The following is a 56317-nucleotide window of genomic DNA, read 5'->3' on the forward strand; positions in this document are numbered from 1 at the left end:
TTACCCAAAAGCGACGACGGCAGACGGATGGGACGCAATTCGGGAAACATTTCAAGGTCAGCCGGCGACAGCGTTTCGGGTCTGCAGCAGGTCAACCGTTGGTATCCGCTCCAGGTGATCAAGCGGTCTGTGAGCGAAATGTCTCCGAGAGGAACCAGCCCTCGTTTCGTCGGAATCTCGGCATCGGCAGAAATGCCCAGATCGGCCCCCGCCTCCGCGATCCTGGTGAGAAACGTCCGACGTCGCAGCGAAAGCTTGCATTTCCTCTGGGTGAAGGGCGCCGTTGAAGCTCCCCTGCCCGGCTCGGAGCTCATACGCAACCGCACCGCTCGATTTGCAGGTTCGGACACCCGGGTATCGCTCACCACGGGATGCAAGCTTATAACAAAGCGCAAGTGGTCCTCGGTCACGTTGTTCCCCACCCTAAAAATCAAAAAATACCTTTAAAAGCCTCACCGACATTATGCGTTCAGGGGAGTTCTCTACCTGTTTTCAAGGTGACGCACCTTGGTGCAGGGAAACTGCGATCCGATATCCAAATCGGCGCTGATCAGAGCGTTCGATCGGGTTGCATTCGGTTTTTTACGCGTCGCAGCCACCGGCGTATCCATGCGAGAGCGAAATCATATCTTGTCACAGCGCCTCGGACCGGCGGGCTTGACGCCAACGGGAGAAATGCTTGGACAAGGCACCAGGCCAATTTCGTCAGCGGCGACAAATAGGCAGGCGCCCCAGTCGGATCACACCACGTTCCCAGGGCGGGACAGCCCGCCGGCAAGGCAGACGTGGAACTCAAAACACAGTCCGCCAATTCGCATTCCGAGGGCTGGCAACCTTGGTCCGATGCCGTGACGCATCGGTTCGGAATGACAAATGTCAACCTTGCGACGCGAACACGCGCCACCTCTGTCGCACCGTTGAGAAGTTCGGCGCTCGTGATGTTGCGCGCACAGTGGATGAAGGGCGAATAAGCAAATTGGCTCTGGCTTTGAGAGCGTGATGCGATCGGGCCACATAAAGAGGATGGCATGACCGTAACTTTGGGAAGACGGCCGAGCAGATATTCCGACGCCGCAACTGAGCGGGGCGTATTTTCAGCCAATGCAATGGTGCTGACGCCCGGCGGACCGAAACTGTTGGGGGAAATCAAAGACAGAGACTTGGTCGTTTCTCACGATCAAGGCACCGTGATGGTCGTGGGTCGCAAACGAACGGCCATTTCGTCGGGCCGCGGAAATTCCCCGATACGGATCGCCGAGATAGGGACGCCACCCTTCTGCGTATCTCCGATCACGTTGTTCATGGCCAATTCCCTCTCTTACAGGGAGAAGTTCGGCTCGGAGGAGGTATTGGTTCGCGCGGCCTCACTCAGGAATGACGATATGGGAGGCATCGCGAATGTTGAAGAAACAGAATTTATTTCAATTTCGCTTCAACATTCCGCAATGCTCTATGTGAACGGGTTTGTCTGCGAGTACAGCCCCGCATCGAGTGGCGACGATTACCATATGGGCGCAGCATTCGCTTCAAGACCCACGAGAGCCAACAAATACCCGATCCTGAGCGATGAAGAGGCGTCACTTCTTTATGATGCCGCGGGTGGGGCCGCCAATGCATTGAAATTTTTTAGATGGGGGAATTCCTGATGTCCGATGGACAGCAGACCGGTGACATGAGTTACAAACGAAGCTATGAAAATGACTTCACCAAAGGCGACGCCGCCACGGTACGCAAGATCTGGGCCGCCAACTCCATGGCGGATGGGCGAGCCGTTAGCAGTACCCGGTCCCCTCGCCCATCGAACATCTTGAGACTCGCCAATGGCGCCGTCGAGATTTCTGGAAATGAGGAAATTGTCCTGAGAGATCATCCGGAGTTCATGGATATTTCTCCGGTGGAAGATTTGCACATCTATTCCCTCGTGAAATTCCCCCAACGCTTCTTGTGCCCGCCTTCGGTCATCCTGTCATTCGGCTCGCCGCACAAAATGTTCATGATCGGCGCGGAAGACATTACCTGCGAATCCTTCACCATCGAGATTCGTTCAGGCGCTGAGAAACCCGTTATGGTCAGCGTGTTCTGGAAAGCCGCCGGTTTTGTGACCTTTGACGTCTCTGCCAAGTCCCGGGGATGGAAGAAATGAGGTCGAAACTGATGGCGCGCCATTTCGGTACCGTTGCAGCAGCCTGTCTATCAACGGCTTGCCTTTCCCTGGCAGGCTGCAGCGTGCCCTCCTCGGGCCCGTCCCGTTCCGCAGTTCAGACCGAGGCCAACGTTGACATTGTCGACGTCACTTATGGCTCTGTCCTTTCAATGCAGGAGCCGATTCAGAAAGGCTTCCCTGAAAGCTTCGTCCGTCAGCCGTTACCAACGATTGACCGGATCAGCCTTGACGAGAAACTGCAGCTCCAGGTCTTTGAAAACGTTGATAAAGGCCTATTCGGAGCGACAGAGGCCGGCCCGACAGTGATCGCGCCGCTCACCGTTGACAGCGAGGGCAAGCTAAGCGTGCCCTATGTCGGTCGGATCGACGCGGTGGGAAAATCGCTTGAAGAGCTGCGTGCAGTCGTCGAAGAAAAACTGGCGGAGCAGACGCCGGATCCTCAGGTGATCGTGTCGCGCATGGATGAAAGCGGGCTTTCGGTCTCTATTTCGGGTGATATTCGCCAACCCGGCATCTATCCTCTCGACATACCGACGCGCCGCATCAACGCCCTGTTGTCACGTGCCGGCGGTGTCGCCGCTTCCCCGGATCAGGTGAAGGTCGAGATCCGTCGGGGCCGAAACGGCGGCAGTGCAGGGCTCCGCGCCATTCAGGACGATCCAAGACAGGACGTTGCCGTTCTGCCCGGGGACAATGTCGTTGTACGGGCGGAACATCGTCGAGTGTTTGTTCTGGGCGCAATCGGCGCTCAGAAGGTCATCCCGTTGGATCAACCAAACATGGTGCTGATTGATGCCGTTGCCGCCTCAGGCGGGCTGAATAACGACGCCGCAAATCCCGAGGCCGTCTATGTATTTCGCCGAAAGGCTCAGGCGGGGACACAACCGCCGAAGAGTGGCTCCGTGGGCACGGTATTTCGATTTAACTTTTCCGAACCGACCGGCGTTCTCGCCGCTGGGGAGTTCGGCCTTTGGAACTCGGATGTGATCTACATTGCTGAAACCGGCAATGTCCGCTTCAGCCGTGTTCTTAAACTTCTCTTGGGGGTCACACTGCCGGCCAAGCAGATATCCGATATGGCAAGCGGCGGATAGGAAAGCGATTAACGACCCAAATGGACTTGCCATAGGACGTACAGGCGTCCTCGGCGCGTGAAGGTAAATGAGTATATTCAAGTATGGAGGTGATCCATGGAATACGTTTCTGCATCCGAATTTAAATTCGGCAGCTCACCCGTCGAAAGAATTGACGGAAATGTCTGTGAGTTGAAGTTGTTGAATGGAGGCAGAAATATTTCTGCCTCCGTATCCCTTGTATTTCGAATGCGCTGGCAGGAGGTGACGCAATTTCAAGTCGTTGTCGATGTCTCCACGTCATTCGACGAGAGGAGAGCATTCGTCTCGATCAAGGAGGAGCTTCTCAAGGTCGCCTGGAACAGGCTCTCCGACCACTATGGTGGTTCGGGAGAGAGAGAGGATAACGAGTTGGAGTATTCTCCTGACGCGACCGATCTTCTTGATCCTATCCCGGAGAGCGACAGCAAGACCCCTGACTGGATGACTGTTTCCACATTGTCGGCAGAGGACGAAGCAGACCTTCGGCGCGAGCTGGAGGAGATTTTGAACTCCTAGGGTCAGGACCCGTTGATCTTGGCCTGCGGCCTGATTCAGCCTCCGCAAGGAGACTGATCTATGAGCAATCTTTCTGGCTGACGGACCCGCAGATGGCACCTCTGGAAGCCTTCTTCCCGAAGTCACACGGGAAGCCTCGTGTCGACGGCAAGCCTGCGCTGGGCCGAATGATCTTCACCAGCCGCAATGGCTGGTTGCTGCTGCCTATGGCCCGCACAAGACGCTTTACAGCCGCTGGAAGCGTTGGAGTGTAAAAGGCGTCTTCGCGCGGATGAGGGCCGGTCTCGCGGCCCAACACCGCGCGCAAAAGACCGTCATGATCGACGCGACTTAACCGCGAGTTCCCCTGCCACCGAAGACAGCGATTCAGCGCCGATCGTGTCAGATAGGGTTTGGCGGCTAAAGCGCATAGAGGCACTCATTCAGCGGCAGCCGCGCGTATCGTCGGGAAAGCCACAACCCTCGCCTCCTCGGCCTCGCCGAGAACGGACGAACGTGGCTCCTTCGGATCGGTCTTGCCATCCTCGATCGTCTGACGCTTCCGCCAAGTCGCGACCATCTTGGGGGTGATGCCGAACTCCCGGCTCACCGCCGCGTCAGACGCTTGCGATCACGCATCGCAGCTCTGACAGCATGCCTGGTCGTGGCGCTGCCGTGACCTGCCCCATGGTGGTTCCTTGCAATGCAACGACTGAATCGCACCATCAAACCAAGGGGTCACATGGCCGGAGTCTCGATCCCCAAAGGCTACCTCAGGGCGAACCGCGGAAGCAGACAGACCTGCACGGATAGCAGCGGGCAACCGCCCCCGCAAACCGTCTTCATTTCCCAATAACACTAGACGTTGAGGGAGCTTTACGGAGTCGTTTGAGAGTTAATGGCGGACAGTGAGGGATTCGAACCCTCGAGACGGTCTCCCGCCTACACACTTTCCAGGCGTGCGCCTTCGACCACTCGGCCAACTGTCCATGCCGCGGCTATGTGCCGGATCGGCGCCGCCAATGCAAGGTGCAAATTTGACCTTTTTGCGATTGAGGCATCGCGCCCGAACAGCGCCACCGCGGTGACGCGCCGACGGCCGAGAAACCGCGCCTCAGCTTTCCTCGCCTTCCGCCTCGCCCGCGGGGGCATCAAGGTCGTCGGGCTGCATCGGGATCGGTTGTTTTGACGCCGTGACAGCCTCTGGGACAGCCACGGGCGCCGGTTGGGTGGGGGTGGTGACCGGCGGCGCCACAGCGGCGCGCAGCGTCTCGGGATTGCGCAGCCAGATGTCACGCTGGGCGAAGGGAATCTCGATCCGCTCCTCGGCGAAGCGCTTGGCGATCTCGTGATTCATGTCGGATTTCACCGACAGCACCCAGTTCACATCGCGCAGAATCGCCCTGATCTCGAAATTCAGCGAATCCGCGCCAAAGCCCTGGAACACCACGTTCGGCGCCGGGTTGGCCAGGACCATCGGATGGCTGTTGGCGATATCGCGCAGGATGCCCTCGACCCGCCGGGTGTCGGTGCCATAGGCCACCCCCACGGGCACGATCACCCGCCCCACGGTATTGCCGCGGGTATAGTTGGTGACCATGCCACTGACCAGATCGGCATTCGGCACGATCAGGTCGGTGCGGTCGAAGGTCTCGATCCGGGTCGAGCGCACCGAGATGTCGCGGACATAGCCCATCTGGCCATTGACCTCGATCCAGTCGCCTTCCGAGATCGGCCGCTCGATCAACAGGATGATGCCGCTGACGAAGTTCGACACGATGTTCTGCAAGCCAAAGCCGATGCCGACCGACAGCGCACCGGCGACGATGGCAAGCGAGCTGAGGTTGATCCCCGCCACCGTGACCGCCACCAGGGCCGAGGCGATGATGCCGATATAGCCCACCCCGCTGACCACCGCGTTCTGGCCGCCGGCGTCCAGACTCGTGCGCGGCAGCAGGCTGCTCTTCAACGCCCCCTGCAAGGCCCGCGTGGCGACATAGCCGATGGCGAAGACCACCGCGAAGGTGAGGAAATCGGTGGGCGAGATCGTGGTGTCGCCGATGGTGAAACCGGCCAGGAACCGCGACCACAGCTCGGTCAGATCGGTGAGGCGCGCGCCCCAGATCAGCGCCAGAACCGGCAGCGCCACCAGGGCGAGCAGAAAGCCCGCCAGCGCCGGAACGATGGTTTCCTCGGCCGCCTCGCCCTTGCCGGACAACCAGGCGTAGATGTCGCTGATGAAGCGTTGCAGCACCAGCACCACGCCCAGGACCGCCAGGGACATGATGGCCGGGAAGATCACCGCCTCGGCCAGCGCCTGATAGCCGATCGCCGCCATCAGCGGCGCCTGGATGGCGATGACAAGGGTGAGGAGCCGGAAGGTCGAGGCCACCCGCCTGAGCCCGGCGGGAATCCCCTGCCCGTCCTGTTCGCTCAGCAGAGTCAGCTTGCGCACCCGCATCAGCAGCCAGGAGGCCGCCAGGATCACCGGGATCATCATCACGGCCCGGGTGGTTACCGCTATGGTCTGCACCGTCTCGATCACCGAGACCAGGCCATAGAGCACCAGCACCAATGCCGCGATCAGCATGTTACGGCGCATCGCCGCCCGCGCCGGTGCCGACAGCGGGATGATCGCTTCACGATCGTTGCGGGAATAGAGCCGTTCGCCCAGCCACATGAACCCGAAGATGGTAATGCCCCAGACCGGCAGCAGGTTCAGCAGCATGGTGCCTCGCAGCCCCACCGCCTCCGAGGCATGTACCGCCCGGGTCAGCAGGAACAGCCCGAACTGCGGCAGTGCGATCCGCCCCAGCGACACCACGAAACCGCCCACATGAACGCCCCGCCCCGCCAGCCGGCCCAGCGTCTCGCCGGCGCGCTCGGCCCAGGCGACACCGCGCAGCAGCAGCAGCAGGCCGACAGCGCTCAGCAACAGGATCAACGGCAGATTCGACCGCAGCCGCTGCAGGTCGCGCGCGGTGCGCCAGCTGTTCACCGTCTCGTTGCGCATGTCGCGCAGGAAGTCGTTGAACTCGGATACCGCCACCATCGCCGCCGTCAGGGTCAGCGGCGATTCCCCGCGCGACAGAAGCTGGCGCTTCTGACGGTCGCGGATGATGCGGTCGATTTCCGAGATCAGCCCGTCAGCGCGGCTATAGGCCTCCTGCGCCACCAGCGCCGGCACCTTCAGCGTGGCCAGCTGGTCGTTCAGATTGCTCCGCAGCGCGGCGATGTCGACCGCCTCGGTCTTGCCCTCCTCCGGCGCCGGCCCCAGCGCGTTCACCTGCGCCTGCAGGGTGGCGATCCGGGCAGAGTTCTTGTCCCGTTCGGACATGAAGGTCTGCCGATAGGAGACCAGATTGGCCCGCAACTGCTCCAGCGCCGCATCCGAGGCACGGTTGGCGTCAATCGCCAGCTCCGCCCGCCGGGCGGTATCCAGCCAGGCTGAATAATAGGCCTGTTGCCGCTTTTCCAAGGTGGTCAGCGAGGCGGCATCGGTGGCCGCCTGCACCGCGGCACCGCGGGCGACCTCGGCGGCGGGACCTGTGGTCTCCTTCACCGTCGGATCGGTCGCCGCCGCGTCTTCGACAGTCGTGGTGGTTACCGAGTTCTGGGTGATCCCGTTCTGGGCCAGCCCCGGCCGCGCCAGCGCGACAAGCGCGACAAGCAGCAGCGCCCGCGCGCCGCTGCCCCAGGACAAGGTTTTGGCGCGCCGGGTCGGGGTCATGCCACGTCTTCGAAGACGCCGGGGATGCTGGCCGGGGCAGCGGTCATCCAATCCGGCACCGGCAGGGATTTTTCCTTGAGGAAATCCGGGTTGTAGAGCTTGGACTGATAGCGCGTGCCATAATCACACAGCACCGTGACGATGGTCTTGCCCGGGCCCAGATCACGGGCCAGACGCACCGCGCCCGCCACGTTGATGGCCGAGGAACCGCCCAACACCAGCCCCTCTTCGCGCAGCAGATCGAAGACGTAAGGCAGCGCCTCCTCATCCGGGATCTGATAGGCGAAATCGGGGGCGAAGCCCTTGAGGTTCTCGGTGATCCGGCCCTGGCCGATGCCCTCGGTGATCGAGGAACCCTCAGACTTGAACTCGCCGGTGGTGTAATAGGAATAGAGCGCGGCGCCCATCGGATCGGCCAGTGCCACCTTCACCCCCTTGGGCTGCAGCGCCTCGGCCACGCCGGCCAGCGTGCCGCCCGAGCCCACGGCGCAGACGAACCCGTCGACCTTGCCGTCGGTCTGCTCCCAGATCTCGGGGCCGGTGGTCTCGACATGCGCCTGCTTGTTGGCGATATTGTCGAACTGATTGGCCCAGATCGCGCCATTCGGTTCGGTCTTGGCCAGTTCCTCGGCCAGACGCTGGGAATAGCGGACATAGTTGTTGGGGTTCTTGTAGGGCGCCGCCGGCACCTGCACCAGCTCGGCCCCGGCCAGCCGAAGCATGTCCTTCTTTTCCTGGCTCTGCGTCTCGGGGATGACGATCACCGTCTTGAACCCCATGGAGGCACCCACCAGCGCCAGGCCGATGCCGGTATTGCCGGCAGTACCTTCGACGATGGTGCCGCCCGGTTTCAGCTGCCCCTTGGCGATGGCGTCGCGGATGATGTAGAGCGCGGCGCGATCCTTGACCGATTGACCAGGGTTGAGAAACTCCGCCTTGCCGAGGATTTCACAGCCGGTCAGCGCGCTGACCTTCTTCAACCGGATCAGGGGCGTATGTCCAATGGCCTCGGCCAGATCCTGTGCAACGTTCATCCTGTCCTCCATCGACGGCTTCTGCCGAAGATGTAGCGCCGCCCCGGGATAAGCTCAAGCGCGGGCGCAGACCCTGATCGAAATGCGGACACCCGTTCGCGACCGGCTGACAGGGCCGGAACGCCGTTCCCGCCCTGTCGGACAAAGATGAACGCCCAGCCCCATCGCCCGCGGCAGAGATGATCACATTCCCGCGCGCAGCCTGTCGCGGTGGCGCGCCAGCCAATTCGCGATGACCAGGAGCGGCATGTCGCGATAGCCACAGCCGTCGATCCCCCGCATCAACTCGGCGAAAGGGATCACCGCGCTGCGGATATCCTCGCCCTCGGTTTCGAGCCCGCCGACACCACCGGCCGCCTCCAGATCGGCGAGACCGACGAAGAGGTGGCAATACTCCATCGAGGAGCCGGAGCTGGAATAGGCCTCTCCCACCTTCTCCAGCCGGCGGATCGTCAATCCGGCCTCCTCCTCAGCCTCGCGCAGCGCCGCCTGCTCCGGCGTCTCGCCCGGGTCGATCATCCCGGCCACCGGTTCCCACAGCCAGGGAGCCGGATCGCCGGCGAGGTAAAGCGGCGCGCGGAACTGTTCGACCAGCAGCACCGTGTCCCGGACCGGATCATAGGGCAGAATGACACTGGCTCGCCCGGTGGCGAGGCAAGAGCGCGGCATCGGCTCGCTCATCGTTCCGTCATAGCGACGGAATTGCAGCAGCGCCTCCTCGAAACCGAAATAGTGCATGTAAGCATAGTGATGGTCGGTCATCTTCACGTCATTCTTGACGTCACGCCCAGCCCTGGCCGGATGGCTGGCGATCTCGACCCGCGCCCAGGCGCGCAACTTGATCCCGCGCAGGCGGATACGCAGCCCCTCCGACCCGAGCCGCCCGTACCAGCCCATCGCCTCGACCGCCAAGGCGGTGGCGTAATCGGCCCATTTGACCTGCCAATCGGCAAAGCTCCAAGGCGCGCCGACAACACCCTCGGGCGCAGGCAGAAAGACTTGGGCCGAGACAGATTTCCCCTTGGTTTCCACTGCGATTTCAGCAAGATGCAGACCAAAGCTTCCCTGAAAATAATCAATCCGCGCGAGGTCTTCATCGCTGAGATGCGCCAGCAGACCGGGGGTCGCGGCACCCTCGGCGGGACAAAGGATCGCGGCGCATTCCTCATCGCCCCAATGCAGCGCAAAGCCGGTCAGCCGGGCGTCCTCCAAAACCGGCGCTGGATGCCCCAGAATGGCTTCCAGCAGGGGAAGATGCTGAAGGCAGCCCGCCAAGAATACAGTCGTCAATTTCATAATTCCTTGTTTTTCAACATCCTACCGCCACATCCTCGCGGCAAAGCGGGTCGCAGCGGCGGCGAGGAGCCCCCCCAGCAACAGCGCCACCGGGATCTCCGGATTCGCAAGAACCTGCGCATAGTCGAGCATGTTCCGGACAATTCCGCCGATCGCCTCGCCCAGCCCGTGATAGCGACGGTTCAGCGCCAGGCGGAACATCTCGTAACCGCCCTGCACCGCCAGGGCACAGACGGTCAGAACCACCGCACTGGTGATGCCATTGTTCAGCGTCGCCGCCAGCCCCGGTCGCGCCTGAGGCCCCATCAGCATCCAGCCGATCACAAGCCCAAGCCCGAGGTTGACCTGCACGAACCAGCCGAAATTGGTGATCTCGGTCATCCGTGCCATCACCATCACCGATACGCCCAGGGCGACCAGTGCCAGAGAGATCGCGGCGACAAGACGGGCGGCGGTGGGCATTGGGCGGGCTCCGGAGAGGATGGCTGCCGCGGTGGTAACGCGCCCCCGGCGGGGGGCGCAAGGGGCGTCGGGCCAGGGCGCGCGCTTAGCTCTCCGATCTGTAGCTTTCATAGGCGGCAAGCGCCCGCTGCCGCCCCTCGGCCAGGCCAACCACCGGAGCCGGATAGAGATCGGAGGGCGCCAGCCGCCAGCTCAGCGGCACGGCATCGAAATAATCGAGCGCGCCTTGCGGCGGGTTGCGCTGGCCTTCGGCGACCCAGGCCTGAACATAGGCGCCTTGCGGGTCATAGGTCTTGCGCTGCGTCTCGGGGTTGAAGATGCGGAAATAGGGCGCCGCATCGGGGCCGGAGCCGGCGCACCATTGCCAGCCCATCGCGTTGGAGGCGGGATCCCAATCGGTCAGGCAATCGGCGAACCACTCCATGCCGATGCGCCAATGGGTCAGCAGATGCTTGGTCAGATAGCTCGCGACCACCATCCGGGCACGGTTGTGCATCCGCCCGGTCACGTAAAGCTCGCGCATGGCCGCATCGACAAAGGGCACGCCGGTACGCCCCCGCGTCCAGGCAATGACCCGCAGGTCTTGCGCATCCTCGTTCCAGGGAAAGCTGTCCCATTCCTCGCGCCAGTTGCGGGTCAGGATATGCGGTGTGTGGACCATCAGGTGATAGGCGAACTCACGCCAGACCAATTCCTTGAGAAAGGTCTCGGCCCCGTCGCCGGCCCCCCGTTCCCGCGCATGCTGTGCCGCGTGCCAGATCCGATGCGGCGCGATCTCTCCGATCGCCAGCGCCTCCGACAGGCCAGAGGTCGCCGCCCGCGCCGGATAATCGCGCTCGGCCTGATAATCGGCGATGGCCCCGGCCAGAAAGACATCAAGCCGGGCCAGCGCCGCCGCCTCTCCGGCCTCGGTATAGCGCGGCAGCACCGCGGCCCCCCGGCGCAGCGCGGCGCCAAGCGCCCAATCGTCAAGCCGGTCGCTGGCGGGCCAGCTGGCCGGCGCCGGGATCCGCGCAGGCGCCGGGACCAAGGGATCGACCCGCCGGTCGCGCACCGATTTCCAATAGGGGGTGAACACCCGGTAAAAGCCCCCCGTGCCGGTCTGAACCATCCCGGGTTCGAACAGCAGGGCGCCGGGAAAAGTGCCCACCTCAAGCCCGCGCGCTTTCAGGTCAGCCTCGATCGCCCCGTCGCGCGCCCGCGCCGCAGGATCGTAAAGCCGGCTCCAATAGACCGCTGCCGCGCCGGTCTCGGCGATCAGCCGGGTCAGGACATCGGCCGCAGCCCCTCGCCGTAAGATCAGGTGACTGCCTTTTTCTTCAATGGCTTGCGACAGGGAGCTTATCCCCTGCCCCAAGCGCCATTTCGCCGCCGCCCCCAGCGTTTCAACCTGATCGTCCAGAATGAAAAGCGGGATCACCGCCCGGCCCGAGGCGCAGGCGGCGGTCAGCGCCGGATGATCGGCCAGCCGCAAGTCACGACGCAACCACAAGATCGCCGGCCGTTCCCCCATATCGCTGCCTCCCGTCCTTCTGCCTCTGGATCATAGGCCAGGGCGCCCCGCGATCACAGCACCTGATCGAGCGCCTCGATCAGCCGGCCGACCTCTGCCGCGCTGGTGTAATGGGTAAAGCTCAGCCGCAGCACCCCCTGTTCGGGGTCGATGCCCTGCGCCGACAGGGCGCGGACGGCATAAAAATCGCCGCCCCCCGCCATGATGCCATGACGCGCCAGCGCCGCCGCCACCGGGGCCGCCGGACGGTTCAGCGCCAGAGCCACCGTCGGCGCCCGCCGCTCCGCCCGCGTCGGGCCCAGCAGCCGCACCGCATTGCGATCCTTCACCGCATCAAGCAGCGGCTGCAGCAGTGCGGTCTCATGCGCATGGAACAGCCCGTTGACGAAGGCAGCCCGCTCGACCGGGTCCGAGGCCGGGCCGCCGTGGTGATCGCAGAGCAGATCGTAATAATCCGCGATCCCGGCGCAGGCCGCCACCTGGGCGTGATCGGGGCCGGCCGGGGTGAACCGCTTGTAGAGCGTGCCGCCGTTGAAATAATGCCCCTGGTTCGGCAGCAGCTCGCCCAGCGGGCGGCGGATCACCATCACGCCCTGATGCGGCCCATAGGTCTTATAGGCCGAGAACAGATAGATATCCGGCCCCAGATTGCCGACATCGGGCAGCCCGTGCGGCGCATAGGACACCCCGTCGACGCAGACAAAGGCGCCGGCGGCATGGGCCATGGCGGTGATCTCGACCACCGGGTTGATTTCCCCCACCACGTTCGAGCAATGCGGAAAACAGACCAGCCGGACATCCTCGTCCAGCAGCACCGCCAGATCCTGCGGATCGAGATGGCCGGTCAGCGGATCGACCTGCCATTCGCGCACCTCGATGCCCTCTTCCGCCAACCGCCGCCAGGGGCCCGAGTTCGCCTCGTGATCCTGATTGGTGACCACGATCGCCTCGCCGGGCTTCAGCCACTGCCGGAAGGCCTGCGCCAAGACATAGGTATTCGCCGTGGTCGAAGGGCCGAAGGACAGCTCGTCGGTCTCCACCCCCAGGATCGCCGCCATGCGCGCGCGGGCCTCGTCCATCTCCTCACCGCCAAGACGGCTGGCCTCATAGGGCGCATAGGGCTGCACCTTGCGCTGGGTATAGAACCGCGTCAGCCGACGGATCACCGGCGCGCAGGTATAGGAACCGCCCGCGTTCTCAAAGAAAGCCTGGCCTTTCAGGCTGGGTTCGGAAAAGGCGGGAAACTGCGCCCGCACGAAGTCGATATCCAGGTCCATTCCGTACCTCCTGCTGTTTGCGGCGCACTGAAATGCAAAAGACCCCGGGGCGCAAGCGCCCCGGGGCTGGATTATCGTCGCAGCACGATCCCGCGGGTCAGCTCAGCTCGGCCCTCAGCCCGCGCCAGATCGCCCAGCACATCAACAGCAGCACCAGGGTGAAAGGCAGACCGGTGGAGATCACCATCGACTGCAGGCTGGACAGCCCCCCGGCGGAAAGCAGCAACACGATGGCCACCGCCCCTTCGAAGACGCACCAGAACACCCGCTGCGGCACCGGCGCGTCGACCTTGCCACCAGCGGTAATGGTGTCGATCACCAGCGACCCGGAGTCCGACGAGGTGACGAAGAAGACGATCACCAGCACGATCCCGATCACCGAGGTGATCGAGGCCAGCGGCAGCCCCTCGAGCATCGCGAACAACGACAGCGGCGGGTTATAGCTGTCGATCACATTGGCCTTCACCGCCGATGTCGCCGGATCGCTCAACACCTGGTCGATGGCAACACCGCCGAAGACCGCCATCCACAGCACGCAGACCAGGCTGGGGATGATCAGCACGCAGATGATGAATTCCCGCACCGTGCGGCCCCGGCTGACCCGGGCGATGAACATGCCGACGAAGGGCGACCAGGAGATCCACCAGGCCCAGTAGAACGAGGTCCAGCCCTGCACGAAACCGGTGTCCTCACGCCCGAAGGGGTTCGACAGCGGCACGATTTCCTTCAGATAGGCGCCAAGCCCCACGGCGAAATCGGTCAGGATCAACAGCGTCGGCCCGGCAAACAGCACGAACAACAGCAGGAATGCGGCGATGGCCATGTTGATTTCCGACAGAACCTTGACGCCGCCGTCGAGCCCCCGCAGCACCGAGACCAGCGCGATCGAGGTGATGCCGGTGATCAGCAGCACCTGCGCCGTCGGTCCCACCGGCACGCCGAAGACATAATTCAGCCCGGCATTGGCCTGCTGCGCCCCGAAGCCCAGCGAGGTCGCCAGTCCGAACAGCGTGGCGAAAACCGCCAAAACGTCGATGATATGGCCCCACCAGCCCCAGACGCGTTCGCCCAGGATCGGATAAAAGGCCGATCGAATGGTGAGCGGCAGCCCCTTGTTGAAGGAAAACAGCGCCAGTGCCAGCGCCACCACCGCATAGATCGCCCAAGGGTGCAGCCCCCAGTGAAAGATCGTCGCAGCCAGCCCCATTCTCTTGGCCGCCTCGACATTTTCCGGGATCAGGTTGCCGTCCTCGGCAAAGGGCGACGGCACGCCGAGCGGCTCGGACACCGCCATGTGATAGACCGGCTCCAGCACGCCGAAGAACATCAGCCCGATGCCCATGCCGGCGGCGAAGAGCATGGCGAACCAGCCGATATAGCTGTAATCCGGCGTCGCCTCCGCGCCGCCCAGCCGCACCCGGCCCACCGGGGTCACGATCAGCAACAGGCAGAACAGCACGAAGATATTGGCCGCGCCCAGAAAGAACCAGTCGAAGGTCTTGGTGGCAAAGGCGAACAGCCAGGCAAAGACGGCGCCCGCCTGCTCTGGCAGGGCCAGTGTGTAGAAAACGAAGGCCACGATCGACAGCCCCGAGATCAGGAACACCGGGTTGTGGATGTCGACCCCGAAGGGCCCGATTTGCGTTTCGATATTGTCCTGACCGATCTCGTAATCGGTCTCGATCAGGGTCGCATCGCCCTCAGGCAGGGGGATGCCCTGATTTGTTGTTTCGTCGGTCATTTCTGACCTCCTCGAATATCTAGGAATTTCCCGCGGCTCAGCCGCGCACGATCATGACCGAGGTTTTCGCATGAGCAGCGAGCGCCCCGCCGTTCGACGGCCAGATGTAATCGGTCAGATTGGGAATATGGCTGGCCATCACCACCAGATCGGCCCCGATTTCCTCCAGGGCCTTGATCAGCGTGCGGTCCAGATCAATGCGGGGGTCGTGGCTGGTCAGCGCCAGCGCCTCCGCCGTGACCCCATGGGCGCGACTCTCTTCGGCGACGAAGGCGTCGAGCCTGGCAGAAAATTCCTTCGGGTTGTGCCCCAGCGCCCCCGGCGTCTGGGCGGTCACCCCGGCATAGACCACGGTGGCCCCATAATGGGTCGCCAGGTCCGCAGCCACATCCAGCGCCCGTCTCAGGGGCCCCAGATGGGCAAGATCCACAGGCATCATGATTTTCGAAAACAACGGTCTGTCGCCTCCTTCTTATTGTCGGTTTCAAGGGGAGGAGACCGGCTGAATTACCCGGACGTACCCGGTCCGGGCCTGCCAGCCGGCCTCGGTCCGTATGCTCACTTTATAGGCAATTGCCCCGGAATGCAAAAAAGCCGCGACCCTTTGGCCGCGGCTTACGACATGGGGCGGAAGATCACGCCCTGATCAGGCGTTCACATCGACGACGACGCGCCCCTTGACCTGCCCCTTCAGGATCGCCGCGCCAAGCGCCGGCAGATCGCTCAATGTGGCCGGCAGCACCATCGCCTCCAGCTTGTCTATCGGCAGATCGCGAGCGATGCGGGCCCAGGCGCGCAGCCGGTTGTCATAGGGCTGCATCACGCTGTCGATGCCCAGAAGGTTGACGCCGCGCAGGATGAAGGGGGTGATCAGCGCGCCCTCGATCGCGGCGCCCCCGGCCAGACCGATGGCGGCGACCGAACAGCCATATTTCATCTGCTTCAGCACCCGGCCCAGCATGACGCCGGCCACCGCATCGACGCAGCCGGCCCATTGCTCGCTCTCCAGCGGCTTGCGGGTGACCTCGGTCAACTCCTCTCGCGCCACGATCTGGGTGGCGCCCAAGCCCCTGAGGTAGTCTTCCTGCTCCGGCCGACCGGTGACCGCGGCCACCTCATGACCCAGATGCGCAAGAATGGCGGTCGCGACCGAACCGACACCGCCGGCGGCCCCGGTCACCAGCACCGGCCCATGCCCGGGCTTCAGCCCATGATCCTCCAACGCCATCACCGCCAGCATCGCGGTCAGCCCGGCAGTGCCCACCGCCATCGCCGCCCGCGTCGTCAGCCCCTCGGGCAAGGGCACCAGCCAATCGGCCTTGACCCGCGCCTTCTGGGCATAGCCGCCCCAATGCGCCTCGCCCACGCGCCAGCCGGTCAGCACCACCTTGTCGCCAGGCTTGTAACGCGGATCGGCGCTCTGCTCTACGGTGCCGGCGAAGTCGATGCCCGGCACATGCGGATACTTCCGCACCAATCCGCCACCCGGCCCGAGGCACAGCCCGTCCTTGTAGTTGACGGTGGAATAGTCGACCGCGACCAGAACCTCCGCCTCAGGCAGATCGTCCAGCTCGATCGATTTGACGGCGGCGGAAGTCTTGCCGCTCTCCTCGTCCTTCTCGACCACGAGTGCGTTGAATGTCATGTCGTCTCCTCTCCAAAAGCGCGCCCGTGCCCGCTTTTCCTTTGTCAAAATCGCCCCCCGGGGGCTTCCGCCGAGCCCGCCCATGGCCTCGGCTCGGGTCAGGCGGTGCCGCCCCTCACGCCGGCATGAAGATCAGATCGCTGACCGGCGCCGCCAGGTCCGATGCTGTCAGCATTCCATGGATCTGACCCCTGTGGTGGGTCTGATGATTAAACATATGCGCCACGCAAAGCGCCAGCGGCTTGACCATCTGCCGCCCCGTCGCCCCCGAATACCAGACCAAATCCCCTCTCAGGTCGACATTGCTGACACGTTCGGCCCATCGCAGGATGCGCCCGTCGGTGCGGAACCGCTCGGCGCTCCAGGCGCCGAAGGTCGGACAAAGGCCAGTGCTTTCAGCAATCCCGCCCGTTGGCCGTGCACCGCCGTCGATGCGCGACATCCACGTCAGGTCGGCCCAGAGCAGATGGTTCAGCGTGCCCAGCAGCGATTTGAAGAAGGCGCCGCGGTCGCGTGTCAGCTCTTCCCGCGGCAGCGGACGCAGCAGGGTGTCGAGCTGACCATTCTGCCAGCGGTTATAACGGGCCATTTCGCGACAATATTCAGGTCCGACCATCGGCCAAATCTCTCCCCTGCGGCGACTCGCCATCTGCTGTTCCGGGCAACAGGTTTCCGCAAACGCCCGCGAAAGGAAATCGGGAATTTCCCACCCACCCTCCGATCTCGCAGGATCGAGCCCCCCGACCCGCCCCGGCGCAGATGGCAGGCCGCGCAATCGCTTGCCCTTGATGCCAGGCGGCCCCCGGCCGTCGTCCACGGCCTTGCAAGCCGCGAAACCGGCGATGATGCGGGCCAGGTTGCGATGGACGATTACCCCTTCAAATCGCCGTCTGCTCCGCCTATATTCAACCTGTCCCCTCGGGGACTATGGACATAAACGCGCTCGTAATAAGCGGCTCGGACCCGGGGGCGGTACCCGGCGGCTCCACCAAATCACCCGTTGTTGGCGGGTCATGGGGCCGAAATAGGATCGACGAACGTCTAAAGGGGATTGCTTTGTCTCGGTGAGGTACCACCGTTATCGGTCCGAAAAGTACAATTGCCAACAACAATCGTGCTCCGATGGCTCTGGCTGCGTAAGCAGTTCGAGGTATCGAAATCTAAGCCCTTGCGCCTAGCAGCGTAAGGCGGGGTTCGCAGGTACCTGGCAACAGAAACCTGCACTTTCCTGCCTTCCTCCCCCTGTTTACATAAAAGTCGTTCAGTTTTTGTTGAGAGATTGGCGTAATGCTTCAATCGCAAAGAGCTGGGAGTCGTTCATGACCAAGATTGAAGTGTTGCAGCGTTGGTGCGAGGAGGTTTGGCGCAAAGGCAATCTCGAGGCGATCGACGATCTATTCACTCCCGACGCGATAACCAGCGGCGTCGTGCCGCAGATGCAGATCGGCCCGAAGGATTTCCGCGAACTGGTCAGCGTGCTGCGCAACCATGTCGGCGAGATCGAGGTGAACATCCTCAAGACCGTCGAACAGGATGACTGGCTGGCCGCGATGATGCGCTTTCGGACTTCGCGCGCCGACAACGGCGCCCCGATCGAGGTTGCGGGCCAGGTGATGTTGCGCTTCAGCGGCGACAAGATGGTCGAAGCCTATAACCACTTCGATTATCTCGCCTTCTTCGAACAACTCGGACTGGTGCCGCCGGATTCGCTGACCATCTTCCTGACCGGGCACAAGCTGGACTGGGCCTAACGCAAGGCTCCACCGGGGGGCTGCGATCGCATGGCAGAGAGAGAGGCCGAGTCAATCTCGCGACCTCCCACTCAGAGGTCTTTCGTTTCTCTCCGAATCCCCTATGCTGGGCGCAAGACTGATGGAGTGCGATGATGGCGCGTAATATTGATTACGGAAACCTGATGCATCAGGCGATGCGCGGCCTGATCCGTGCCGTGCTGAAAGACGTGCAGGCCAACGGACTACCCGGGGCACACCATTTTTTCATCACCTTCGATACCACCCACCCCGATGTCCGCATCGCCGACTGGCTGGCCGAACGTTATCCGCATGAGATGACGGTGGTGATGCAGCACTGGTACGAGAATCTCGAGGTCGGCGACGACGGGTTTTCCGTCACGCTGAACTTCGGCGACTCGCCGGAACCGATCTATATCCCCTACGACGCGATCAAGACCTTCGTTGATCCTTCGGTGGAATTTGGCCTTCGCTTCGAGGCCGCCGAGGATGAGGAAGACGACGAACCGCTCGCCCCCGAAGACCAGGCAGAGCCGACCGGCCCGCGTGACAGCGCCGAGGCGCCGGCGCGCACCGATGCAGACGTGGTCTCTCTCGACAGTTTCCGGAAGTAACTCAGGCCAGCCGGCCAGGTTTCAGGCCCGTGCCCCGAAAGGGGTGCGGGCTATTGTCGTTTCAGGAAGGTGGCGACCGAGCGTTGCTTGTCGCCGTTGCGCAGGTTGGTGAATTCCAGCACCAGCCCGTCTTCGGTCAGGGTCCGGTCGAATTGCTGCAGCTCATAACCACCCTGCTCGTCGACAAACAGCGAATAGATCGTCAGCGTCTGGTCGTGAATGCGCCCCCAGACGAAGGGCTCCCCCTTCATCGGGTCGAGCTGCACCTCGTGACCGAAGACATTGCGCCGCATCGCCGCCGAATAGATCCCCCCCCGCTCGGAGGGTTTGAAGTCGATGGAATAGGATTTCTCCTTCAGCCGCCCGTCCGGCTTGTGGGTGATCGAGGTCCATTGAACCGTGAACCCGTCATCGACGGCGCGGATACTGACGCTCATGTCGCGGGGAATGCGCCCGCCATCCACCGACAGCACCTCTGCCGATCCGACGTAATTGCCGACAAAGGGGACGATCGGATTATCCTCATCGGCGCCAGCGGCCCAGGCGGTCGCCGAAAGCACCAGCGCCGTCAGCATCCCCAGCCAGAACGTCGGCCACCGCAAGGAGATCATGCGCATTTCCCAACCCTTTCAATTGCCCCGCAGCGCGCCACTGCCCCGGTGGCCGGGGAATGTTGTTTCACGCCAACTCACCTTGAACCAGTTTACCCTCTGCGCGCGCCGGAACAATCGCCGATATCGCCCTTCGCGCAAATTCGCCTGTCGGATCGGCACAGCCGCTTGCCCGCTGGCCCCTGCCCGCAGAAGAAATTATGCTGCGCGCAACTGGCCGATTGAACCCCGCGCGTCGGGCGGCTAGACGGCATGCAGCCGCATACCAGACATTAGCCTACGAGACGGAGTGCACAGATGTCCCAAACCCGTACCGAAACCGACAGCTTCGGCCCGCTCGAAGTTCCCGCCGACAAATATTGGGGCGCGCAGACCCAGCGTTCGGTGATGAACTTCCCGATCGGCTGGGAAAAGCAGCCCGTCGCCATCGTGCGGGCGCTCGGCGTGATCAAGAAGGCCTGCGCCATCGCCAACAAGGCCAGCGGCAGCCTGGATCCGAAACTGGCCGATGCCATCATCCAGGCCGCGACCGAGGTGATTGACGGCAAGTTCGACGACAACTTCCCGCTGGTGGTCTGGCAGACCGGATCGGGCACCCAGTCGAACATGAACGCCAACGAGGTGATCGCCAACCGCGCGATCGAGATCCTGGGCGGCGTGATCGGGTCGAAGAACCCGGTGCACCCGAACGACCACTGCAACATGGGCCAGTCGTCGAACGACACCTTCCCCACCGCCATGCACCTGGCCGCCGGCATGACCATCCGCGACGTGCTGCTGCCGGGTCTGGAAAAGCTGCTGGCCGGGCTCGAAGCCAAGTCGGAAGAATTCAAGGACATCATCAAGATTGGCCGCACCCACACCCAGGACGCGACGCCGCTGACGCTGGGTCAGGAATTCTCGGGCTATGCCCATCAGATCCGCCAGGGCATCGGCCGCATCAAGGTGGCGCTGCCGGGCATCTATGAGCTGGCGCAGGGCGGCACTGCAGTGGGCACCGGGCTGAACACCAAGCCGGGCTGGGGCGAAACCGTCGCTGCCAATATGACCGAGATCACCGGCCTGCCCTTCGTCACCGCCCCCAACAAATTCGAGGCGCTGGCGGCGCATGACGCCATGGTCTTCATGTCGGGCGCCATCGCCACCGTGGCCGGCTCCTGCTACAAGATCGCCAACGACATCCGCTTCCTGGGCTCCGGCCCGCGCTCGGGTCTGGGCGAGCTGATCCTGCCGGAAAACGAGCCCGGTTCCTCGATCATGCCGGGCAAGGTGAACCCGACCCAGGCCGAGGCGCTGACCCAGGTCGCCGCCCATATCATGGGCAATGACGCGGCGATCAAGTTCGCCGGCAGCCAGGGGCATTTCGAGCTGAACGTCTACAACCCGATGATGGCCTATAACCTGCTGCAGTCGATCCAGCTTCTGGGCGATGCCGCCGACAGCTTTACCGAGCGGATGCTGAACGGCATTCAGGCCAACGAGCCGCGCATCGAGAAGCTGATGAAGGAAAGCCTGATGCTGGTCACCGCGCTGGCGCCGACCATCGGTTATGACAATGCCACCAAGGTCGCCAAGACCGCGCACAAGAACGGCACCACGCTGAAGGAAGAGGCGATCAACCTCGGCTTCGTCGACGAGGCGACCTTCGACGCGGTGGTGCGCCCCGAAGACATGATCGGTCCGAAGGGCTGATGGGCAAGCCGGTCAATCTGAACCGGTATCGCAAGGACAAGGCGCGGGCCGACCAAAAGGCCCGCGCCGACCAGAACGCCGTGAAGTTCGGCCGTAGCAAGGCCGAAAAGGATCTGGACCGCGCCCGCGCCGAGAAGGCCGCCCGCGATCTGGACAGCCACGCGGCGGACGAATGAGCCGACCGAAGAAACATTCCCTGACATTGCGCGGGCATCGCACCAGCGTCTCGCTCGAGGACGAATTCTGGGCCGCCTTCCGCGAAATCGCCGCCGACGAGGGTCGCGCGCTCAATGAGCTGGCGACCGAGATCGACGCCGAACGCGGCACCGACACCGGGCTCGCCTCGGCCATCCGGCTCTATGTGCTGCGCCGATTAAGGGCGCGTTAAGCACGCTGCGGAAAACTTCCGGCCATGACCCAGCTTTCGCCCAACCTCCACCCCGAGAAATGGCTGTACCAACTGTTCAGCTCCCGCGCCGCCTGCGAAGGCGGGGTGATCCGCCGTCAGGCGCGCGACATCGAACGGCTGGTCGGCCGGATGCGGTTCGAGGCGGAACTGGCCCGGCGCGGCTTTCATGCGGTGGAAAACGCCGGCCAGATCGTCATCTTCTGCAATCAGGAACCGGTCCGCGTCATTCGCTGACCGCAAATTTCTTCGAAGAAATTTGCCAAGAAAATTCGAATTTTCTTGGCCTTAATCCCGCCGGCTGATCTTCAGCCAAATGCCGTCCTGCGCCCGCACCGTCAGATGCGCCACCGGCACCGGCTCCCTCCCCGCCACCCGTTCAACCCGGAAGCGGCGCAGCAGCATCGACAAGATCAGCGGCCCCTCGACCATGGCAAAACCGGCGCCGGTACAGACCCGGGGACCGGCCGAGAATGGGATATAGGCCTCGCGTTGACACTGCTTGCCATTCTCGGTCTGCCAACGGGTCGGATCGAAGCCATCGGGATTGTCCCACAGCCGTTCATGCCGGTGCAGATGCCAGGGGCTCAGCACCAGTTGCGAGCCCTTCGGCACATCGCGGTCGCGGAACCGCTCGGGACAGCTCGCCTCGCGCACCATCATCGGCACCGGTGGATAAAGGCGCAGCGCCTCGCGGAACACATCACGGCTGAGGCGCAGCCTCGAGACGGCGGCGAACTCGGGTTCAAGCCCTTCGGCCTCCTCGGCCAGCCGTTCCTGCCAGTCGGGGAACATCGCCATCAGATAGAGCGTCCAGGCCAGGGCAGAGGCGCTGGTCTCGTGACCGGCGAGGAAGAAGATCGCCACCTGGTCAACCATCTCCTCGGTGTCGAAGCCCTCGCCGGTCACCGGGTCCAGCGTGGTCATGATCTTGGTCGCCAGATCGTCGGGCGCGGTCCCCGCCCCGATCTCCGCCATCCGCTCCGCCGTCAGCCGACGGATCAGGTCGCGGATGATCCTGGCGTTGGCGCGCGTTCCCCTGGGATAGAACCGCGGCACCCAGCGCGGCAGCGGCACAAAGGCGGCCAGGTTCAAAATCGGCTGGGCGCGCTGATAGGCCCGGAAGCGGGAGAAGACCTCGGCCGCGACCTCATGCTCGATGGGAATGGAAAAGAGGGTGCGAAAGATCACATCGGCGGCGGCGTGGCTGGTGACCTCCTCCACCTCGATCGGGGCGCCACCGGCGCCTTCCACCTGACGATCCAACCGCGCCACGGCGGCCTCGCCCGCCGCCCACATGGCCGGAAAGGTATCCCGCAGCCGGCCGCCCTCGAAGGCCGGGTCGATGATCCGACGCTGACGTTTCCACACCGCGCCATTGGTCAGGAACACTGACTGGCCCAGAAGCGGCCTCAGCCCCTCTCCGATCCGCTCGGACTTGGGGAAATCGTCGGGTCGCTCCTTCAGCACGGTCTTCACCAGATCGGGCTGGTTCAGCAGGAAGGAGCGGAAGAAGGGCGTGCGGAATTCGGCCATCCAGGCGCGATAGAGCCGCGCCGGCTGGGCCGAGAGGATATCGGCCTTGAACAGCCTCAGATAACGCCAGAGCGACACGCGATCGGGCCGGGACGGCGGTTTCGGCGGCAGCTCGGTCATGGTGCGACGCTCGTGTATTTCGACACCGGATGTTCGATCCGCGATTTCGACGGCACCCGGTCGCGATAGCGATCCGCCAGCGTCAGGGGGCCGGCGGTGATGCGGAAGTAATCGTAATCCCCCGGTCGGTCGAAGGCGCAGAGATACTGGAAATGCAGCCGGAAGAAACGCCAGCGCAACGCCTTCCAACGCGCGGCACTCAGCGTCTGGGTGAAGGCGGCAGAGACCACCAGCGGCCAGCATTTGTCACCGGGCGCCACGCCGCTCACCCCCACCGGATCGCAGAGCGCGAAGGCGCAGCCGTCGCCGGGGGCGGAGACATCGACCCAGGTCAGTTCCCGACGCGCCGAAAGATAGGCCAGATCGGCCCTGAGCCGCCAGGCATCCGGCAGGAAGGAGACCATGGGCACCACCTGCCCCAGGCTCAGAAACCCCAGCGCCGGGCCCTCGGCCGGCACCCTTCCCTGTCGGATCAGATCGGCCAGGACCGAAACGCCCAGATGCGCCCCCGAGGAATGGCCGACCACCAGAACCTCATCGACATCGCTGTGCAGCGCCGCGGCGATGCGATCGCCGAACTCCGTCATCCGCGCTTCCAGCTCCGGCGGATTGGCGCCGCGGTGACGGGCGGAATAGGCGTAGTCATGCATCAGGTAATAGGCGAAGAACTTGCCATCCTTGCCCTTGAACCAGCGCAGAAGCGCCACGCCCAGCCCGGCGCCGATCACCGCGCCGATCCAGCCGGCCAAAGGCGCGAGCGCCGCGCCGAGACGCGCCAGGGCCCAGATCAGCAACAGCGCCAACAGCGCCTGTCCCAGCAGCATCCCCACCGGGTAGAGCGCGGCGATCACCGGACCCTTGCGCAGCCGCATCAACCGCCAGAGCGCGCCGCTGGCGATATAGGCCCAGGCGGTTTGCAGCAATTGCAGATAGGTCGCCGCAATTGAATTCGACATGCTGTCGCGCACGATATCCGACCACACCAAGACCTCGACATCGGCGGCGACCTCGGCCCCCTCGATCCGCGCCGCGACCTGCCAGCCATAGGGGCCGGCGGTGGCCTTGGGTTTCAGTGTGATCTCATAGCCCGAGATCGTGGCCTGGGCGGCGCCTTCCTTGCGATAGAGCTCGCGATAGCGGCGCGGATGGATCGGGTCATAGCCGGGGATATAGAACACCCGCCGCCGGCGCACCCGGCGCCCCGCATCCCGCTGCCCATCCTGATCGCCGCTCATGCCGCCCTCGTCTGACCTGGACCGAGGTTAACCGCGTTTTGGGGCAAGAGTAAGACCCGGCCGAGGCAGTCTCAGCCCAGGAGCGCGAGGCCGGGGAAAGTTTCCAGCAGCCAGTAGGAGAAGGTGGAAAATCCCCCGGTGAGCATCAACAGCCCGATGGTCCACAACAGCAGCCCCATGATCCGTTCGATCCGCTCCATATGGCGCTTCATCCAGCTCATCAGCCCGGTGAGCCGCGGCAGGAAGGCGGCGACCAGCAGGAAGGGAATGCCGAGCCCGAGCGCATAGACCGCCAGCAGCAGCGTGCCCCGCGCGACCGAGGCCTCGGAGGCGGCCAGCGACAGGATGGCGCCCAGTTGCGGGCCGATGCAGGGGGTCCAGCCGAAGGCGAAGGCGAGCCCCAGCACATAGGCGCCGAGCGCGCTGCCCCCCCGGTCACCGACGTCGATCCGCGCCTCGCGGTCGAGAAAGCCAATGCGATAGACGCCGATGAAATGCGCCCCGAAGATCATCACCAGAATGCCCGCAACCGTGTTGAAGACGGATTGATACTGCAGAAACAGCGTGCCGATCGCCGAGGCGGTGAAGCCGAGGAAGAGAAAGACCGTGGAGAGGCCCAGCACGAAGAACAGCGCCGGGAGCAGCGCCTTGTTACGCGCCGCCTGCCCCTGGCTCAGCTCGGTCACCGAGACGCCGCTCATATAGGCCAGATAGGGTGGCACGATGGGCAGCACGCAGGGCGACAGGAAGCTGACGATGCCGGCGGCCAGCGCCGCGACCATGGCAGGGATCAGGCCTGCGTCGAAGATATCGATTCCGAACATGGCGAAGACATAGGCGATCGCGGCCGCTCGGTCACGGGGCCATGGCGTCGCATCGCGCAAATGTCAGGCGATGGTTGGCTGCCGCGCGGCGGCCCTCGGCGCGGATCAGACGTAGACAGGGGCGTGGCTCTGTCCTATCGCTCCGGCATGGATGACGAAAACGCCCAGATCGAGATTGCCGAGACGGTCGACGCCCTGGGGCTGCTCTGCCCGCTGCCGGTGCTGCGCGCGCGCAAGCGGCTGCAGGCCCTAGCGCCCGGCGCGGTGCTGCGGCTTCTGGCCAGCGATCCGGCGGCAGTGATCGACGTGCCGCATTTCTGCAACCAGTCCGGGCATGCGTTCCTGGGCTGTGAGGAGCTGGACGGGCATCAGGCCTATCTGATCCGCAAGGCACTCTGAGGCCGGTTCGCACGTCGCCCCCTGCAATGGGGGCGCTGCCCCCGGTGCCTGCGGCACCTCCCCCGGGATATTTTCAGCTAGAAAAAGGGCTTGGAGCCGCGCGGGCCCCGCCGCGCCCGCAGCTCCGGGGCGCGTGCGCGATCTGGCGGGCCAAGAAAAAGGCCCCGGACCTTTCGATCCGGGGCCCGATGATCTGGGCTTAGTTGCCGCCAGCCGACCACCAGCCGCGCCGCTTGGGCTTGTTGGGGTCTTCGGACTCGGCGGGTTCCGCCGCGGTTGCCTCGGCAGCTTGCAGCTCCGGCTCGGCCGCAGCGGCGACCTCGGGTTCGACCTCGGCCGGCTGGGCCGCAGGTTCCTCGGCGACCGGCGTCTCGGCCACGGCGACCGGCGCCTCGGCCACGGCGACCGGCGCCTCGACTGCAGGCTCTGCCGGGGCCTCAGGCAAAGGCTCGGCGGCAGGCTCCACCTCGGCCATCTCGACCTCGGGGGTGGCGATCACCTCGACCTCAGCGGCAACGGCGACCTCAGGCGTTTCAGCCTGTACCGCCGTCTCCACCGCAGTGACCTCGGCCTCCGCTGCCGGCGCCTCAAGCGTTTCGGCAGCCGGCACCGCGGCTTCGCCCCCGGTCTCGGCCACGGTTTCCGCAGCCTCCTCGGTCTTCTTCTTGCTGCTCGACTTGCTGCGCGAGCGCGAGGAGGAGGAACGCGACCGGCTGCTGCTGCGGGTCGACTTCGGCTTCTCGGCCGGCGCCTCTGCCGCGGCTTCGGCTTCCGGCTCTGCGGCCGCTTCGACCGGCGCGGGCGCCTCGGTCTCGGCCTCGGCCGGGCCCGATTCTTCCACGGTCAGGTCTTCTGCCTCGTCGCCTTCTTCGCCAGTCTCCTCGGCCTCGGACTCATCGCCCTGATAGCTGTCGGATTTCGACGAAGACGACGGCCGCCGCCGCCGCCGGCGACGCTTGCGCTTGGGCTTGCCGACCTCGTCGCCAGTGCTGGCGGTCGAAGGTGCGGTGGTCGAGGGTGCGGTGGTCTCTTCGACCTCATCCTCGTCCTCAAACTCGGCCTCGGCGTCACTGTCGACCTGATCCATCAGCGAGGTGTCGACCGACACCACCGGCGCCACCGGTTCGGGCACCACGCGCGAAGCGGTCTTGAATTTCTCGATCGAGAAATCCGGGCTAATCAGACGCGGGTCGCCCTCGATCCGGACCGAAAGACCATAGCGGGTTTCGATCTGGGCGACATGCTCGCGTTTCTGGTTCATCAGGAAGTTAGCGATGCCCACCGGCACCTTCACCAGCACTTCGCGCGAACGGCGGCGCACGCCTTCCTCTTCGATCTGGCGCAGGATGTTCAGCGCCAGGTTGTCGTCGGAGCGGATCAGCCCGGTGCCATGGCAATGCGGGCACGGCTGGGTCGTCGCCTCGATCATGCCGGGACGCAGACGCTGACGCGACATTTCAAGCAAGCCGAAGCCCGAGATGCGGCCGACCTGGATGCGGGCGCGATCGGTCTTGAGCTTGTCCTTCAGCCGCTTCTCGACGGCGGCGTTGTTCTTGCGCTCGTCCATGTCGATGAAGTCGATGACGATCAGACCGGCAAGGTCGCGCAGACGCAGCTGGCGGGCGACCTCTTCGGCGGCCTCCAGGTTGGTCTTGAGCGCAGTCTCCTCGATCGAGCCTTCCTTGGTGGCCCGGCCAGAGTTGACGTCGATGGCGACCAGAGCCTCGGTCACGCCGATCACCAGATAGCCGCCGGATTTCAGCTGTACCACCGGGTTGAACATCGAGCTGAGATAGCTTTCGACCTGATAGCGCGCGAACAGCGGCATCTGATCGGCATATTGCTGCACGTTCTTGGCGTGGGACGGCATGATCATCTTCATGAAGTCCTTGGCGATGCGATAGCCACGCTCGCCCTCGACCAGAACCTCGTCGATGTCGCGATTATAGAGGTCGCGGATCGAGCGTTTGATCAGATCGCCTTCCTCATAGATCTTGACCGGCGCGATGGATTGCAGCGTCAGTTCGCGGATCTGTTCCCAGAGGCGTTGCAGATATTCGTAATCGCGCTTGATCTCGGCCTTGGTGCGCTTGGCACCGGCGGTGCGGATGATCAGACCGGCGCCCCGCGGCACGTCGATCTCGGCGGCGATTTCCTTAAGTTTCTTGCGGTCGGTGGTATTGGTGATCTTGCGCGAGATGCCGCCACCACGGGCGGTATTGGGCATCAGCACGCAATAGCGGCCAGCCAGCGACAGATAGGTGGTCAGCGCCGCGCCCTTGTTGCCGCGCTCTTCCTTGACGACCTGGACCAGCATGATCTGCCGGACCTTGATCACCTCTTGAATCTTGTAGCGACGCGGCCGCGGTTTGCGCGGCGGACGAATGTCCTCGTGATCGTCGTCATCGGCGACGGATTCGATGGAATCGTCTTTCGAGGCGGCATCAGAGCGGCTTTCGCCTTGCTCTTCACGACCGTCGTCTTCGTCCTCGTCCTCGGACTCTTCGGTCTCGGCCTGAGCAAAATCCGCCGCTGCCGCCGAGGCTTCCTCGCCGGGCTCTTCGACGGGGGTGTCGCCCACCCGCTCCATCGGCGAGCTGCCTTCGAGCGGATCGCTGCCCTCAGGCAGAGCGAAAACCTCCTCCGCGCCCTCTTCCGGCTCGGAGAAGTCGATCATTTCCATGCCGCTGATTTCGGCCTCGACCTCTTTGGTCTCGACGGCATCAGCGGATTTCAGATCCTCGGCTTTGGTCTTGCTCCTCGATCTCGAGGAGGAGGATTTGCTCCGGCTTTTCGAGCTGGTCTTCGGGCCCTTGTCGTCATCATCATCGCGGGCGCGCATGGCATCGGCATAAGCCTGTTCCTCGGCCATCAGAGCTTCGCGGTCGGCGACCGGGATCTGATAGTAATCGGGATGGATTTCCGAGAACGCCAGAAAGCCATGACGGTTGCCGCCGTAATCGACGAAAGCCGCCTGCAACGAGGGTTCGACCCGCGTTACCTTTGCCAGATAGATGTTGCCGGCGAGCTGCCGCTTATTTTCGGATTCAAAGTCGAATTCCTCGACCTTGTTGCCGTCCACCACCACGACGCGGGTTTCTTCCGCGTGGGTGGCGTCAATGAGCATTTTATTTGCCATATGTCCTTGTTGCACCACCTCATCGGCACCCGCCCAGGCGGACGCGTACGTCTGAAGTGAAGTCTTGTCAGGGCGATGTCTGACGGCGCACGGCCAAGTCCGTCGGACGGACCCGAAACCTGTGTGCTCCATGCTCGCGCGCGCGTCATCGCGGTTCTTCTCCGACAGGTCGGGTCCTCCCCGTTTCCTGCCCGTTCTGCCACCCCGCCGAAGTTCGGCAAGGGCAATATATGCCCACCAAGGGGCGCTATCGGTCTGCCCAGACTTCCGGAACTTGGCCGGTCAAGGCTGGGACAGCGAATCTCTCCAAAATTCGGGCGGCACAAACGCGCCATGCCCATTTCCACAACATAAGGGGAGGCGTCGGGAAAATACAATGGGCTTGTTGCACCCCCGCCACGGAATTCCCGCCGGCGGAAATGAATTTGGCGCGAAAGGTTGTCCTTTCGCGCCAGACCGCCCCCGCAGAGGCCCAAAAAGCAAGTGGATAGTATCGGTTACGGATCAAAGATAATCCGATCGCTGCAGGCCGTACTTCGCCATTTTTTCGTTCAACGTGCGCCGCGGCAAACACAGCTCGTCCATCACGCTGCCGATCGACCCCTTGTGGCGGCGCATGGTATTGTCGATCAGCATCCGTTCGAAGGCTTCGACATATTCCTTCAGCGGCTTGCCTTCGGTGGTCATCACCGGCTGCATCTCTTCATGATCGGACATCAGAAGCGAGGCGATGGTCCCCGAGCCGCGCCGCGACTGCAGCACCGCCCGTTCGGCGACATTGATCAACTGGCGCACATTGCCCGGCCAGGGCGCCTGCAGCAGCTGGGCGGCCTCCTGGGCGCTGACCTTGGGGGCGTCACAGCCGTATTCCTCGGAAAACTGCTCGGTCAGCCGGGTGAACAGGGTCAGGATATCCTCGCCGCGCTGGCGCAGCGGCGGCACGATGATCCTAAGCGCCGCCAGCCGATAGAACAGGTCGGGGCGCAGCACGTCCTCGCAGGTCTTGCCGGCCTCCTGCAGGTTGGAGATTGCGATGATCCGGGTTTCCGCCGGCGTCCCCTGTTCGTTGATGGCGCTCAGCAGGCGCGCCTGCAACGCATCGCTCAGCGCCTCGATCCCCTCAAGCACCAGGGTGCCGCCGCGGGCCTCCTCGATCGCCGGAAGTTGCGCATCCTCCGGCATCATCGGGCCGAACAGGCGTTTCGACAGCGCGTCCTCCTCGAGCGCGGCGCAAGAGATCAGCACGAACCGCTTGCCGGCGCGGCTGCCGGCGGCATGCAGCGCATGGGCCACCAGCGTCTTGCCGGTGCCGGTCTCCCCCTCGATCAGCACATGGCCGTCGGCCTGGCTAAGATCGAGGATATCCTCCTTCAGCCGCTCCATCACCGGGGAGGAGCCGATCAGCTTCTTCATCAACTGGGTGCCGTCGCTCAGTTCCTTCCTGAGCGCGCGGTTGTCCAGCGTCAGCCGGCGGGCATTGGCGGCGCGCTTGGCCAGTTCCGACATCCGGTCCGGGTTGAACGGCTTTTCCAGAAAGTCGAAGGCGCCGATCCGCATCGCCTCGACCGCCATCGGCACATCACCGTGCCCGGTGATCATGATCACCGGCAAGGCGCTGTCGCTGCCCATCAGCTTTTTCAGGAATTGCATCCCGTCCATGCCCGGCATCTTGATATCCGAGATCACGATACCGGGATAATCCGGCCCCAGCACCTTCAGCGCATCCTCGGCGCGGGCGAAGGTCTCGGTGTCATAGCCGGACAGCGCCAGCCATTGGCTGATCGACTGCCGCATGTCCTGCTCATCGTCCACGATGGCAATTTTCATCGCCTGTGCCATTGGTGTTCCTTTCCTGTTATTCTGCCGCCTCGATGCTCTCGTCCAGGATGGGAAGCTGCATCTCGAAGACCGCCCCCCCTCTCTGGCCATTGCGCGCCGTCAGCCGGCCGCCGAGATCGTTGACGATCCCCGACGAGATGGCGAGGCCAAGCCCCACCCCGTCGCCGGGCTGTTTGGTGGTATAGAAGGGTTCGAAGATCGCATCGAAATCCTCGATCCCGGAGCCATTGTCACGCACTGTCAGCGTCGCCGTTTCGCCGGCGGCGAGAATGATCTCGATCTCCGGGTCATTCACCGATTTGGTGGCGTCGAGCGCATTGCGCAAGAGGTTGATCATCACCTGCTCGATCCGCATCCGGTCGCCCATCACCAGAACAGACTGCTCGGGCAGTATCTTGGTGATCCGTACATGGCGTTGGCGCAGTTGCGGCTCCATCATCGCCAGTGATGACAGCAGCGCATCGCCCAGATTGACCGGCGACAACGTCTCGCTGCCCTTGCGGGCATAGGATTTGAGCTGCCGAGTGATCGCCCCCATCCGCTCCAGCAGATCGTCGATCCGCCCGAAGCTCGCCAAAGCCTCCTCCAGCCGGTTCCGACGTAGGAGCAGCCGGGCACCGGCGAGATAGGTCTTCATCGCCGCCAGCGGTTGGTTCAGCTCGTGACTGACCGCCGCCGACATCTCGCCCAGGGCGGCGAGTTTCGAGCTTTGCGCCAACGTCTGTTCGGCCACGGCAAGGTTTTCCTGCACCCGCTCCCGCTCGGCGATTTCACGCTGCAGCCTGGCGTTCAACGCGCGAAGCTCCGCCGACTCGCGCTGGAACAGCGCCATTCTCAGCGCGGTCTTGCGGCTGAGCACATAGAAGGCCATCGCCAGCAGGATGGCGAATCCCATGATCTCCAGCGCCAGAACCGCGTTCACCTTCTCGCGGATCGAGGCATAGGTGGTGAAAGACGTGATACGCCAGCCGCGGAACGGGATGCGGGTTTCCATCCGCATCACCGCCTCGCCCTGCAGATAGGCATCGACCGGCAACGCGGTCCAATCCGCCGTCATCCGGATCGCCCGCTGGATCGCGCCCTGCGGCGTCTGCCGCTGCAGCGCCTCTTCCTCGCTCAGCCCGCGCCAACGCGGCTCGGTCGCCAGCACGATGGTGCCGGTGCTGTCCGTGACCAGCACAGCGTCGGAAATCCCGGCCCAGGCCCGTTCGAACTTGGCCAGATCGACCTCGACGACGATCACCCCCAGAATGCCCGCGCCATCGGAAATCCGCCGCGAGTAGGTGAAGGCATAGCCGCCCGTCTCGCGCGGGATCACCGAAAACACCGTGGCATTGGCACGGATGGCATCGACGAAATAGGCCTCCTGCCGACGCATCTGCCCCAGCCGGTTGCGATCGGTCGCCGCCACCACCCGGCCGTCCTGATCCAGCAGCAGGAGCGAGGCCGCTCCGATCTCCTCGACGAAGGAGATCAGCCGCTGGGTCGACAACGAATAATCCTTGGATTGCAGCGCCGCGATCAGGGTCGGATCGCGTGACAAGAGCTGCGGCACGATGGCATTGCGGCGCAGCTCGCTCAACAGGTTGCCGCTGTAAAGCGCCAACCTGAGCTCGGCCCGATAGCGCGTGCTTTCGGTGAAACGGTCCGACAACAGCCGGTTGGTGGTCCAGATGGTGGCGATGGCAACCGTCACCAACACAAGCAGGGCCACCCGCACCCGCCAGCTTATGGCCGTGGCACGTGTCCGTTTCGCGGGCGGGAGATGTGTCGCATTCATGCGACGAAATTACTGCTCCGCCGGCGCAGGCTCAAGTCATGCAGGAGTCAGAACCCCGGCCAATGCGCGGAAGAGCGCCGCTCCGTCGTTTCCGCCATGCCCGTTGTCGCAGGCGCGCTCGGGGTGCGGCATCATTCCCAGCACCCGACGGTTCTCGGACAGGATGCCGGCGATGTCGGCGAGCGATCCGTTGGGGTTCTGCGCATAGGTGAAGGCGATCCGGTCCTGATCCTGCAGCGCCTTCAGCGTCTCGGCATCAGCGAAATAGTTGCCGTCGTGATGGGCGACCGGGATCATGATCTCCTGCCCGGCCTCATAGCCGCTGGTAAAGGCGCTGTCGGTGGTGGTGACCTTCAGCGCCACCGGCTTGCTGATGAACTTCAGTCCGGAATTGCGCAGCAAGGCGCCCGGCAGCACGCCGGTTTCGGTCAGGATCTGGAAGCCGTTGCAGATGCCCAGCACAAAGCCGCCGCGCGCCGCGTGTTCGATCACCGCCGCGGTGATATGCGATTGCGCCGCGATGGCGCCGCAGCGCAGGTAATCACCGAAGGAAAAGCCCCCCGGCACGCCGACGATGTCGACGCCGGCGGGCAGATCGCTGTCCTTGTGCCAGACCATTGTCACATCGAAACCGGCCTGTTCGAAGGCGACGGCCAGATCGCGGTCGGCGTTCGACCCGGGAAAGGTGATGACGGCTGCGCGCATGGCTGGGCTCCTTCAGCTCGCGTCTTCAATGGCACGGCGCCGCCCGGACCTGGCCGGCGGCGCCTGATGGGTCGGATCAAGCCGGGGTCCGAGGCGAAAGACCGGCCCGCCTGGCGCCAGGGCGCCCAGCGGGCCCGCCCGCCTCAGCCCAGCTCGATCTCGTAGCTTTCGATCACCGTGTTGGCGAGCAGCTTCTCGCACATCTCGGCGATCTGTTCCTTGGTGGTGCCCTCGGCCAGGTCCAGGTCGATCACCTTGCCCTGCCGCACGCCTTCGACGCCGTCGAAGCCCATGGCGCCGAGCGCGTGGCGCACCGCCTCGCCCTGCGGGTCGAGCACCCCGTTCTTCAGCATCACATGCACACGTGCTTTCATTCCTGCACCCCGGTCGTTTTCAGATCGGCCCTTTCGGGCGTCTTCTCTGTTCAAGTAATAGACATTCCCCATGCCCGGGTCCGGGCATGAATTTCAGTTGATCAGCGTGGGCTTCGTCGGCGCCGCCTGCGGCAGCACACCAAGACGGCGGGCCACTTCGGAATAGGCGTCGGTCAGGCTGCCCAGATCGCGGCGGAACACGTCCTTGTCGAGGTGACGACCGGTTTCGATGTCCCACAGCCGGCAGCTGTCCGGGCTGATCTCGTCGGCGACGACCAGGCGCTGGAAGTCGCCCTCGTAGACACGGCCGATCTCGATCTTGAAGTCGACCAGCTTGATGCCCACGGCCAGCATCACGCCGGACATGAAATCGTTGACCCGCAGCGCCAGGCTGAGCACATCGTCCATGTCCTGCTGGCTGGCCCAGCCAAAGGCGGCGATATGTTCTTCGGAGACCATCGGATCACCGAGCGCATCGTCCTTGTAGCAATATTCCACGATCGGACGCGGCAACTGGGTGCCCTCTTCGATCCCCAAACGCTTCGACAGCGATCCTGCGGCGAAATTGCGCACGATCACCTCAAGCGGGATGATCTCGCAGCTCCGCACCAGCTGTTCGCGCATGTTCAGGCGGCGGATGAAGTGAGTCGGGACGCCGATCTGATTCAGCCCCAGCATGAAGAACTCGCTCAGGCGGTTGTTCAGAACCCCCTTGCCTTCGATCACGTCTTTCTTCTGCGCGTTAAAGGCAGTGGCATCATCCTTGAAATACTGCACAATCGTGCCGGGCTCGGGGCCTTCGTACAGGATCTTCGCCTTGCCTTCGTAAATCTTCTTGCGGCGGGCCATAGCATACCTTTCGGCTGTGCGACGGGGATGAGTCCCCGCGCCTGAGGCCCACATAGTACAAGCTCCACTATGTCGCAAGCCGCGCGGGATCCTCTTGCCCTCGCGGACGCGGGGCGGCATACGGGGGGAAACAGTCTTTTCTAGGGAAGCAGACCCATGACCACTTTCGACGATCGCGAAAACGCCTTCGAGGCCAAGTTTGCTCATGACGAGGAAATGCAGTTCAAGGCGCAGGCCCGCTGCAACAAGCTGCTGGGTCTCTGGGCCGCCGACCTGATGGGCATGACCGGCGACGAGGCCACCGCCTATGCCGCCTCGGTGGTCAAGGCTGACTTCGAGGAAGCCGGGCAAGAAGATGTGGTGCGCAAGGTGGCGGCCGATCTGGGCGAGAAATCGAGCCCCGAGGCAATCCGCGCCAAGATGTCCGACCTGCTGGTCGAGGCCAAGGCGCAACTGATGGGCGACGCCCAGGGCTGATGCCCCTTCCGGGCCGGGCGCCGCGCGTCTCCTGATCCTGACCGGCGCCCCGTCCCTCACCGGCGGGGCGTTGTCGTATCTGCGCCCCCGGTCGCCCCCACACGAAGGAGAGCCAGATGACTGATGTCCTGTCCAAGATGCTCGCCACCAACGAGGTGATCCTGGCCGATGGCGCCACCGGCACCAATCTGTTCGCCATGGGGCTGCAGTCGGGCGACGCGCCCGAGCTGTGGAACACGGCCGAGCCCGCCAAGATCACCGCGCTCTACCAGGGGTCAGTCGAGGCCGGCAGCGATCTCTTCCTGACCAATACCTTTGGCGGCAACGCCGCCCGGCTGAAGCTGCACGAGGCGCAGAAACGGGTGGGCGAACTGAACCGCGTCGGGGCGGAGCTGGCCCGCGACGTCGCCGACAGGGCCGAACGGAAAGTCGTCGTCGCGGGCTCGGTCGGCCCCACCGGGGAGATCATGGCGCCGATCGGCCCGCTGTCCCACGCCCTCGCGGTCGAGATGTTCCACGAGCAGGCCGACGCGCTGAAGGCGGGCGGCGTCGATGTGCTCTGGCTCGAGACCATCTCGGCGCCGGAAGAATACCTTGCCGCCGCCGAGGCCTTCGCGCTCACTGGCCTGCCCTGGTGTGGCACCATGAGCTTCGATACGGCCGGGCGCACCATGATGGGGGTGACCTCGGCCGATCTGGTGCGGCTGGTCTCCGACCTGGCGCCGCAGCCGCTGGCCTTCGGCGCCAATTGCGGCACCGGCGCTTCGGACATCCTGCGCACCGTGCTGGGCTTCGTCGCCCAGGGGACGGAGCTGCCGATCATCAGCAAGGGCAATGCCGGCATTCCAAAATATCAAGATGGCCATATCCATTACGACGGCACGCCCGAGCTGATGGCCGATTATGCCGCCCTGGCGCGCGATGCCGGCGCCCGGATCATCGGCGGCTGCTGCGGCACCACGCCCGAGCATCTGCGCCACATGCGCGAGGCGCTCGACAGCCGCCCGCGCGACGATCGGCCGACGCTGGAACAGATCACCCAGGCGCTCGGCCCGTTCAGCTCGGCCTCGGATGGCACCGGCGACGATGATGGCGCCCCCCGCCGCGACACCCGCCGCCGGCGTCGCGGCTGATCGCCGCCTCTGCTGATCGGGCGGCGTCAGGCGGCCCGATCAGACGCCGAGCCAGCGAAACGCCCGCGCCAGCAGGCCGGCGACATCCTCGGTCACCACCGGACCATGCGCCATCACCAGCCTCTGCGCCGGCCAGTCGAGAACCCGCGCCACCCCCGCCCGCGCGATCTTGCGATCCTGGAACGCCAGCCGGAACTTGCGCGGCACCGCGGGTTCCGCCCCGACCATGCCGTCAAGCCGCACCACCGCCCGCCGCCAGCCGGAAAACCAATCGGGCGGAAATCCTTGCAACAGATCGGTGAACAACACCGTGCCGCTGGCGCGATGGAAAAAGACCGCCTCGGTGGTGATCAGATTGCCGCGGATCAGCACCTGATCGACATCCCCCGCCCAGGCCGGATCCGGCGCCTCGCCCAGGGTGCGATCGAAGGGGATGTCGCGGCGCTTTGCCGGCAGGCCGGGCGCGGCGTGAAGCTGCGCCTGCGGAAAGGCTTGATGCCACTGGAGAACCGAGAGGTGATGCAGCGCATTGGGCGCCACGATATGCGCCACCGGCCCCAGCGCCAAAAGCTCGGCCCGCAAGTCGGGATCAAGCGCCACCGGCGACCAGATCATCAACCCGCCGGAGCCGAGCCGAATCACCGCCATCCGGGTCGGATAGCAAAAGCCCAGCACCGCGACGGTCGGACCATCCGCCAACCAGATGTCAGGGCCCAGGGGGGCAAGGCGCGTCTCGGACATGTGCTGCAGGCTCAGCGCCCCTCGAACTCGGCCGGGCGTTTCTGCAGGAAGGCCATTACACCCTCCTCGAAGTCGCGGCTGCGGCCGCAGTCGCCCTGCAGCTTCGCCTCGAGATCGAGCTGTTGCTCCAGCGAATGGCCAAAACTGGCGCGCAGGGCGGTCTTCACCCCGGCGAAGGCCTTGGTGGGGCCGCTTGCCAGATAGGCCGCCCGCGTCCGCCAATGCGCCTCGAAAGCGTCATCCGCCACCGCCTCCCAGATCATGCCCCAGTCCTGCGCCTGCCGGGCGCTGATCCGATCGGCAAACAGCGCCGCGCCCATGGCCCGGGCCATACCGATCTGACGCGGCAGGGTATAGGTGCCGCCGGCGTCGGGGATCAGACCGATGCGAGTGAAGGCCTGCAGGAAATAGGCGCTCTCGGCGGCGATCACCACGTCGGCGGCCAGCGCCAGATTGGCCCCCGCCCCCGCCGCCGGCCCGTTGACCGCCGACAGGGTCGGGATCGAGCAATTGGCGATCGCAGTCAGCATCGGGCCGTATTCCTCGCGCAGAAGACGCTCCAGATCCATCACGCCGCCCTCGGCGTCACCCAGATCCTGGCCGGTACAGAAGGCTCTCCCCACGCCGGTCAACACCAGCGCGCGCGCCTCTGTCGCCGCCAGGCCCACCGCATGGGTGATCTCGGCCCGCATCTGCGCGTTCAGCGCATTCATCTTGTCGGCACGGTTCAGCGACAGCACTGCCAGATGGTCGGCGATGTCAAAGGTGATGGTCTGATAGTCCAAGGCTCTCTCCCGGTCCGGTGTCAGGCGGCACCCTGCCGCAAGCGGCGACGCGGGAAAAGGGACAACCGCGCGTCACCCCTCCTGATCGAGGATGCGGCGCAGGCGCTCCTGCTCCTCCTCGGTCAGGGCGGCGTCCTGCGGATGCGGCGCCCTGGAGCGGCCGCGCAAATAGACCCAGGCCAGCCCGCCGCCCATCAGCAGCATCAGGGGGCCGGCGGCCCAGAGCAACCAGTTCGCCCCCTTGGTGGTGGGGCTGAGCAGCACGTATTCGCCATAGCGGTCGACCACGTAATCGACCACCTGCCGGTCGCTATCCCCGGCGCTGAGCCTGTCGCGCACGAGAATGCGCAGATCGCGCGCCAGATCGGCGTTCGATTCGTCGATATTCTCGTTGCGGCAGACCAGACAGCGCAGCCCCTTGCTGATCTCGCGCGCCCGCGCCTCAAGCTTGGGATCGGCCAGCATCTCATCCGGCAACACGGCCAGCGACGGTGCGGCGACGGCCAGCAGCAGGGCGGTCAGCCCGGCGCGGATCATCGCGCCGCTCATTCCGCCGCCACCGGCTTGGCGGCCGGCTTGCGCGCCCCCGCCGCCACCCGGAACCGCCGGTCGGACAGGCTGAGGAACCCGCCGAAGGCCATCATCAGCGCGCCGCCCCAGATCCAATTGGCGAAGGGCTTGATATAGGTGCGCACGGTCCAGCCGCCATCGGCCTGCTGATCGCCGATCACCACATAGACGTCGCGGGTGAACCCGTTGTCGATCGCCGCCTCGGTCGTCGGCATCTGCGCCACCGGATAGACCCGTTTCTCAGGGCGCAGCACCGCCACCTCGCGGCCCTGGCGCAGTACCCGCACCGTTCCCGTGGTCGAGAAATAGTTGGGCCCGCGCAGCTCCTCCACCTTCTCCAGCGTCAGATCGAAGCCCGAGACGGAGAAGCTTTCGCCCAGCTTGGCGACGCGGATATCCTCGCTCTGCCAGGCGGTGAGCCCGGCGATGGCGAAGATGGTAACGCCCAGCCCCGCATGGGCCAGCGCCTTGCCCCAATCGGCACGCGGCAGCCGGATCAGTCGGCCCAGCCGGTTAACGCCCCGGCCCGAACGCGACCACAGGTCGACAGCCACGCCCGACACGATCCAGGCGCCCAGAAACACGCCGACCGGCCCCAGCGCGCTGCGCCCGCTCTGCAGCGCCCAGACCAGCGCCGCCAGCGCCACCGCCAGCCCGAAGGCATAGCGCAGCGACCAGAGCGTACGACCCAGCCGTCCGCGTTTCCACGGCAGCATGGCGCCCGCCGGCAGGATCAGCCCCAACACCACCATGAAGGGGCTGAAGGCGGCATTGAAATAGGGCGCCCCGACGCTCAGCTTGCGGCCAAAGCCCATCTCGGCCACGACCGGCCAGAGGGTTCCGAAGAAGATCACGAAGGCCGCCACCGCCAGCAGGATGTTGTTAACCACCAGCGCGCTTTCCCGGCTGACCATGGCAAAGACGCCCTTCGCCTCCATCGCATTGGCGCGGGCGGCAAACAGCATCAGCGCGCCGCCGGTGAAGACCGCCAGAATGATCAGGATGAAGATGCCGCGCTCGGGATCATTGGCGAAAGCATGCACCGAGGTCAGCAGACCCGAGCGCACGATGAAGGTGCCGATCAGCGAAAAGCCGAAAGCCAAGATCGCCAGCAGGATGGTCCAGGCCTTCAGCGCCTCGCGCTTCTCCACCACGATGGCGGAATGCAGCAGCGCCGCGGCCAGGAGCCAGGGCATGAAACTGGCGTTCTCGACCGGGTCCCAGAACCAGAAGCCGCCCCAGCCCAGCTCGTAATAGGCCCACCAGGAGCCCAGGGCGATGCCAATGGTCAGGAAGATCCAGGCCGCCAGCGTCCAGGGCCGCACCCAGCGCCCCCAGGCGGCATCCACCCGTCCCTCGATCAGCGCCGCCACGGCAAAGCTGAAGGACATCGAAAGCCCGACATAGCCGAGGTAGAGAAACGGCGGATGGAAGGCGAGCCCCGGGTCCTGCAGCAGCGGGTTCAGATCCTGCCCGTCGAAGGGCGGCACCGCCAGGCGCAGGAAGGGGTTCGAGGTGAAGAGGATGAAGGCGTAGAACGCCACGCCGATCGAGCCCTGCACCGACAGCACCCGCGCCTTCAGCCCGGGCGGCAGGCCACCGCCGAACCAGGCCGCCGTCGCCCCGAAAAGCGAGACGATCAGCACCCAAAGCAGCATCGAGCCCTCGTGGTTGCCCCAGAGCCCGCTGATCTTGTAGAGCATCGGCTTGGCGGAATGGGAATTCTCCACCACCACCTTCAGCGAGAAATCCGAGGTGACGAAGGCATGCATCAACGCCGCGAAGGCAAACCCCGTCATCAGGAATTGCAGCGTGGCGGCGGGTTCGGCCACGGCCATCCAGCCGGACCAGCGTTTCTGCGCGCCCACCATCGGGACGACGGTTTGCACGATTGCGGCCATGAAGGCCAGCACCAGGGCGAAGTGACCAAATTCGGTAATCATGCCCCGATGTATAGGGCGCTCTGCGGGGCCGGCCAATGGTTTTCGCGCCGGCCCCGGGATCACGTTGTCGCAACCCCCTGGCGGGCTCAGCCCACCCTGGCGGCGCGCCAATCCTCCAGCGCCCGGTTGGCCTCGGGTCGGGTCGCCGACAAGACCAGTTGCGCATCCCGCCCGGTATCCGCAGCGCCGGGGCTGTCATGGCGCATCTTCTCCAAGCCGGCGACGTTTTCCATCACCTGCGGCGCCCGCGCCAGGGTCTCGGCGATACCCTGCTGGAACGCCTGGTGCTTCACCTGATAGCGCGCCCCGAAGTAGAAGGAGACGATCACCCCCAGCAGCCACCAGAGCGGTTCCGGCACCAGCGCCAGCCCCTGCATGCGGGCGGCGAACCACAGCGGATCGACCATGGCGGCGACGAACATTCCCAGCGTTCCCAGTGCCAGCGCCGGGCGCGGCAGCCGGTTGACCCCATCCATCAGCCGGTCGAACCGGCCCTGCCGGGCCACCGCGAATTCGGCGCCAAGCTGCGCCATCGCCTGCCCTTGCAGGTCTGCCGCCCGGACCGCGCCCGCCTCGGCATTCTCGCGAAACACCTCCGCTGTCTGGCTGACCAGATTGCGACCGCCGCCGAACAGCGTCAAAAGCAGTTCCCGAAACATCGCCCTACCCCCAGGCCGCGACGCGGGCGGAGAATTCCGCCTGCGTCAGGTGATAGCGCGGCGACAGGAACGCCTCCGCCCGGCTGATCCAGCCGCCCTTGCCGCCAAGGCGCGTGCGCGCATATTTGCGGCTCGCCACCCGGCTATCGGCCAGACGGAAGTAATAATTGCGCCGCGCCACCCCATAGGCATCGCGCAGGGCGACCGGGTCGGGCGCGGCCGCATCCATCGCCGCCGCCAGCGTCTGCGGCCCGATCACCCCATCGACCGCGACGTCATACCCCATCTCACGCAGCAGCCGCTGCAGGATCTGCACCGCGTTCGACCCCGCATTCACATACATGTCGAAGACCGAAGGCTGCAGCGCCACCGGTAGTTCGGCGATCCGCGGCCGCTGGTAATACTGGCTGATGAAGATCTCCACCGCCCGCTCCCGGCTCAGCACCCGGAGATCGGCGACGCTCACCTGCCCGTCGCCGGTCAGATCGAGCCCAAGCCGCCGCAGCGTGTGGATGGTGACCCCGTGATTGGTCGCCCCACCCGGATCGTCGGGGTCGGACACGAACCCGCCCTCCCGATCCACGATCGCCTCGGCGATCTGCCGCACATCCTGCATTGCCGCACCTCCTGCCAATCCGGCGCAGAGGCTCCGACAGGAAGGTTAACGCGCGATCACCTTGGCGCGCGCCACATCCCGCCCCTTCCTGGGGATTGGGGCGCACCCCGCTCTTTTTCTAGCTGAAAATATCCCCGCCGGAGGCACGCGCCGCAGGCGCGTCAAACCGATCGCCCCCGGGACTACCTCCAGGAGAGATCACGAAACCGCCGCGCCTCAGCTCTCGCCCGGGGCCTTGTAGACGCCCTGTTCCTTCAGCGCCTCCATGACCTCTTTCGGCATATAGGTTTCATCATGTTTCGCAAGGATTTCAGATGCTTCAAAGACGCCATTCACGTAACGCCCGGTGCCGATCATCCCCTGCTTCTCGCCGAAGAGATCGGGCAGCACCCCCTTGTAGGTCACCGGCACCGAGGCGCCGCCATCGGTCACCACGAAATGCACCACCTCGCCCTGATCGCGCACCAATGTGCCCTCTTCGACCAGACCACCCAGCCGGAACACCTCGGAGGCCGCCGGCGGCTCTGCCATCACCTGGCTGGGCGAGCGGAAGAAGTTGATGCCATCGCGCATCGCATAGCCGATCAGCGCGGTCGAGACGACCAGCGCCACCGCGGCAAGCGCGATGATCTGGATGCGACGTCGCTTTTTCAGACTCTTCATCTTCCCCTCGCCCGGAAACGCCTGTTACGGGAACAGCGGGGCCATGGTTAGCCCCTCCTCCTCATCCTCACCTAGCATCAGGTTGGCGTTTTGCAATGCCTGGCCGCTGCTACCTTTTGTCAGGTTATCGAGCGCGGCGAAGACGATTGTCCGCCCCGGCAGCCGGTCGGCGGCAACGCCGATGTGGCAATAGTTCGACCCGCGCACATGGTGGGTCGAGGGCGCCTCGCCAAAGGGCAGCACCTGGATGAAGGGCTCGGCCGCATAGGCCGCCTGCAGGGTGTCATAGATGACCTGCGGGTCGCCCTTGACATAGACGGTGCCGAGGATGCCGCGGTTCGCCGGGATCAGATGCGGGGTGAATTGCACCTTGACCGGCCGGCCGGCGAGTTTCGAGAATTCCTGATCGAATTCGCCCAGATGCCGGTGCGTGCCGCCGAAGGAATAGGGGTTATACCCCTCGCTCAGTTCCGCATGCAGCAGGTTTTCCTTCAGCGACCGCCCGGCGCCGGAAACGGCGCATTTCAGATCGAGGATGATCTCGTCCAGGTCGATCACCCCGGCGCTGATCAGCGGCCGCAGGGCGAATTGACCGGTCGCGGCGTTGCACCCCGTCCCGGCGACCAGCCGGGCGGCCCGGATCTCGTCACGATAGAATTCGGTGAGGCCATAGACCGCCTCTTCCTGCTGGGCGAGCGCGGCATGGGGGTTGCCATACCATTTCTCGTATTCCGCCGGATCGCGCAGCCGGAAATCGGCCGAGAGGTCAACGATCTTCAGATCGGCCGGCAGCGCCGCGATCACCTGCTGGCTGGTCTTGTGCGGCAGCGCGCAGAAGCACAGATCGATGGCAGAGAAATCAATCTCCTCGATCTTGCACAGCGTCGGCAGCTTCATGTGCCGCAGATGCGGAAACACCTCGGCCATTTCCATGCCGGCCTTGCGTTCGCCCGACAGGGCCACGATTTCGATGTTCCGATGCTGGGCAATCAGCCGGATCAGTTCGGCCCCGGTGTAACCGCTGGCCCCGAGAATGGCGACTTTATGGGTCATCTTAGACCTCTTCCCTTTTGAATTCATTGGGTTTTGCGACAGGCTTGGAAGGTCACTCAGACCTTTTCGAATTCCACTTGTCGTCGCAACAGCCGCATCGCCTGATCAGAGACCTTGCGCGGATTGCCGGTGGTCAGAAACCCACCCTTGCCGGCGCCCAGCATGCCCGGGTGACGGTTCAGATAATCCGTCAGGCTCTCGGCCACCAGATTGGCCTGGCTGAACACTTTCACATCCGGCCCCAGCGCCTCGCGGAAGGTGTCCTCGAGGATCGGGTAATGGGTGCAGCCCAGGATCGCCGCATCGGGCTTGGGCATCTTCCGCTTCAGCGCCTCGACATGGCTGCGCACCAGTGCCTCGGCCAGAATCCGGTCACCATCCTCGATCGCGTCGACGACGCCGCCGCAGGCCTGCGCCTCGACATCGACACCGATGGCCCGAAAGGCCAGCTCGCGCTGGAACGCCCGGCTCGCCACCGTCGCCGGCGTCGCGAACAGCGCCACGGTCTGCACCTCGACCTCGCGCGGGGGGGAATTGTCGCCCCACTGCCGTTCCGTCAGCGCCTCGATCAACGGCACGAAGACGCCAAGCACCCGCTTGCCCTGCGGCACGCCGGCCTCCTGCATCCGCCTGAGCGCCGCGGCGCTCGCCGTGTTGCAGGCCAGGATCACCAGATCGCAGCCACGATCCCACAGCGTTTCCACCGCGTGTTTGGTCAACTGATAGATGTCTTCGGCATCGCGCACCCCATAGGGCGCATGCGCGCTGTCGGCGAAATACAGAAACTCCACCTCAGGAAGGCGGTGCTGCACAGCGTCCAGGACGGTCAGCCCGCCCAGACCGGAATCGAAAATACCTACTGCCATTGCTCGTCAGGCGCGATGCCGTTCCTCGAATTCATTGCCATAGTCATAGGACTTCGGCGGTTGTGGAAACACCCCATACGTTGCTTTGCCCGGAAAATCCATCATCAGCGGCGCGTCCCGTGTCATCGGGGCCGAAATGTCGCCCCTGACGGGATTGCGCTTGCCCCCGCGCACCGGGCGGCCAATCCGCACGCGCAATTCTTTGATCAAAAGCCCGTGGCACAAGGCGCCCAGCAAGTCCGCCGAAGATCGGCAGCAGCCCCTTCCCGCGCACCTTCATCGGATGCGGCGACGATAACGGCGCCCCTAGCCGCCGATGACGATGCCGCGAGCCCTGCCGGGGTCACCCCTTCGGCCCTCTCCGCAGGTTTGATCAGACCCGCGCCCCCGGGGGGCCTTTTCCATCGGGCGGCTCCCTGCCCGGCCACCGCCCGCGACGGCCGGACGGAACGAACAGCCATCACCGGCAGCAGTCCGTCGCGCGCGCCCCAGACGGTCACGCCCGAATCACGCCTGCGCTGGTCGGCGCCGCTTTGCGACCAGAGGCCCGCGGCGCCGACAGCCGGATCACTCAGCCGCCTTGGCCAGTTCCGGGCCGCCCTGGCGGAAGCTCGCCAAAAGCTCCTCCCGCCGCTTGGCCGCCTTGGCCTCGTTCTCCTGCTTGACCGGGCCGAAGCCGCGGATCTGCAAGGGCAGAAGCGCCAGCGCCAATGCGATGTCGCGGGTCTCGGGCGTGACCTTCGGCAAGACCTCCTTCATGTCGCGCTCGAACTGCTTGATCAGCGCCCGTTCCATCTTGCGCTCGGCCGAATAGCCGAAAAGATCGAAGGGCGTGCCGCGCAGCCCCTTCATCCGGGCCAGAAGCTTGAGCGGCCCCAGCATCCATTCGCCGAATTCGCGCTTTTTCGGTCGCCCATCCGGCCCGATGCCGCCCAGGATCGGCGGCGCCATGTGAAAGCTCAGCTTCAGATCGCCTTCGAATTCGGCCTCGGCCTTCTCGCGGCTCGTCAACAGCAGCCGCGCGACTTCGTATTCGTCCTTATAGGCCAGAAGCTTGTGATAGCCGCGCGCGACCGCCTCCTTCAGCCCCTTGTCAGCGATCCCGTCCAGCAGCTTGCGATAGCGTTTCGCCAGCCGCGACCCCTGGTAATCGACCAGTTGCCGCGCGCGGAACTCGATCTTCTCGTCCAGGGTCTTGGGCAGTTCGATCACATTGGCAGCCGGTGCAATCAGCTTGGCGGCCTCCTCCGGATGCACCACCGCCCAGCGGCCGATCTCGAAGGCGCGCTGGTTCATCTGGACGGCCGCGCCGTTCAGCTCGATCGCCTGGGCAATCGCCTCATGGCTGATCGGCACCAGCCCACGCTGCCAGGCGGCGCCAAAGACCATCATGTTAGAATAGATCGAATCCCCCAGCGTCACCCGCGCCAGGTCCGAGGCATCGAACAGCGTCAGCCCGTCCTTGACCCGCGCCTCCAGCGCCAGCGACAAACGGTCGGTCGGGATGGTGAATTCGGTGTTGCGGGTGAAATCGCCGGTGATGATCTCGTGGCTGTTGACCACCGCGCCGCTTTGACCCGGGCGCATCAGCCCCAGCGTCTTGGCGCCGGCGCTGACCACCAGATCGCCGCCGATCAGCGCGTCGCATTCGCCGGTGGCGACGCGGATGGCGCTGATATCCTCGGGCTTTTCGGCCAGCCGGCAATGGATATGCACCGCGCCGCCCTTCTGGGCGAGCCCCGCCATCTCCATCATCCCGGCGCCCTTGCCGTCGATCTGCGCCGCCTGCGCCAGCACCGCGCCGATGGTGACGACACCGGTGCCGCCGACGCCGGTGATCACCACGTTATAGGTGCCATGGATCGCCGGCAGCTTTGGCGCGGGCAAATGCGGCAAGTCGAGATCGGCCGTCGCCTCTTTGCGGATCTTGGCGCCCTGCACCGTCACGAAGGACGGGCAGAAGCCCTTGAGGCAGGAGAAATCCTTGTTGCAGGACGACTGGTCAATCGCCCGCTTGCGGCCCAGCTCGGTCTCCTTCGGCACGATCGAGACGCAGTTCGACTGCACCCCGCAGTCGCCGCAGCCTTCGCAGACATCCTGGTTGATCAGCACCCGACGGTCGGGATCGGGGAAGGTGCCGCGCTTGCGCCGCCGCCGCTTTTCCGCCGCGCAGGTCTGGATATAGACGATGGCGGAAACGCCTTCCTTGTCGCGAAAATCCTCCTCGACCTTCAGCAGCTGGTCGCGCTCGAAGGTGGGCACGCCCGCCGGCATCGCCTTGAAATCCACGTCCTCTTTCTCGTCGTATACGATGGCGAGGTTTTGCACCCCCATCGCCTTCAGCTCGTTGGCGATGCGCGCCGCCGATAGGCCGCCCTCATTCTCCTGCCCGCCGGTCATGGCGACGGCGTCATTATAGAGGATCTTGTAGGTGATCGTGGTGCCTGCCGCCAAAGCCGCCCGGATCGCCTGCACGCCGGAGTGGTTATAGGTGCCATCGCCCAGGTTCTGGAACACGTGTTTGGTGTTGGAGAACGGCGCCTCGCCGATCCAGTTGGCGCCCTCGCCCCCCATATGGGTGAAGCCCAGCGTGTCGCGGTCCATCCACTGCACCATGAAGTGACAGCCGATCCCGGCATAGGCACGCGATCCTTCGGGGATCTTGGTGCCGGTGTTATGCGGACAGCCCGAGCAGAAATAGGGCAGCCGGCTGGCCAGTTCCTCGGCATTGTCGGCGCGCCGTGCATCGTCCAGCGCCTGCAGGCCGGCGCGGATCGCATCGGTGTCGCGCCCCTCCTCCAGCAGGATCTTGCCCAGCTTCTCGGCGATCATCAGCGGGTCGAGCGCGCCGCGCGTCGGGAACAGCTCTTCCTGATGCATGCCGCCGGCGCCGCCCTTGTACCAGCCATAGACCCGGCGACCGCGGCGGTCGTCAAAGATCGCCTCCTTGATCTGCACCTCGATCAGCTTGCGCTTTTCTTCCACCACCACGATCAGATCGAGCCCTTCGGCCCAATCGTGGAACCCCTTCATGTCCAGCGGAAAGACCTGGGCGATCTTATAGGTGGTGATCCCCAGCCGCTCTGCCTCGGCCTCATCTATGTTCAACATGGTCAGCGCATGTTGCAGGTCGAGCCAGTTCTTGCCCGCCGCCACCAGACCGATCTTGGCGCCCGGCTTGCCCCAGACCCGCTTGTCGATCTTGTTGGCATGGGCGAATTCCTCGGCCGCAAAGCGCTTGATGTCGATCAGCCGCGCCTCCTGCGCGGTGCGGTCGTCGACCAGCCGGATGTTCAACCCGCCCTCGGGCATGTCGAATTTCGGCGTCACCAGCTGCACCCGGTCCGGCCGGCCATCCACCACCGAGGTCACCTCGATGGTGTCCTTCATCGTCTTCAGGCCGACCCAGAGACCCGAGAACCGCGACAGGGCAAAGCCATAGAGCCCAAGATCGAGAATTTCCTGCACCCCGGCCGGGCTGACGATGGGCACATAGGCATCCATCAACGCCCATTCCGACTGGTGCAGCACGGTGGAGGATTCGCCGGTATGGTCATCCCCCATCGCCATCAGCACGCCGCCCAAGCGCGAGGTGCCGGCCATATTCGCGTGACGGATGGCGTCGCCTGACCGATCCACCCCAGGCCCCTTGCCGTACCACAGACCGAAGACGCCGTCGTACTTGCCTTCACCGCGCAGCTCGGCCTGCTGGCTGCCCCAGAGCGCGGTGGCCGCCAGATCCTCGTTCAACCCGTATTGAAAGGTGATGTCGCTGGCGGCGAGCGGCTTGGCCGCCCGGGTCATCTGCATGTCGACCGCGCCCAGCGGCGAGCCGCGATAGCCCGTCACCAGACCGGCCGTATTATGCCCCGCCGCCTTGTCCCGCGCCTTCTGCATCAGCATCAGGCGGACCAGAGCCTGGGTGCCGTTCAACAGCACCGGGCTCTTCTCCAGATCAAAACGGTCGTTCAGCGAAATTTTCTGCTGACTCATCTGCTCCTCCCAAAGCTGACTAGTTTGCAACAATTGCCGCCAATAATAGGTCAAAAAAGCTGACCTGTGTAGCGTTTTTTTGCCCATTTCCTTACGAAGCATAATACAGCATGTTAGATGCCCCACCCGCACTGGCGGGAAAGACCGCAAGAACGAAAGCGATACAGATGGATTGGGACAAGCTGAGAATTTTTCACGCCGTTGCCGACGCCGGCAGCCTCACCCATGCGGGTGACCGGCTGAACCTGTCGCAATCGGCCGTCAGCCGCCAGATCCGCGCGCTTGAGGAATCACTCAACACCACGCTGTTCCATCGCCACGCCCGCGGCCTGATCCTGACCGAACAGGGTGAACTCCTGTTCGAGGCGACCTCCTCGATGTCGAAACGGCTGGAGGCGGCCTCTGCCCGCATCCGCGACAGCGAGGAAGAGGTCTTCGGCGAACTCAAGGTCACCACCACCACCGGCTTTGGCACGCTCTGGCTGGCGCCCCGCCTGCCCAAGCTGTTCGAGAAGTTCCCCGACCTGAAGATCGACCTGATGCTGGAGGAGCGCGTGCTCGACCTGCCGATGCGCGAGGCCGATGTGGCGATCCGCATGAAGGAGCCGAGCCAGGCCGATCTGATCCGCAAGCGACTGATGACGGTGCAGATGCAACTTTATGCCTCGCGCGACTATCTCGACCGCGCCGGCACACCGATGTCGCTGGATGATATTTCCGACCACCGGCTGATCTGTCAGAGCGCCGGCGCCCATCAGGTGGCGGCGGGCGCTTCGCTGGTGCAGCAATTGATGGCCAATGGGCCGCATTCCCTGCTGACAGTGAATAACTACTTCGGCGTTCTGCAAGGGGTTCTGAACGATCTCGGCATCGGCGTTCTGCCCGACTACCTGACCGAGGAATTCCCGCATCTGGTCCGTGTGCTGCCGCAGATTGAATCGGGCGAAGTCCCTGTTTTTCTCGCCTATCCCGAGGAATTGCGCCACTCCAAGCGGATCGCGGCCTTTCGTGACTTCGTCCAGGACGAGATCATTCACCACCGCAAACAACTGCGGCAGCTCGGCAAGCTCTGAGCTATGCAGAAAAAACATGCCGGTCATGCTGCATATGCGGCATTATAGCGCTTGAACGTTCACGAAGTGACGCCTAAATGACCACGCGAAGGCGATGTCGCTCAGTTGCGCATCATCTTCATACCTCCCTGTTGGACTTGGGCCGAGCTTAGTGCTCGGCCTCTTTTTTTGTTCCAAGGTCTTTTCCGCATGCGCCGCCGATGCGCTTGGCCCTTTTCCCCAACGGGGCCATGCCCTAATAGAGGGCGCAGACAAAGCCACTCGGAGACCCCCGACCGATGCAAGACCCAGTGATTACGCCGGAGCTGATCGAAAGCCATGGGCTGAAGCCGGACGAATATCAGCGTATCCTCGACATCATCGGACGTGAGCCAACCTTTACCGAGCTTGGCATCTTCTCTGCCATGTGGAACGAGCATTGTTCCTATAAGTCGTCGAAGAAGTGGCTGCGCACCCTGCCGACGACGGGCCCGCAAGTGATCTGTGGCCCGGGCGAGAACGCGGGCGTCGTCGATATCGGTGACGGCCAGGCGGTCATCTTCAAGATGGAAAGCCACAACCACCCGTCCTACATCGAACCCTATCAAGGTGCGGCGACCGGCGTGGGTGGCATCCTGCGCGACGTCTTCACCATGGGCGCGCGACCGATCGCGGCGATGAACTCGCTATCCTTCGGGGCGGTCGATCACCCGAAGACCAAGCAACTTGTGCATGGCGTCGTCGCCGGCGTCGGCGGCTATGGCAACAGCTTCGGGGTGCCGACCGTCGGCGGCGAGGTTCGCTTCCACCCCGCCTATAACGGCAACTGCCTGGTCAACGCCTTTGCGGCCGGCCTGGCGGACGCCGACAAGATCTTCTACTCCGCCGCCTCCGGCGTCGGCATGCCGGTCGTCTACCTCGGCGCGAAAACCGGGCGCGACGGCGTCGGTGGCGCCACCATGGCCTCGGCCGAATTCGACGACACCATCGAGGAAAAGCGCCCCACCGTTCAGGTCGGCGACCCCTTCACCGAAAAGCGGCTGATGGAAGCCACGCTGGAACTGATGAAGACCGGCGCGGTGATCTCGATCCAGGACATGGGGGCCGCCGGTCTCACCTGCTCCGCCGTCGAGATGGGCGACAAGGGCGAATTGGGCGTGCGGCTCGACCTGGAAAAGGTGCCCTGCCGCGAAGTAGGCATGACCGCCTACGAGATGATGCTGTCGGAAAGCCAGGAGCGGATGCTCATGGTTCTGCGTCCGGAGAAGGAAGCCGAGGCGCGCGCGGTGTTCGAGAAATGGGATCTGGACTTCGCCATCGTCGGGGAGACGATCGCCGAAGACCGCTTCCTGATCATGATGAACAACGAGACCAAGGCCGATCTGCCGCTGTCGAAACTGTCGTCCGAGGCGCCGGAATACGATCGTCCCTGGGTCGAGACCCCGGCCGCCGAAGCCCTGGGCGAGGTGGCGCAGATCGACCCCATCGACGGGCTGCGTGCGCTGATCTCCTCGCCGAACTACGCGGCGAAACAGTGGGTCTATGAGCAATACGACAGCACCGTGATGGCCGACAGCGCCCGCGGCCCCGGTTTCGGCGCCGGCATCCTGCGGGTGCATGGCACCGACAAGCTGCTGGCCTTCACCTCGGACGTCACCCCGCGCTATGTCAAGGCCAACCCGGTCGAAGGCGGCAAGCAGGCGGTGGCGGAAGCCTATCGCAACCTGACCGCCGTCGGCGCCACGCCGCTGGCCACCACCGACAACATGAACTTCGGCAATCCGGAAAAGCCCGAGATCATGGGCCAGTTCGTCGGCGCGATCAAAGGCATCGGCGAAGCCGTCTCCGCGCTCGACATGCCGATCGTCTCGGGCAACGTGTCGCTTTATAACGAGACCGATGGCGTCGCGATCCTGCCGACACCCACCATCGGCGCCGTGGGTCTGATCGCCTGCGAGGCGGATATCATCGGCACCCGGGTGCGCGAGGGTCACGTCGCCCTGCTGCTGGGCGAGACCCTCGGCCATCTGGGCCAATCCGCCCTGCTGGCCGAGGTCTTCAACCGCGAGGAAGGCGATGCGCCCCACGTCGATCTCGATGCCGAAAAGCGCAACGGTGATTTCATCCGCGCCAATCGCGAGCTGATCACCGCCTGCACCGATCTGTCGGACGGCGGCCTGGCCCTGGCCGCGTTCGAGCTGGCCGAAGGCTCTGGCGTCGGCGTGCATCTGGACAGTGGCGCCACCCCGTTCCTGTTTGGCGAGGATCAGGCCCGCTATCTGATCGCCTGCAACTTCGATCAGGCCGAGGCGCTGATGACCGCCGCCGGTCAGGCCGGGGTCACCCTGAGCACGGTCGGCCGTTTCATCGGCGATACGGTACGCTTCGACGGCTCCGAGGCGCCGCTGGCGGATCTCTCGACGCTCTATCGCACCAGCTTCGAAGCCGCCCTGGGCTGAGCCCCGACACAGACGTCCCAACGGGCCGCCGCGCTTGCGCGGCGTGCCCTTGCGTCCTACATCTGGACGCGAGACCAACAGGAGTTACCCCGCATGGCCATGCAAGCCCACGAAATCGAAACACTGATCCGTGCCAGCTTCCCCTCCGCGAAGATCACGATCACCGATCTCGCCGGCGACGGAAACCACTGGGCCGCCGAGGTCGTCGACGAAAGCTTTCGCGGCCAGAGCCGGGTGCAGCAACAGCGCGCCGTCAATGCCGCGGTGAAATCCGAAATCGACAGCGGCAGGCTGCATGCCCTGGCGCTGACCACCAAGGCGCCCGACTGACGGCCCCTTCCCCCAATCCCCCTGCCGCAAGGAGACGCGCAAATGACCGACGCAGCAGATCGCATTCAGCAAACCATTTCCGCCAATGACGTGGTGCTTTACATGAAGGGCACCAAGGACGCACCGCAATGTGGCTTCTCCAGCCGTGTGGCCGGTGTCCTGAACTATATGGGTGTCGACTTTCAGGACGTGAACGTCCTGGCAGATGCCGACATCCGCCAGGGGATCAAGGATTTCTCCGACTGGCCGACGATTCCGCAGCTCTACGTCAAGGGCGAATTCGTCGGCGGCTGCGACATCGTCACCGAAATGACCCTTTCGGGAGAGCTGGACCAGCTCTTCGACGACAAGGGCATCACCTATGACAAGGATGCCGCCGAGAAGATCCGCGAAGCGAATTCCTGATCGCCGCATGACCGTTACGAACGAAAAGGGGGCCATTCGGCCCCCTTTTTATGTCCCGACGTGAGGTTCAGCGATCACTCGACCGCGCCCTTTTCCTCGATCTCGTCGGCCAATGCCTCGGCACGGGCGGCCAGCTCGGCCAGGGTTTCGGTGACCGCGGCCGGCACCACCGGCACCTCGATGCGTTCCGGCGCCGGAGCCGGCGCGTTGCGCAACGCCTCAAGCTCCGCCTCGCGCTCGGCCAATTGCGCCTCGACCTCGCGGATACGGTCCTCGACCGCGGCCGTCTTGTCGGCCAGCATCAACCCGGCCATCAGCAGCATCCGCGCCTCGGGCATCCGACCGATCTGATCGGACAGCACGCTGGCCTCGTCATCCAGCATCTTGGCGGCGGCGAAAAGATAGCCCTCCTCGCCCTCCTGACAGGAAACCTCGAACCCCCGGCCGCCGATATGGATCGTCACCTCAGGCATCATTCGTCCTCCCCTTCGGGCATATTGCGCGCGCTCGACAGCAAGGGCTCAAGCCGCGACAGGATGGCGCCCGCCTCGGCCGCCTCGGCGGCGCGGGTGGCGCGCAGCCCCTCAAGCTCGGCCAGCATGGCGCGGTTGATCAGCGCGGGTTCCCCCACGCCGGCCTCATTGGCCTCGCGCAGGGCGGCATTGGCCTCGCGCAGTTGTTCGTTCGACTTTCGCAGACGCTGCACATCCATGTCGAGCCGTGCCGCCATCTCGGCCTGATGCGCCACCTCGGCCTGCAGCACCTCAAGATCGCCAGGGACCGCGCCGATCCGGGCCGCGGCCAGTTCGGCCTGCAGCGCCGCGATCTCGGCCCTGAGCGCTTCGATCTCGGTATCGGCGGGCTCGCCCTCGACCGCCCCGGCCTCGATCAGCGCTTCGAGCGCGGCGATCTCCTCGGCGTGACGATCCTTCAGATGTTTCAGCCGTTCCTCAAGCTGCGCGTTGGCGAGCTTTTCTTCCTCAAGCGCCTCTGCCAGACCGGCCTCGGCCACGGCCTGACTGCCAGCCCGTTCCGCCAGCGCGCCCAGACCCACGCTGATCCGGGCCATCGCCGCCGTGATCCGGCCTTCCAATTCCTCTATCTGGCTCATGCCTCTTACCTTTTCTGCGGCGGTTTCACCACTCCGGCCCGGAACGCCGCATAGAGCAGCGGGCTCTGCCGAATCGCACGGCGGGCCGATTGACACCCAGTCTAGCGAAACCTCCGGGAAAATACCCCCCCTTTGGTTTCAAGCACTTGGCCGGCTCACCTGATGTGCGACCCACCGCACTGGGCGGCGAAGCTTGATCTTTGGTCCTCGGGTGATATTGAGCGGCATCTCCGCCCGCAACGCCAGAGGATTTCTCCCGTGGACTTGACCGCCCTGCGCACCGCCCATCCCGACCACTGGAACAAGGCCGCCGCCATCCGCACGCTGACGCTGGATGCCGTCGCCGCCGCCAACTCGGGCCACTCCGGCATGCCGATGGGCATGGCCGACGTGGCAACGGTGCTCTATGAAAAACACCTGAAGTTCGACGCCGCCGCCCCCAACTGGCCCGACCGTGACCGCTTCATCCTCTCGGCCGGCCACGGCTCGATGCTGCTCTATTCGCTGCTCTATCTCACCGGCTATCCCGAGATGACCATCGAGCAGATCAAGAACTTCCGCCAATGGGGCGCCATCACCGCGGGTCACCCGGAATATGGCCATGCCCCGGGGATCGAGACCACCACCGGCCCGCTGGGCCAGGGCATCGCCACCGCCGTGGGCTTTGCCATGGCCGAAGAAATTCAGCGCGCCCGCTATGGCCGCAAGGTGGTCGATCACCATACCTATGTGATGGCCGGCGACGGCTGCCTGATGGAAGGGATCAGCCAGGAGGCCATCGCCTTTGCCGGCCGCCAGCAACTGGGCAAGCTGATCGTCTTCTGGGACAACAACAACATCACCATCGACGGCACCGTCGAGCTGTCGGATCGCACCGACCAGTTGGCGCGCTTCCGCGCATCGGGCTGGCATGTGCAAGCGATCGACGGCCATGATCCCGAAGCGATCGACGCCGCCATCGAAAAGGCCAAGGCCAGCCGCAAGCCCTCGATGATCGCCTGCAAGACCCATATCGCCCTGGGCTCCTCGGCGCAGGACACCTCCAAGGGTCACGGCGCGCTGACCGATCCCAAGCTGATCGCCGACACCAAGGCCGCCTATGGCTGGACCGCGCCGGCCTTTGAAATCCCAGCCGACATCAAGGCCGAATGGGAGGCCATCGGCAAGCGTGGCGCCATCGAGCGCGCCAATTGGGACATCCGCTTTGCCTCGCTCTCCGAGCGCAAGCAGTCGGAGTTCACTCGCGCCTATGACCGCGAGGTGCCGAAAAAGCTGACCTCGGTGATCCGCGCGCTGAAGAAGGACATGAGCGAGACCGCGCCGAAGCTCGCCACCCGGGCCAGCTCGGAAAAGGTGCTTGAGGTGGTCAACCCGCTGATGACCGAGACCGTCGGCGGCTCGGCCGATCTGACCGGCTCGAACAATACCAAGACCCCCGATCTCGACGCCTTCATGCCCGAGAACCGCAAGGGTCGCTATGTCTATTGGGGCATCCGCGAACACGGCATGTCGGCGGCGATGAACGGCATGGCGCTGCATGGCGGCGTGCGCCCCTATGGCGGCACCTTCATGGCCTTCACCGACTATGCCCGCCCGGCGATGCGGCTGGCGGCGCTGATGCGCATTCCCACCGTCTTTGTCATGACCCACGACTCGATCGGGCTGGGCGAGGATGGCCCGACCCATCAGCCGGTGGAGCATCTGGCGATCTCGCGCGCGACACCGAACACCTATGTGTTCCGCCCCGCCGACACGGTGGAAACCGCCGAGGCCTGGGAGGTCGCGCTGACCTCGAAGGAAACCCCCTCGGTGCTGTCGCTGACCCGTCAGGGCGTGCCGACGGTGCGGCTTGAGCACAAGATGAACAACCTCACCGCCCAGGGCGCCTATGTGCTGGCCGAGGCCGAGGGCAAGCGTGAGGCGATCCTGATCGCCACCGGCTCCGAAGTCTCCATCGCCATGGCGGCGCGCGAGTTGCTGCAGGCCGAAGGCATCGGCACCCGCGTGGTCTCCATGCCCTGCATGGAGCTTTTCGCCGAGCAGGACGAAGCCTATCGCCGCAAGGTGCTGCCGGCCGGTCCGGTGCGTGTCGGCGTCGAGGCCGCGGTGCGCGCCGGCGGCTGGGATCGCTGGCTGCTGGGCGAGCGCGGCCGCGAGGGCAAGGCGGATTTCGTCGGCATGGCAAGCTTCGGCGCCTCCGCCCCGGCCGATGTTCTCTACGAGAAATTCGGCATCACCGCCAAGGCCGTCGCCGAGAAGGTCAAGGCGCTGCTGGCCTGATCCGGCCCAGAGCAACGAGATGAGGAGGGGCCAAGCGGCCCCTCTTTTCGTTTCCGAAGCGCCGAACGCACGCGTCCGGCCCTGAAGCTGGCCCGGCCCCGAAACTGGAAAGACGCTTGGCGTCTGTTGCCCGGCCGTCAGGCCGGGCCGCGCCCACCCAGGGTCGGGCGCGTCCCTCAGCGCAGCGAAAGCAACGCCCGGGGCTCCGCCCGTTCGGCCCTGAAACCGTCCCCCGGACGGTTTCCGAGACGGGCCTCACCCCGCCTTGCGCGCCACCAGATCGACCAGCGCCGACAGGCCCGAATGCCCCGGCCCCTCGTCGATCTCGCGGTCGTAATCCTCAAGCCGCAGGATCTCCCAACCGGCGAAGGCGCCGCGCAGCAATTCCTCGGTATACATATGCGCCGGATTGCCCGGGCCCCCGGTGCCATAGCCCACCTGCCTCGGCGCATAGCCGTGCAGCAACAACAGACCGCCCGGCGCCACCGCCTGCGCCATCCAGTCGAACAGCTTGGCCCGCAGCTCCGGCGGGGTGAATTGGATGAAGACGCCGACCACAGCGTCATAGGGCTGGCTCCAGTCCCAATCCTCGATCCCGGAGTGATGGACATCGACCGAAACGCCCTTCTCCGCCGCCAGCGCACGGGCCTTCTCCAGCGCCACCGACGAGGCGTCGAAGGCCGTCACCCGATGCCCCAGCCCGGCCAGATGAACCGAATTGCGCCCCTCGCCATCGGCGACACAAAGCACCCGCGCCCCCGGCGCCAGCATGCCGGCCTGCGCCCGGACGAAATCCGCCGGCTCAACCCCGAACAGATACCCCGGCTTGGCGTAA

General features: G+C 64.6%; 53 protein-coding genes, 1 tRNA gene, 1 other RNA gene and 1 pseudogene (2 of these 56 only partly in view). 20 read left to right on the top strand and 36 right to left on the bottom strand.

The annotated features are described in order from the left end of the window. Positions 1-410, bottom strand: partial view of a Hint domain-containing protein gene (locus ACN0V4_RS11600; RefSeq protein WP_417676207.1) — the start only. Its footprint begins 463 nt before the window's first position; the window shows 410 of its 873 coding nt (coding positions 1-410); its start codon is at positions 408-410; its stop codon lies off the left edge, out of view. 618 nt (positions 411-1028) lie between these two features. Here ACN0V4_RS11600 and ACN0V4_RS11605 point away from each other — a divergent pair. The 5 genes and pseudogenes from ACN0V4_RS11605 to ACN0V4_RS11625 form a co-directional block, all read left to right on the top strand. Further along, positions 1029-1646 (top strand): Hint domain-containing protein, encoded by a 618-nt coding sequence (locus ACN0V4_RS11605; RefSeq protein WP_417676209.1) that lies wholly within the window; start codon positions 1029-1031, stop codon positions 1644-1646. Beyond that, positions 1646-2143, top strand: coding sequence for a hypothetical protein (locus ACN0V4_RS11610; protein WP_417676211.1), 498 nt, complete (start codon positions 1646-1648; stop codon positions 2141-2143). The genes ACN0V4_RS11605 and ACN0V4_RS11610 overlap by 1 nt, the downstream gene beginning before the upstream one ends. Then, positions 2140-3258, top strand: coding sequence for a polysaccharide biosynthesis/export family protein (locus ACN0V4_RS11615; RefSeq protein WP_417676213.1), 1119 nt, complete (start codon positions 2140-2142; stop codon positions 3256-3258). Before ACN0V4_RS11610 ends, ACN0V4_RS11615 begins: the two co-directional genes overlap by 4 nt. Before the next feature lie 96 nt (positions 3259-3354). Continuing rightward, positions 3355-3795 carry a hypothetical protein gene (locus ACN0V4_RS11620; protein WP_417676215.1) on the top strand — a complete coding sequence of 147 codons (441 nt, stop codon included), beginning with the start codon at positions 3355-3357 and terminating at the stop codon, positions 3793-3795. 92 nt (positions 3796-3887) lie between these two features. Then, positions 3888-4126, top strand: a pseudogene (locus ACN0V4_RS11625) (IS5/IS1182 family transposase); the annotation flags it as partial. Positions 4127-4673: 547 nt separating this feature from the next. Here the strand turns inward: ACN0V4_RS11625 and ACN0V4_RS11630 are convergent. From ACN0V4_RS11630 to ACN0V4_RS11680, 11 genes are all read right to left on the bottom strand, one after another. After that, positions 4674-4763 (bottom strand) — tRNA-Ser (locus ACN0V4_RS11630). A gap of 125 nt (positions 4764-4888) precedes the next feature. Then, positions 4889-7504 (bottom strand): DUF3772 domain-containing protein, encoded by a 2616-nt coding sequence (locus ACN0V4_RS11635; RefSeq protein WP_417676217.1) that lies wholly within the window; start codon positions 7502-7504, stop codon positions 4889-4891. Beyond that, the gene (locus ACN0V4_RS11640) at positions 7501-8538 is read right to left on the bottom strand and encodes a cysteine synthase A (protein WP_417676219.1); all 1038 of its coding nucleotides are present in this window, start codon (positions 8536-8538) and stop codon (positions 7501-7503) included. The genes ACN0V4_RS11635 and ACN0V4_RS11640 overlap by 4 nt, the downstream gene beginning before the upstream one ends. 183 nt (positions 8539-8721) lie before the next feature. Continuing rightward, the gene (locus ACN0V4_RS11645; RefSeq protein WP_417676221.1) at positions 8722-9828 is read right to left on the bottom strand and encodes an NUDIX domain-containing protein; all 1107 of its coding nucleotides are present in this window, start codon (positions 9826-9828) and stop codon (positions 8722-8724) included. Between the two features lie 27 nt (positions 9829-9855). Next, complete coding sequence (locus ACN0V4_RS11650) at positions 9856-10296, bottom strand: TrgA family protein (RefSeq protein WP_417676223.1); 441 nt, start codon at positions 10294-10296, stop codon at positions 9856-9858. Positions 10297-10381: 85 nt separating this feature from the next. Then, positions 10382-11809: a cryptochrome/photolyase family protein gene (locus tag ACN0V4_RS11655; protein ID WP_417676225.1), complete on the bottom strand. Its 1428-nt coding sequence runs from the start codon at positions 11807-11809 to the stop codon at positions 10382-10384. Between the two features lie 53 nt (positions 11810-11862). Continuing rightward, positions 11863-13086: an aminotransferase class V-fold PLP-dependent enzyme gene (locus tag ACN0V4_RS11660; protein WP_417676227.1), complete on the bottom strand. Its 1224-nt coding sequence runs from the start codon at positions 13084-13086 to the stop codon at positions 11863-11865. Positions 13087-13183: 97 nt separating this feature from the next. Then, complete coding sequence (locus tag ACN0V4_RS11665; protein WP_417676229.1) at positions 13184-14827, bottom strand: BCCT family transporter; 1644 nt, start codon at positions 14825-14827, stop codon at positions 13184-13186. 37 nt (positions 14828-14864) lie between these two features. Next, positions 14865-15266, bottom strand: coding sequence for a universal stress protein (locus ACN0V4_RS11670; protein WP_417676396.1), 402 nt, complete (start codon positions 15264-15266; stop codon positions 14865-14867). A gap of 207 nt (positions 15267-15473) precedes the next feature. After that, a complete protein-coding gene (gene acuI, locus ACN0V4_RS11675; protein ID WP_417676231.1) occupies positions 15474-16472 on the bottom strand; it encodes an acryloyl-CoA reductase in 999 nt (332 codons plus the stop codon). Between the two features lie 115 nt (positions 16473-16587). After that, positions 16588-17289, bottom strand: coding sequence for a DinB family protein (locus ACN0V4_RS11680; RefSeq protein ID WP_417676233.1), 702 nt, complete (start codon positions 17287-17289; stop codon positions 16588-16590). Between the two features lie 56 nt (positions 17290-17345). On the opposite strand from ACN0V4_RS11680, the gene ssrA reads away from it, so the two are divergent. The 3 genes from ssrA (at position 17346) to ACN0V4_RS11695 (ending at position 18837) form a co-directional block, all read left to right on the top strand. Beyond that, positions 17346-17697, top strand: a transfer-messenger RNA (tmRNA) gene (gene ssrA / locus ACN0V4_RS11685). A 94-nt stretch (positions 17698-17791) separates the two neighbouring features. Continuing rightward, positions 17792-18223 carry an ester cyclase gene (locus ACN0V4_RS11690; protein WP_417676235.1) on the top strand — a complete coding sequence of 144 codons (432 nt, stop codon included), beginning with the start codon at positions 17792-17794 and terminating at the stop codon, positions 18221-18223. Between the two features lie 134 nt (positions 18224-18357). After that, positions 18358-18837: an SspB family protein gene (locus ACN0V4_RS11695; RefSeq protein ID WP_417676237.1), complete on the top strand. Its 480-nt coding sequence runs from the start codon at positions 18358-18360 to the stop codon at positions 18835-18837. 50 nt (positions 18838-18887) lie between these two features. On the opposite strand, the gene ACN0V4_RS11700 is transcribed toward ACN0V4_RS11695, so the two are convergent. Continuing rightward, entirely contained in the window at positions 18888-19448 is a 561-nt protein-coding gene (locus ACN0V4_RS11700; RefSeq protein WP_417676239.1) for a hypothetical protein, read from the bottom strand. A gap of 297 nt (positions 19449-19745) precedes the next feature. Here ACN0V4_RS11700 and fumC point away from each other — a divergent pair, with 297 nt between their 5' ends. The 4 genes from fumC to ACN0V4_RS11720 are packed head-to-tail and all read left to right on the top strand — an operon-like array spanning position 19746 to position 21783. After that, positions 19746-21140 (top strand): class II fumarate hydratase, encoded by a 1395-nt coding sequence (gene fumC, locus ACN0V4_RS11705; RefSeq protein ID WP_417676241.1) that lies wholly within the window; start codon positions 19746-19748, stop codon positions 21138-21140. Further along, positions 21140-21316 carry a DUF4169 family protein gene (locus ACN0V4_RS11710; RefSeq protein WP_417676243.1) on the top strand — a complete coding sequence of 59 codons (177 nt, stop codon included), beginning with the start codon at positions 21140-21142 and terminating at the stop codon, positions 21314-21316. The genes fumC and ACN0V4_RS11710 overlap by 1 nt, the downstream gene beginning before the upstream one ends. Beyond that, on the top strand, positions 21313-21528 hold the full coding sequence (locus tag ACN0V4_RS11715) for a ribbon-helix-helix domain-containing protein (RefSeq protein WP_417676245.1): 216 nt from the start codon (positions 21313-21315) through the stop codon (positions 21526-21528). The genes ACN0V4_RS11710 and ACN0V4_RS11715 overlap by 4 nt, the downstream gene beginning before the upstream one ends. Positions 21529-21552: 24 nt before the next feature. After that, positions 21553-21783 (top strand): N-(5'-phosphoribosyl)anthranilate isomerase, encoded by a 231-nt coding sequence (locus ACN0V4_RS11720; protein WP_417676247.1) that lies wholly within the window; start codon positions 21553-21555, stop codon positions 21781-21783. Between the two features lie 51 nt (positions 21784-21834). Here the strand turns inward: ACN0V4_RS11720 and ACN0V4_RS11725 are convergent, their stop codons facing one another. The 3 genes from ACN0V4_RS11725 to ACN0V4_RS11735 all read right to left on the bottom strand — a co-directional run bounded on the left by ACN0V4_RS11725 (position 21835) and on the right by ACN0V4_RS11735 (position 25261). After that, on the bottom strand, positions 21835-23202 hold the full coding sequence (locus ACN0V4_RS11725) for a cytochrome P450 (RefSeq protein WP_417676249.1): 1368 nt from the start codon (positions 23200-23202) through the stop codon (positions 21835-21837). Further along, on the bottom strand, positions 23199-24437 hold the full coding sequence (locus ACN0V4_RS11730) for a hypothetical protein (RefSeq protein WP_417676251.1): 1239 nt from the start codon (positions 24435-24437) through the stop codon (positions 23199-23201). Before ACN0V4_RS11730 ends, ACN0V4_RS11725 begins: the two co-directional genes overlap by 4 nt. Before the next feature lie 71 nt (positions 24438-24508). Then, positions 24509-25261, bottom strand: a complete 753-nt coding sequence (locus tag ACN0V4_RS11735) for a cytochrome c biogenesis CcdA family protein (RefSeq protein ID WP_417676253.1) — start codon at positions 25259-25261, stop codon at positions 24509-24511. A gap of 147 nt (positions 25262-25408) precedes the next feature. On the opposite strand from ACN0V4_RS11735, the gene ACN0V4_RS11740 reads away from it, so the two are divergent. Further along, positions 25409-25660 carry a sulfurtransferase TusA family protein gene (locus ACN0V4_RS11740; RefSeq protein ID WP_417676398.1) on the top strand — a complete coding sequence of 84 codons (252 nt, stop codon included), beginning with the start codon at positions 25409-25411 and terminating at the stop codon, positions 25658-25660. A gap of 199 nt (positions 25661-25859) precedes the next feature. Here the strand turns inward: ACN0V4_RS11740 and ACN0V4_RS11745 are convergent, their stop codons facing one another. The 6 genes from ACN0V4_RS11745 to purC all read right to left on the bottom strand — a co-directional run bounded on the left by ACN0V4_RS11745 (position 25860) and on the right by purC (position 34346). Next, positions 25860-28799, bottom strand: a complete 2940-nt coding sequence (locus ACN0V4_RS11745) for an Rne/Rng family ribonuclease (RefSeq protein ID WP_417676255.1) — start codon at positions 28797-28799, stop codon at positions 25860-25862. A gap of 504 nt (positions 28800-29303) precedes the next feature. Then, positions 29304-30638 carry a sigma-54-dependent transcriptional regulator gene (locus tag ACN0V4_RS11750; RefSeq protein ID WP_417676257.1) on the bottom strand — a complete coding sequence of 445 codons (1335 nt, stop codon included), beginning with the start codon at positions 30636-30638 and terminating at the stop codon, positions 29304-29306. Positions 30639-30654: 16 nt separating this feature from the next. Further along, the gene (locus tag ACN0V4_RS11755) at positions 30655-32418 is read right to left on the bottom strand and encodes a sensor histidine kinase (RefSeq protein WP_417676259.1); all 1764 of its coding nucleotides are present in this window, start codon (positions 32416-32418) and stop codon (positions 30655-30657) included. Between the two features lie 36 nt (positions 32419-32454). Beyond that, positions 32455-33123 carry a phosphoribosylformylglycinamidine synthase subunit PurQ gene (gene purQ, locus ACN0V4_RS11760; RefSeq protein WP_417676261.1) on the bottom strand — a complete coding sequence of 223 codons (669 nt, stop codon included), beginning with the start codon at positions 33121-33123 and terminating at the stop codon, positions 32455-32457. 143 nt (positions 33124-33266) lie between these two features. Beyond that, positions 33267-33497, bottom strand: a complete 231-nt coding sequence (gene purS, locus ACN0V4_RS11765; RefSeq protein WP_417676263.1) for a phosphoribosylformylglycinamidine synthase subunit PurS — start codon at positions 33495-33497, stop codon at positions 33267-33269. Positions 33498-33590: 93 nt separating this feature from the next. Beyond that, the gene (purC, locus tag ACN0V4_RS11770; RefSeq protein ID WP_417676265.1) at positions 33591-34346 is read right to left on the bottom strand and encodes a phosphoribosylaminoimidazolesuccinocarboxamide synthase; all 756 of its coding nucleotides are present in this window, start codon (positions 34344-34346) and stop codon (positions 33591-33593) included. A gap of 156 nt (positions 34347-34502) precedes the next feature. Between purC and ACN0V4_RS11775 the strand changes: the two genes are divergently transcribed. Together ACN0V4_RS11775 and bmt are read left to right on the top strand one after the other, a co-directional pair. Continuing rightward, positions 34503-34823 carry a DUF1476 domain-containing protein gene (locus ACN0V4_RS11775; protein WP_417676267.1) on the top strand — a complete coding sequence of 107 codons (321 nt, stop codon included), beginning with the start codon at positions 34503-34505 and terminating at the stop codon, positions 34821-34823. 116 nt (positions 34824-34939) lie between these two features. Further along, positions 34940-35956: a betaine--homocysteine S-methyltransferase gene (bmt, locus tag ACN0V4_RS11780; RefSeq protein ID WP_417676269.1), complete on the top strand. Its 1017-nt coding sequence runs from the start codon at positions 34940-34942 to the stop codon at positions 35954-35956. 39 nt (positions 35957-35995) lie between these two features. On the opposite strand, the gene ACN0V4_RS11785 is transcribed toward bmt, so the two are convergent. From ACN0V4_RS11785 to ACN0V4_RS11835, 11 genes are all read right to left on the bottom strand, one after another. Next, positions 35996-36697, bottom strand: coding sequence for a DUF4336 domain-containing protein (locus ACN0V4_RS11785; protein ID WP_417676271.1), 702 nt, complete (start codon positions 36695-36697; stop codon positions 35996-35998). Between the two features lie 11 nt (positions 36698-36708). After that, a complete protein-coding gene (locus tag ACN0V4_RS11790) occupies positions 36709-37482 on the bottom strand; it encodes an enoyl-CoA hydratase-related protein (RefSeq protein WP_417676273.1) in 774 nt (257 codons plus the stop codon). Positions 37483-37554: 72 nt separating this feature from the next. Beyond that, on the bottom strand, positions 37555-38031 hold the full coding sequence (locus tag ACN0V4_RS11795) for a cytochrome c-type biogenesis protein CcmH (RefSeq protein WP_417676275.1): 477 nt from the start codon (positions 38029-38031) through the stop codon (positions 37555-37557). Next, the gene (locus ACN0V4_RS11800) at positions 38028-39995 is read right to left on the bottom strand and encodes a heme lyase CcmF/NrfE family subunit (RefSeq protein ID WP_417676277.1); all 1968 of its coding nucleotides are present in this window, start codon (positions 39993-39995) and stop codon (positions 38028-38030) included. Before ACN0V4_RS11800 ends, ACN0V4_RS11795 begins: the two co-directional genes overlap by 4 nt. Before the next feature lie 86 nt (positions 39996-40081). After that, the gene (locus ACN0V4_RS11805; protein WP_417676279.1) at positions 40082-40654 is read right to left on the bottom strand and encodes a holin family protein; all 573 of its coding nucleotides are present in this window, start codon (positions 40652-40654) and stop codon (positions 40082-40084) included. Positions 40655-40658: 4 nt separating this feature from the next. Then, positions 40659-41270: a holin-associated N-acetylmuramidase gene (locus tag ACN0V4_RS11810; protein ID WP_417676281.1), complete on the bottom strand. Its 612-nt coding sequence runs from the start codon at positions 41268-41270 to the stop codon at positions 40659-40661. Between the two features lie 216 nt (positions 41271-41486). Then, the gene (gene ccmE, locus ACN0V4_RS11815; protein ID WP_417676283.1) at positions 41487-41933 is read right to left on the bottom strand and encodes a cytochrome c maturation protein CcmE; all 447 of its coding nucleotides are present in this window, start codon (positions 41931-41933) and stop codon (positions 41487-41489) included. A gap of 24 nt (positions 41934-41957) precedes the next feature. After that, entirely contained in the window at positions 41958-42986 is a 1029-nt protein-coding gene (gene argC, locus ACN0V4_RS11820) for an N-acetyl-gamma-glutamyl-phosphate reductase (RefSeq protein WP_417676285.1), read from the bottom strand. Between the two features lie 56 nt (positions 42987-43042). Continuing rightward, a complete protein-coding gene (locus ACN0V4_RS11825) occupies positions 43043-43852 on the bottom strand; it encodes a glutamate racemase (protein ID WP_417676287.1) in 810 nt (269 codons plus the stop codon). A gap of 6 nt (positions 43853-43858) precedes the next feature. Then, positions 43859-44062: a hypothetical protein gene (locus ACN0V4_RS11830; protein WP_417676289.1), complete on the bottom strand. Its 204-nt coding sequence runs from the start codon at positions 44060-44062 to the stop codon at positions 43859-43861. A gap of 357 nt (positions 44063-44419) precedes the next feature. Continuing rightward, on the bottom strand, positions 44420-47845 hold the full coding sequence (locus ACN0V4_RS11835) for an indolepyruvate ferredoxin oxidoreductase family protein (RefSeq protein WP_417676291.1): 3426 nt from the start codon (positions 47843-47845) through the stop codon (positions 44420-44422). A 167-nt stretch (positions 47846-48012) separates the two neighbouring features. Between ACN0V4_RS11835 and ACN0V4_RS11840 the strand changes: the two genes are divergently transcribed. From ACN0V4_RS11840 to grxD, 4 genes are all read left to right on the top strand, one after another. Then, positions 48013-48918: a LysR family transcriptional regulator gene (locus ACN0V4_RS11840; protein WP_417676293.1), complete on the top strand. Its 906-nt coding sequence runs from the start codon at positions 48013-48015 to the stop codon at positions 48916-48918. 278 nt (positions 48919-49196) lie between these two features. After that, the gene (gene purL, locus ACN0V4_RS11845; protein WP_417676295.1) at positions 49197-51356 is read left to right on the top strand and encodes a phosphoribosylformylglycinamidine synthase subunit PurL; all 2160 of its coding nucleotides are present in this window, start codon (positions 49197-49199) and stop codon (positions 51354-51356) included. A 93-nt stretch (positions 51357-51449) separates the two neighbouring features. After that, the gene (locus ACN0V4_RS11850; RefSeq protein WP_417676297.1) at positions 51450-51686 is read left to right on the top strand and encodes a BolA/IbaG family iron-sulfur metabolism protein; all 237 of its coding nucleotides are present in this window, start codon (positions 51450-51452) and stop codon (positions 51684-51686) included. A 42-nt stretch (positions 51687-51728) separates the two neighbouring features. Continuing rightward, positions 51729-52091 (top strand): Grx4 family monothiol glutaredoxin, encoded by a 363-nt coding sequence (grxD, locus tag ACN0V4_RS11855; RefSeq protein ID WP_417676299.1) that lies wholly within the window; start codon positions 51729-51731, stop codon positions 52089-52091. A 74-nt stretch (positions 52092-52165) separates the two neighbouring features. On the opposite strand, the gene ACN0V4_RS11860 is transcribed toward grxD, so the two are convergent. Both ACN0V4_RS11860 and ACN0V4_RS11865 read right to left on the bottom strand, forming a co-directional pair. Then, positions 52166-52564: a cell division protein ZapA gene (locus tag ACN0V4_RS11860; protein ID WP_417676301.1), complete on the bottom strand. Its 399-nt coding sequence runs from the start codon at positions 52562-52564 to the stop codon at positions 52166-52168. Then, positions 52564-53202 (bottom strand): hypothetical protein, encoded by a 639-nt coding sequence (locus tag ACN0V4_RS11865; RefSeq protein ID WP_417676303.1) that lies wholly within the window; start codon positions 53200-53202, stop codon positions 52564-52566. Before ACN0V4_RS11865 ends, ACN0V4_RS11860 begins: the two co-directional genes overlap by 1 nt. Before the next feature lie 258 nt (positions 53203-53460). Between ACN0V4_RS11865 and tkt the strand changes: the two genes are divergently transcribed. Further along, positions 53461-55482, top strand: a complete 2022-nt coding sequence (gene tkt, locus ACN0V4_RS11870) for a transketolase (protein ID WP_417676305.1) — start codon at positions 53461-53463, stop codon at positions 55480-55482. A 255-nt stretch (positions 55483-55737) separates the two neighbouring features. Here the strand turns inward: tkt and ACN0V4_RS11875 are convergent, their stop codons facing one another. Next, a protein-coding gene (locus ACN0V4_RS11875) for an SAM-dependent methyltransferase (protein ID WP_417676400.1) crosses the window boundary here: on the bottom strand, positions 55738-56317 show its 3' portion. It continues 14 nt past the right edge of the window; 580 of the gene's 594 nt are visible here — the last part of the coding sequence; its start codon lies off the right edge, out of view — the gene reads right to left on this strand; it ends in the stop codon at positions 55738-55740.

This window comes from Pseudodonghicola sp. (assembly GCF_048268305.1).
GTDB lineage: Bacteria > Pseudomonadota > Alphaproteobacteria > Rhodobacterales > Rhodobacteraceae > Pseudodonghicola.

Coding starts and splice junctions, on each gene's coding strand:
- ACN0V4_RS11825 (WP_417676287.1), bottom strand. CDS start 43,852: ATGGCAGTAGGTATTTTCGATTCCGGTCTGGGCGGGCTGACCGTCCTG.
- ACN0V4_RS11640 (WP_417676219.1), bottom strand. CDS start 8,538: ATGAACGTTGCACAGGATCTGGCCGAGGCCATTGGACATACGCCCCTG.
- ACN0V4_RS11635 (WP_417676217.1), bottom strand. CDS start 7,504: ATGACCCCGACCCGGCGCGCCAAAACCTTGTCCTGGGGCAGCGGCGCG.
- ACN0V4_RS11650 (WP_417676223.1), bottom strand. CDS start 10,296: ATGCCCACCGCCGCCCGTCTTGTCGCCGCGATCTCTCTGGCACTGGTC.
- argC (WP_417676285.1), bottom strand. CDS start 42,986: ATGACCCATAAAGTCGCCATTCTCGGGGCCAGCGGTTACACCGGGGCC.
- ACN0V4_RS11610 (WP_417676211.1), top strand. CDS start 1,646: ATGTCCGATGGACAGCAGACCGGTGACATGAGTTACAAACGAAGCTAT.
- purC (WP_417676265.1), bottom strand. CDS start 34,346: ATGGCCCGCCGCAAGAAGATTTACGAAGGCAAGGCGAAGATCCTGTAC.
- ACN0V4_RS11840 (WP_417676293.1), top strand. CDS start 48,013: ATGGATTGGGACAAGCTGAGAATTTTTCACGCCGTTGCCGACGCCGGC.
- ACN0V4_RS11810 (WP_417676281.1), bottom strand. CDS start 41,270: ATGCAGGATGTGCGGCAGATCGCCGAGGCGATCGTGGATCGGGAGGGC.
- ACN0V4_RS11710 (WP_417676243.1), top strand. CDS start 21,140: ATGGGCAAGCCGGTCAATCTGAACCGGTATCGCAAGGACAAGGCGCGG.
- purL (WP_417676295.1), top strand. CDS start 49,197: ATGCAAGACCCAGTGATTACGCCGGAGCTGATCGAAAGCCATGGGCTG.
- ACN0V4_RS11730 (WP_417676251.1), bottom strand. CDS start 24,437: ATGAGCGGCGATCAGGATGGGCAGCGGGATGCGGGGCGCCGGGTGCGC.
- ACN0V4_RS11775 (WP_417676267.1), top strand. CDS start 34,503: ATGACCACTTTCGACGATCGCGAAAACGCCTTCGAGGCCAAGTTTGCT.
- ccmE (WP_417676283.1), bottom strand. CDS start 41,933: ATGAAGAGTCTGAAAAAGCGACGTCGCATCCAGATCATCGCGCTTGCC.
- ACN0V4_RS11725 (WP_417676249.1), bottom strand. CDS start 23,202: ATGACCGAGCTGCCGCCGAAACCGCCGTCCCGGCCCGATCGCGTGTCG.
- ACN0V4_RS11755 (WP_417676259.1), bottom strand. CDS start 32,418: ATGAATGCGACACATCTCCCGCCCGCGAAACGGACACGTGCCACGGCC.
- purQ (WP_417676261.1), bottom strand. CDS start 33,123: ATGCGCGCAGCCGTCATCACCTTTCCCGGGTCGAACGCCGACCGCGAT.
- ACN0V4_RS11800 (WP_417676277.1), bottom strand. CDS start 39,995: ATGATTACCGAATTTGGTCACTTCGCCCTGGTGCTGGCCTTCATGGCC.
- ACN0V4_RS11670 (WP_417676396.1), bottom strand. CDS start 15,266: ATGATGCCTGTGGATCTTGCCCATCTGGGGCCCCTGAGACGGGCGCTG.
- ACN0V4_RS11615 (WP_417676213.1), top strand. CDS start 2,140: ATGAGGTCGAAACTGATGGCGCGCCATTTCGGTACCGTTGCAGCAGCC.
- ACN0V4_RS11735 (WP_417676253.1), bottom strand. CDS start 25,261: ATGTTCGGAATCGATATCTTCGACGCAGGCCTGATCCCTGCCATGGTC.
- ACN0V4_RS11620 (WP_417676215.1), top strand. CDS start 3,355: ATGGAATACGTTTCTGCATCCGAATTTAAATTCGGCAGCTCACCCGTC.
- ACN0V4_RS11715 (WP_417676245.1), top strand. CDS start 21,313: ATGAGCCGACCGAAGAAACATTCCCTGACATTGCGCGGGCATCGCACC.
- grxD (WP_417676299.1), top strand. CDS start 51,729: ATGACCGACGCAGCAGATCGCATTCAGCAAACCATTTCCGCCAATGAC.
- ACN0V4_RS11865 (WP_417676303.1), bottom strand. CDS start 53,202: ATGAGCCAGATAGAGGAATTGGAAGGCCGGATCACGGCGGCGATGGCC.
- acuI (WP_417676231.1), bottom strand. CDS start 16,472: ATGACATTCAACGCACTCGTGGTCGAGAAGGACGAGGAGAGCGGCAAG.
- ACN0V4_RS11850 (WP_417676297.1), top strand. CDS start 51,450: ATGGCCATGCAAGCCCACGAAATCGAAACACTGATCCGTGCCAGCTTC.
- purS (WP_417676263.1), bottom strand. CDS start 33,497: ATGAAAGCACGTGTGCATGTGATGCTGAAGAACGGGGTGCTCGACCCG.
- ACN0V4_RS11665 (WP_417676229.1), bottom strand. CDS start 14,827: ATGACCGACGAAACAACAAATCAGGGCATCCCCCTGCCTGAGGGCGAT.
- ACN0V4_RS11700 (WP_417676239.1), bottom strand. CDS start 19,448: ATGATCTCCTTGCGGTGGCCGACGTTCTGGCTGGGGATGCTGACGGCG.
- fumC (WP_417676241.1), top strand. CDS start 19,746: ATGTCCCAAACCCGTACCGAAACCGACAGCTTCGGCCCGCTCGAAGTT.
- bmt (WP_417676269.1), top strand. CDS start 34,940: ATGACTGATGTCCTGTCCAAGATGCTCGCCACCAACGAGGTGATCCTG.
- ACN0V4_RS11695 (WP_417676237.1), top strand. CDS start 18,358: ATGGCGCGTAATATTGATTACGGAAACCTGATGCATCAGGCGATGCGC.
- ACN0V4_RS11690 (WP_417676235.1), top strand. CDS start 17,792: ATGACCAAGATTGAAGTGTTGCAGCGTTGGTGCGAGGAGGTTTGGCGC.
- ACN0V4_RS11805 (WP_417676279.1), bottom strand. CDS start 40,654: ATGTTTCGGGAACTGCTTTTGACGCTGTTCGGCGGCGGTCGCAATCTG.
- ACN0V4_RS11860 (WP_417676301.1), bottom strand. CDS start 52,564: ATGCCTGAGGTGACGATCCATATCGGCGGCCGGGGGTTCGAGGTTTCC.
- ACN0V4_RS11795 (WP_417676275.1), bottom strand. CDS start 38,031: ATGAGCGGCGCGATGATCCGCGCCGGGCTGACCGCCCTGCTGCTGGCC.
- ACN0V4_RS11660 (WP_417676227.1), bottom strand. CDS start 13,086: ATGGACCTGGATATCGACTTCGTGCGGGCGCAGTTTCCCGCCTTTTCC.
- ACN0V4_RS11740 (WP_417676398.1), top strand. CDS start 25,409: ATGGATGACGAAAACGCCCAGATCGAGATTGCCGAGACGGTCGACGCC.
- ACN0V4_RS11745 (WP_417676255.1), bottom strand. CDS start 28,799: ATGGCAAATAAAATGCTCATTGACGCCACCCACGCGGAAGAAACCCGC.
- ACN0V4_RS11785 (WP_417676271.1), bottom strand. CDS start 36,697: ATGTCCGAGACGCGCCTTGCCCCCCTGGGCCCTGACATCTGGTTGGCG.
- ACN0V4_RS11750 (WP_417676257.1), bottom strand. CDS start 30,638: ATGGCACAGGCGATGAAAATTGCCATCGTGGACGATGAGCAGGACATG.
- ACN0V4_RS11720 (WP_417676247.1), top strand. CDS start 21,553: ATGACCCAGCTTTCGCCCAACCTCCACCCCGAGAAATGGCTGTACCAA.
- ACN0V4_RS11655 (WP_417676225.1), bottom strand. CDS start 11,809: ATGGGGGAACGGCCGGCGATCTTGTGGTTGCGTCGTGACTTGCGGCTG.
- ACN0V4_RS11835 (WP_417676291.1), bottom strand. CDS start 47,845: ATGAGTCAGCAGAAAATTTCGCTGAACGACCGTTTTGATCTGGAGAAG.
- ACN0V4_RS11605 (WP_417676209.1), top strand. CDS start 1,029: ATGACCGTAACTTTGGGAAGACGGCCGAGCAGATATTCCGACGCCGCA.